A 56736-nucleotide genomic window follows, 5' to 3' on the forward strand; every position below is an offset into this window, starting at 1 on the left:
GGGAGGGCAGGCATATGGCAACAGCAGCAGCCACCGCCACGGCACGCGGTCCGATGACGCTCGCTGACTGGGGACAGTTGCTTTTGCTCGGCGCAATCTGGGGCGGTTCGTTCTTCTTCGCCCGCATTGCCGTCTCGGAGCTTTCGCCCCTTGTTCTGGTGCTGTTTCGCGTCGCCATCGCGGCGACAGCGCTCCAGCTCTATCTCGCCGTGCGCGGCCCGTCGTTCCGCCTCGCCTTCCCGCATGCAGGCCTGTTCTTCCTGCTGGCGCTCGCCAACAACGTCGTCCCCTTCTCGCTGATCTTCGCCGGCCAGACAGAACTTGGCGCCGGTATCGCCTCGGTGCTCAACGCCACCACGCCGTTCTGGACCCTTGTCCTCGCCAATGCGCTGACATCGGACGAGAAACTGTCCTGGAACAAGCTTGCCGGCATTGCGCTCGGCATCGCCGGCACGGCGGTGATGATCGGTCCCGGCCTGCTCGCCGGGCTTGGCGGTCCGGTCTGGGCGAAGTTCGCGCTGATCGGCGCCTCGCTATCCTACGCCGTCGCGCTGATGATTGCCCGCCGCTTCAAGGGCGTGCCCTCGCCGGTGATCGCCACCGGACAATTGACCGCCTCGACCATCATCATGATCCCGGTCGTGCTCATCGCCCATGGCCCTGCCGGTCTGTTCTCGGCCTCGCCGCCAGTCTGGGCGGCGGTGCTGGGGCTGGCTCTGCTCTCAACCGCCTTCGCCTACATTCTCTATTTCAACCTCGTCGCCTCGGCCGGCGCCACCAACGCCTCGCTGGTCACGCTCATCGTGCCGGTCAGCGCCATGCTGCTCGGCTTCCTGTTCCTTGGCGAGCGACTCGAACTGTTCGAAATGGGCGGCATGGCATTGATCGGACTTGGCCTGATCACCATAGACGGGCGCTTGTTCGGCCAACGCTGAAGGCGCGTTGTTCGTTAGAACGAAACGGCGATCTAGATCCTTTGATTGACTCCCGCATCGCGCATTCCTACCGGACGCCGATGCTGCAAGGCCGTCCGAGTCGACCCTGGTAGCGCTGCCATGCCCAGCTTCCGCCGCAGGGCCGCCATAATTTATTCACAAGCCCTGAGCTCGCTTTTGCCGAAGAGTTTCAATGCCTAACGGCAAAAGCCAGGTCGCAAATTCCACATTCACGTCGCATTGCAGCACATTTTCCGCTTGCCTGTGGCACAAATGACCCTAGACTCCTGCCATAGCTCTTAAGAGGAGGCTATGACATGGGACTGACGAGGCCAATCAACGCATTGATGATTTGTGCAGCGTTCGCATTCATCGGCGCCCTAATCATAGGCGTTCTTCCGTAACCGCCAGAGCGGAAGAAATCAGCAGCTGACAGTCAATCCATTTCGAAAGGCCGGGTTTTCACCCGGCCTTTTGCGTTTCACGTCACGACGACAGATCAGGCCGCGGCAGAACCCGCCGCTTCCGTTTCATGCGAGCGGATGCCGATCATGTGGCAGATGGCAAAGACCAGATCGGCGCGGTTCATCGTGTAGAAGTGGAAGTCGCTGACGCCACGTTCGACGAGGTCGAGCACCTGCTCGGCCGCCACCGCCGAGGCCACCAGCGCATGCGTCTGCGGGTCGTTCTGAAGCCCCTCGAAACGCTCGGCCAGCCATGCCGGCACCAGCGCGCCGCAGCGCGCCGAGAAATTGGCGACCTGGGTGAAATTGTGCACCGGCAGGATGCCCGGCACGATCGGAATATAGATGCCTGCCCGCCGCGCCCGCTCGACATAGCGCTCGTAGAGATCGTTGTCGAAGAAGAACTGGGTGATGGCGCGGGTCGCGCCATTGTCGGCCTTGCGCTTCAGCATGTCGAAGTCGGTGGCGAAGTCGGGGCTTTCCGGGTGCTTTTCCGGGTAGGCGGAGACCGAGATGTCGAAATCGCCGGCGCTCTTCATCGCGCCGACCAGCTCGGCGCCATTGGCATAGCCGTCCGGATGGGGCCTGTAGGCGGTGCCGACGCCCGCCGCCGGATCGCCGCGCAGCGCGACGAAGCGGGTGACGCCCATATCGGCGAATTCGCGCACCACGGCGTCGACCTGATCGCGGGCGGCGTCGACGCAGGTCATGTGCGCTGCCGGTGTCAACGTCGTCTCGTTGAGGATGCGCTTGACGGTGCGGGCCGTGCGCTCGCGCGTCGAGCCGCCGGCGCCGTAGGTCACCGAGACGAATTTCGGCTTGAGCGGCTCCAGCCGGGTGACGGTGTCCCAAAGCCTGGCTTCCATCTCGTCCGTCTTAGGCGGGAAGAACTCGAACGAAACCCGGACCTTGTCGCCAATGTCGGGGCGGCGGGAAAAGCGGAACTGGTTCATCAGGCGGTTTCCCTTGCCGGAAGAGTGTCGTTGGAAGGATCGGCGATCAGCATGCGGCGGTCGCGGCCGAGCCACAGCTTGACGGTCAGCCGGGCCTCGGCCTGGCCGCGCGGCTCGAACTCCTGGCTGTCTTCGACCGCCAGGCCCGCCTCGGCGAACCACTCGGCGATCTGCCGGTCGGAAAAGCCGAGCCGCATATGCGCGTGCTGGTCGCGCAGAAACTCCAGCGCATGCGGCGCGAAATCGACGATCACCAGCCGGCCCGCGGGGCGCAGCAGCCGCGCCGCCTCGCGGATGGCGCGGGCGGGATCGTCGAGATAATGCAACACCTGATGGATGGTGACGAGATCGAAGGCGTCGCGCTCAACCGGCGGCGCGAAGATGTCGCCCTGCCGCACCTGCGCGTTGGCGATGCCCGCCTTGTCCAGATTGGCGCGCGCCACCGTCAGCATCTCGCGCGACATGTCGATGCCGACGCCGCGCCGGTAGAGCGGCGAAAAGATCTCGAGCAGCCGCCCGGTGCCGGTGCCGAGGTCGAGCATCGACTGGAACGGCCGCTTGCCGACGAGCTTGAGCAGAGCGGCCTCCACCGCGCGGTCCGGCACATGCAGCGAGCGGATGTGATCCCAACTCGCGGCATTCTCGGAGAAATATTCGGCGGCGCGGTCCTGCCGCTTGCGCTTGACCGCCGCCAGCCGCTCCAGGTCGCGCTCCACCTGCGGGTCGGCGCCGCGGATGCCGGAAACGAGCCTGAGGACAAAATCGCGCGCGGCGTCCGTGTCGGAAAGCCGGAAGAACGCCCACGACCCCTCCTGGTAGCGCCCGATCAGCCCCGCCTCCAGCAGCAGCTTGAGGTGGCGCGACACGCGTGGCTGCGACTGGCCGAGAATTTCGGTAAGATCGGAAACGGTAAGGTCGCCGCGCGACAGGAGCGCGAGGATGCGCAGCCGGCTGGATTCGGCCGCTGCCTTCAATGTATCCACCATCGTATCGAGCGCGACGTGCATGCGTGTTTCTCTTTGAACAAGATATAAACATATGTTTATGTCGATTTTGACAACCATGCAAGGCCAATGTCGCTTCCTGACAAGAAAATGACGCATGCATGATCCAGGGATGAGCGAGGCGAAAAGCATGTTCGAGACACGCGAGGGCGAAAGGCAACTGGAAGCCGATCCAGCCGCCATGTCGTCGGACGGCCATGTCGTCTTCATCGGCCGCATCGCCTCGCCATGGACGAGCCGCGAGACCTGCCCGAAGAACATGCGGGCCGCGCGGGAGGCGGGACAGCCCGCGGTGCTGACGATCGACCCGGCCTATCGCGAGGGCCTTGCCGGGCTGGATCGCGCCAGCCATGTCATCATCCTGTCCTGGTTCGATCAGGCGCCACGGAATCTGATTTTGCAGAAACCTCGTCATGCGGCTGAGCCGAAAGGCGTTTTTTCGCTGCGCTCCCCTGCCCGGCCGAATCCGATCGGGCTGCACGTGGCAAAGCTCGTCGCGCTCGACATCGAAGCCGGACGTCTCGATCTCGATGCCATAGACGTGCTCGACGGTACGCCGGTCATCGACGTCAAACCCTATTTCGCCTCGACCGATGCATTTGCCGAGGCAGTCATTGCCGGACGCGACGAGCGATGAAAGCGCCGACCAATCGCCGCCGCGCCATCGCCAAGGCGCTGACCACGCTGTTGCCGCTGGCACCCTACGCCGACATCGAGAAGATCCGCGCCGACGCCGGCTCGGCGCGTCTGCACAATCTGCCGGCGTCGATCTCCGTCTGGCTGGCGACGATCGCCCATATCCGCCACGTCCACACCGACTACGAGAAGCTCTTGGCCGAGGGCTATGACCGCGACTCCGCGCGCTTCTTCGTCATCGAACAGACCAACATCGTGCTGACCCGCTGGCGCGCCACGCGCCTGCTCGAGTCGGAAGACGAGGACGACGAATGAAGCAGCGCCACGGGCGCACTGTCGGCGCCACTTGAGCCTCTGACGAGGCCAAACAGCACCGGTTGGCTGGCTCTATTTCATTCGGGGCGGCGCGCTAGCCTGCCCTCGACTATCGAGCGGGGACGAATGCGATGAGCCAGAACGCTGCAAGGACACCCACCGGAGCGCTGCCCTTGCTGTCCGATCGCCACGTCGATCCGCATGCCTATCCCCAGGGCGTTGCCTTCCTCGATGGCCAATACCTGCCGATGTCGCAGGCCAAGATCTCGGTGCTCGACTGGGGCTTCCTGCATTCGGATGCCACTTACGACACCGTCCATGTCTGGGACGGCAGCTTCTTCCGGCTGGACTTGCATCTCGACCGCTTCTTCGGCGGACTGGAGAAGCTGCGCATGACGATCCCGTTCGACCGCTACGGTGTCACCGAGATCCTGCACAATTGCGTCGCGCTGTCCGGCCACCGCGCCGCCTATGTCGAGATGCTGTGCACGCGCGGCGCCTCGCCGACCTTCAGCCGCGACCCGCGCCAGGCGGTGAACCGCTTCATGGCTTTCGCCGTGCCGTTCGGCTCGGTCGCCAATGCCGAACAGTTGCGCCGCGGCCTGCATGTCGCGATCAGCGACAAGGTGCGCATCCCGCCGGCCTCGATCGACCCGTCGATCAAGAACTACCATTGGCTCGACCTGGTGCGTGGCCTCTACGACGCCTATGACCGCGGCGCCGAGACCGCCCTGATCCTCGATTTCAACGGCAATGTCGCCGAAGGCCCGGGCTTCAACGTGTTCCTGGTCAAGGACGGCAAATTGTCGACGCCGGCGGTCGGCGTGCTGCCCGGCATCACCCGCCGCACCGTCTTCGACCTCTGCGCCGAGGCCGGCCTTTCCGCTGCAGCGGTCGATGTCGGCGTCGCCGCCCTGAAAGCAGCCGACGAGGTTTTCATCACCTCGACCGCTGGCGGCATCATGCCGGTGACGGCGATCGACGACGCCCCGGTCGCCGACGGCAAGGTCGGCCCGATCACCAGCCGGCTGATGGGGCTATACTGGAAGAAGCACCAGGACCCGGCCTGGTCGAGCCCGGTGCGATATCCCTAGCTCGCCGCCCAAGGTGCGCAGCGATTGAGGTCAGGCCGGCCTCACCTGAATCTCAGCGGATGCTAGGCTCGATAGATCCACTGCTCGGGCACCCGCACCGAGATCTCCTCGCCGGTCCTGATCGTGCCCGGCTTCTCGACCCAGGCGACGATGCCACGCAGCCGCTTCGCCGCTTTCGGGAACAACAGCGCGCCGGCCTCGTGGTCGGCCATGCCGGCATTCTCGGCGACCGAGCGTCCGGCGATGCGGCATGGCCCATTCTGGGCGTCGACCTTGATCGTGACGCCGCCCTTGAAGAACAGCAGCGTGCCGGACGGAAGCATGGAGAGATGCGGCAGCCCTTCGATCAGTAGATTGGCGCCGATCCATTCCGGCTTGATCTCGGCCAGGCCCATTCGCTCCGCGACGATGGCCAATTCGTCCGCCGCCACGATCGACAACTGCCGCTCGTTGCGCATCTCGGTGCCGCGCGGATACCAGGGCTCGCGGCCGCCGGAGCGGCGCGTGGCGCCGGCATGAAAGTCGCCGTCTATGCCGTCGAAGCCGAGCCGCAGCTCCTCAACCGCCCGCGTCTCGAAATGATCGAACGGCGCGACGTAAAGTGCCGAAACCTTCGCTGCGAGCTTGCGTGCGGGGACGATCTCGGCAGGGGTCTCCGCCGCGGGGAACAGATCCAGTGTGCTTGCCGTCTCTTGCATGCCCTGACTTAGCCGATGTCGCCGGACAGGGTCCAGTCGAAAGCACTGATGATCCAATCAAGCGCCTTTATGCCGATCTCGCCGATCACGATCTTCTTACCCCGATTTTCGCCTTGCGCCGCATTGCCGCCGCGCCATGACGATCCGATAGTGATGTCACGGAGGAGGCTTCCATGCATCCCGCACCGGCAATCGCGGCGCTCTGGCTGTTCTGGGTCGTGTCCTGGCTGGCGGCCGCCTTCTGGGCCGACCCGGCGGCAAAACGCGCCGGCTTTCGGGAGGAAGCGCGCTACCGCGCCCTGTGGACGATCGGCGCGATCCTACTGTTCGTGCCGGCGCATGGTTATGTCGGCAGGCTTCGGCTCTGGATGCCGACCCTCACCGAAGCCTGGATCTGCGTCGCCCTGGTCGCGGTCGGCCTCGCCTTCTCCTGGTGGGCGAGGCTGCATCTCGGCCAGCTGTGGTCGGGCACCGTCACCGCCAAGGCCGATCACCGCGTCGTCGATACCGGCCCCTATAGGCTGGTCCGGCATCCGATCTACACCGGCCTGCTTGTGGCGATACTCGCCACCATGGCGGCGAAGGGCACGGTCTGGGGCGTGGCCGGCGCCGCCTTCCTCATCGTGGGCATCGTCGTGAAGGCCAGGCTTGAGGAGAGCTTCCTGCGCGGCGAGCTCGGTACGGCCTATGACGACTATGCCAGGCGCGTGCCGATGCTGCTGCCGTTTGCACCAAACTTGGCGCCAAAGTGTGTTTGAAGCCGCCGTTTGCAGGCCGGCCTCACCTACCTCACAGCATCTTCAGCAAGGCGCCGCCAATCGAATAGCCGGCGCCGAAGGCGCAGATCAGGCCGAAATCGCCGGCCTTCATGTCGGCGTGGTTTTCCGACAGCGCGACGATGGCGCCGGCGCCGGCGGTGTTGCCTAGCCGTTCCAGCACCATCGGCGCGCGGTCATGGTCGACCTCATGGCCGAAGGCGAGCTTGAGGATCATGGCATTCATGCGCGCGTTGGCCTGGTGCAGCCAGAACCGCCGGATGCCCTGCGGCGTCAGCCCGTGCTCGGCCAGGAACTCGACGATGAATTTGTGGCCGGCGACGGTGACTTCCTTGAACACCTTGTTGCCGACCTGCTTGATCAGATTGCCCTCGAGATCGATCCTGTAGGGATCGTCCTGGGCGGTGCGGGTGTGGTAGCCGAGATTGGTACGGATGTTGTTCGACATCTGCGTCCAGGTGCGCGTGTCCAGCACCTCGAAGCGCCCCGGCCGCTTCTCGCCCTGCTCAAGCCCCTCGACGATCATGGCGACCGACGCATCGCCGAAGATGAAATGCGTCTGTCGGTCGCGGAAATTGAGATGGCCGGTGATGATCTCCGGCGTCGAGACCAGCACCCGCTTGTGCGCGCCCGCCCGCACGAGGTTGGCCGCTATGTGCAGCGCAGCCGCGGCGGAAGAGCAGCCGAGCCCCATGTCGAAGCCGGCGCCCTTCGTGCCCAGCGCCTGCTGCATCTCGATGGCGATCGCCGGATAGGGCCGCTGCTGGTGCGAGGCCGAGCAGATGACAAGGTCGATGTCGGATGGTTGCAGGCCGGCATGATCCAGCGCCTTCCTCGCCGAGGCGATGCCGAACTCGGCCTGCAGCGACAGCGCATCGTCCGGCCGCGCCGGAATGCGCGGCGCCATGCGGGTCGGGTCGAGAATGCCTTCGCGCTCGACCACATGACGGGTCCGGACGCCCGAGGCATGGACGATGAAGTCGCTGTCCGACTTCTGCAGCAGCGCCTCGCCGGTGACCTCGCGGCGCGCATTCTCCGTGTTGACCCAGGCGTTGAAGCTGGCGACCAGCTCTTCATTGGTGATGACAGGTCTAGGGATTTCAGCGCCGATGCCGCTGATGATGACGCGATGCATTTCCAATCCGTCCCCTGCGCGGGCGTTGCGGCTTGATGTGAGCGCCAGGGCTCCCGGCGCAACACTTGTCGCATTTGGCCGGTTTATGCCAGCTTAAATCGAATGCTTTGAATTACCAGGCGCAGACCTTGGTGTTGGTCTGCGGATTGTTCCAGCAGGCGCCGTCGTCGCGGCTGCGCACGAACTGCCCAGGCAGCGACACGTTGCGGCGACCGAAATTGATATAGCCATAGGCAAAGCCCGGGCCGTCGATTTCAAGCACATAGGTGGGATAGCCGGGCGCTGAGATGCGGAAACTGCCGTCGCTGCCGATAGTCCTGTAATTGCAGGAGAAATAGCCGTCATCCGTGGTGTAGCAGCGCGCCCGCTTTGCCTCTGCCGACATCGAAAAGGCAAGCAGCGCGGCCACGCCCACGCAGCCGCCCAGGACAATCTTCCCCAGCGCCATAGTCTACCCCCGCCACCTGGACCACCGGTCACGATCTAGGCTGAAGACTGCGCATGGCGACGAATTCCGGTCAAGTACTCGTGATGAGCGCGGACGCGGTGCGGCTAACGCTTCTTAGAGCAATTCCAGGAAAAGTGTGTAGCGGTTAGGCTCGGCGACTTCGCCGTAGCCTTCCGTCCGGAATTGCGCAGAAACAAGAACTTAGATCGGACGGCGCGCGACGATGAAGATGCGGGGAAAGCGCAGCAGCACCTTGCCGTTCGCCGTCTTCGGATAAGCCTTCGCGATCCTTGCCGTGTAGCTCTTGAGGAACAGCTTGCGCTCCTCCGCGTCGAGCGGATCGAGAAACGGCTTCAGCCCCGTCGACTTCACCCATTCGACGATCGCCTCGGCATCGGCGAGCGGGTGGTTGTAGATTGTGTGCCAGATGTCGAGCCGGTCGGAGTGCGGCGACAACAGGTCGTAGTAGAACGACACCGGCGGCAGCGGCTCGCGCGCGGCACCTTTCAGCTTTTCGGCGAACGGCATCTCGGCCGCCGTCTCGCGCATGGCCCGGTGCGACGGCTCGCCGAGATTGTCGGGCATCTGCACGGCCAGCGTGCCGTGCGGGCTCAAGAACCCCATCAGCCGCTGGAACACGGCAGGATGTTCCGGCAGCCATTGGAACACCGCATTGGCGAAGATGACGTCGACCGGCTTCTCCGGCTGCCAGGCGGAAGCGTCGGCGAGCCCGAAGGTCACGTTCGGCAGCCGCGCCCTCGCCTTCTCGATCATGTCGGGCGAAGTGTCGAAGCCGCTGACCTCGGCATCCGGCCAGCGCTGGACCAGAAGCTCGGTCGAGTTGCCCGGCCCGCAGCCGATGTCGACGACGCGGCGCGGGAAGTCCACCGGCACCTGCGCGACGAGATCACGCGCGGGCCGCGTGCGCTCGTCCTCGAATTTCAGATATTGGGCGGCGGACCAGTCGGCCATTTCGGAACCGCTTCGTTCGCCGCCCTCGGCCAATATTACCGCGTCAGCCGCTTGTGCGTCATGCGGTGCGGGGTTGCCGCTTCGGCGCCGAGGCGACGCAGCTTGTCCTTCTCATATTCCTCGAAGTTGCCCTCGAACCATTCGACATGCGCATCGCCCTCGAAGGCGAGCATGTGCGTCGCCATGCGGTCGAGGAACATGCGGTCGTGGCTGATGATGACGGCGCAGCCGGCATAGGCTTCCAGCGCGTCTTCCAGCGCGGCCAGCGTTTCGGTGTCGAGGTCGTTGGTCGGTTCGTCGAGCAGAAGCACGTTGCCACCGCCCTTCAGCATCTTGGCCAGATGCACGCGGTTGCGCTGGCCGCCCGAAAGGTTGCCAACCTTCTGCTGCTGGTCGCCGCCGCGGAAGTTGAAGGACGAGCAGTAGGCGCGGCTGTTGACCTCGTGCTTGCCGAGCTTGATCACCTCGGCGCCGCCGGAGATTTCTTCCCACACCGTCTTGTTCCCATCGAGCGCATCGCGGCTCTGGTCGACATAGCCGAGCTTGACCGTCTCGCCGATGCGGACCGTACCCGCATCCGGTTTTTCCTGGCCGGTGAAGGTCTTGAACAGCGTTGTCTTGCCGGCGCCGTTCGGGCCGATGACGCCGACGATGCCGCCCGGCGGCAGCCTGAACGACAGGTCCTCGATCAGCAGCTCGTCGCCAAAGCCCTTGTTCAGGCCTTCGACCTCGATGACGACATTGCCGAGCCGCTCGCTCGACGGAATGACGATCTGGGTGTCGGTCGGCTTGCGGTTCTGCGACTGCTCGACCAGTTCCTCATAGGCCTTGATACGCGCCTTCGACTTGGTCTGGCGCGCCTTGGGCGAGGACTGGATCCACTCGCGCTCGCGCCAGATCGACTTCTGACGCGCGTCGTCTTCGCGGCCTTCCTGGATCAGGCGCTTGGCCTTGGCGTCGAGATATTTGGTGTAGTTGCCCTCGTAGGGAATGCCGCGGCCGCGATCGAGCTCCAGGATCCAGCCGGTGACGTTGTCGAGGAAGTAGCGGTCGTGGGTGATGATCAGCACCGAGCCCGGATAGTCGCGCAGATGCTTTTCCAGCCATTGCGTGGTCTCGGCGTCGAGGTGGTTGGTCGGCTCGTCGAGCAGCAGCAGGTCGGGCTGCTCCAGCAGCAGCCGGCACAGCGCCACGCGGCGGCGCTCGCCGCCCGACAGGTTGGTCACCTCGGAATCGGCCGGCGGGCACTGCAGCGCGTCCATCGCCATCTCGACCTGCTGCTCGAGGTCCCACAGGTTCAGCCTGTCCATCTCGTCCTGGAGCTTGGCGGACTCGTCCGCCGTCTCGTCGGAATAGTTCATCATCAGCTCGTTGTAGCGCTCGATGATGGCGGTCTTCCTGGCGACGCCGTCCATGACGTTTTCACGCACGGTCTTGCTGTTGTCGAGGTGCGGCTCCTGCGCGAGGTAGCCGACGGTCGCGCCTTCGGCCAGCCACGCTTCGCCCTGGAACTCCTTGTCGAGCCCGGCCATGATGCGCAGGATGGTCGACTTGCCCGAGCCGTTGGGCCCGAGAATGCCGATCTTGGCGTCCGGGTAGAAGGACAGATGAACGTTATCGAGCACCTTCTTGGTGCCATAGGCCTTCGACAGGCCGGACATGTGATAGATGAACTGGCGAGCCACGCGCGCTTTCCCTGAGAGTTGCTGGATGTCGGAATGAATGGGATTGCGCGCTATGTAGGCGATGCCGTGCCGATCGGCAATCGCTTTCGGCGCCGCGGCCCGATCAGGAAACGCTCGTCTGCCTGCAAGCATTCGGTTGCCATCGCCCTTTTTCGGCGCGCCAAGCGTCGATGCGCAAGCACCGATTAATCATTTCCCGGCAAAACGGAGGTGGATGACAATCGCCGGTTGCTGGCGATTTCAGCGAAAAGGACGGATCGACGGCGTGTTGAACGGTTTCCTGCTCCTTGCCGAAGCGGTTCTCTATTTCGGCGTCATGGTCACGCTGTTCCGCTTCAGGGCGCGCATCGGGCTCGGCGTCTTCGTCTGCGCGCTCGGCGTCATGCATTTCCTGGAAACCTATCTGGCCAGCGTCTTCTATGTCGCCCTGCCCTTCGGCATGGTCTCGCCGGGCTCGGCGGTGCTGTTCTCGGGCAAGCTGGTGATGCTGCTCCTGCTTTACGTCAAGGAAGACGCGGCGACGGTGCGCCAGCCGATCTATGGCCTGCTGCTCGGCAATGCCCTGATGATCGGCCTGGTGCTGATCCTGCGCTTGCATTCGATCTCACCGCTTCCCGACGGCAAGCTTCCCGACATCGGTTTCATCGACCAGATGGGCTGGCTAATGGTGTGGGGGACGTCGCTGCTGTTCATCGACGCCATTCTGATCATCCTGCTCTACGAAAAGCTCGGCCGCTATCTTCGCGCTCGACCCTTCGCCCGCATCCTGGTGTCTGTCGCCTGCGTCCTGACCTTCGATCAGGCCGGCTTCTTTACCGCACTCCATTTCGTCGCCGGCGCGCCGATCGAGGTCTTCTTCGGCGGCTGGTTCGCCAAGATGGCGGCGGCGCTGGCCTATAGCGGCATGCTCGTCGCCTATCTCAGATGGGTCGAGGACCACGACATTGCGCTGCCGCGCGGCCTCTCGGACATTTTCGACACGCTGACCTATCGCGAGCGTTACGAAGCGCTGGTCAAGCATGTGGGACGCGACGGCCTGACCGGCCTGCTGCATCGCGGCAGCTTCGAGACCGACGGCCAGACCGCGGTCGCCCGCAGCCGGAGCACCTTAAGGCCGCTCAGCTTGCTGATCGTCGACGTCGACCATTTCAAATCGATCAACGATCGCTTCGGCCATGCCGAGGGCGACAAGGTGCTGAAGTCGATCGCCACCGTGCTGACCGACGTCGCCGGCGCCGAGCAAAAGGTATTCCGGATAGGCGGCGAGGAATTCGCCATCCTGACCGAGCAGCCGCACGCCGTCGCAAGGCTGCTCGGCGAAAGCATCAGGCATGCGGTCAAGGCATCCGCCAGCACCAGCAGGTTCGAGCTGACCGTCAGCGTCGGCGTTTGCACCCTTGGCGAGGCCAGCAACTCGCTGGCCGATATCTTCGCGCTGGCCGACGAACGTCTCTACAAGGCCAAATCGGCGGGGCGCGACCGCGTCATCGGCGAACTGGGCGACGACGAGGCCGAAAATCCCGGCATCTGGACGAGATCGGCGTAAGGCGCCGGTGGCGGAGCGAAGCGCCCCCGCCCGGCTTACTGGAAACCGGTCGGGTCGACCGTGCCCTTCGGGCAGCCCGCCTTGGAGGTCGGCGCGGAAGCCAGCATCAGGCTGCCCAGCGTGCTGTCGGGGCCGATAGTGCCCGACAGCCCGAGCGTCAGCTCGCCGATCATGCGCCTGCCGCTCGAGGGGTCGACCAGGCAGGAGACACGGACCCGGTTGCCGGCGCCGGCGCCGAAGGCGCTGTCGAAAGCATTGCGGATCTGATCCGACGTCAGCTGCTTGCCGATATGCTTGGTGAAGAGATCGCGCACCGGCGACGCGTTCACCGCCCGCATCAGGTTCAACGCATCCGAGAAATACTCTTGCTGGCTCTTGCCGTAGCAGGTGCCGTGCTTGATCCATTCATGGCGCTCCAGCTTGGAGGCGGTGCCCGGCATCACCTGATCGAGCTCGGCGCGGGTACTCGCATCGAGGTCGACCTTCGGCAGGTCCTGCCAATGGGCGGGATTGTCGTTGGCCTTGTCGCTTGCCGACACCTGGCAATAGAAGTTGCCGTTCGGCTGCGGCCACAGCCCATGCAAGGCGAAATGCGTGGCGTCGAAGCCGGCCTTCGACTGCGCCTGGCATTCGGGCTTGCTGGACTTGGTCTCGCAGAAGGCCGGTTGCCAGCTCAGCGCGAAGACATATTCCGGCTTGCCGGAGCCAGGCTGCGCCGGCTTGTTCTGCTCGACGGGCGCCGGCGTCGCCGCAGCACTGGCGCCGGTGACATGGCCGCAGCCGATCTTCACCCAGCGGCGATCCGGATCGGCGCCCGGCACGAGGATGAGGTAATGCGTCGGCTCGTCCTTGTTGCCCGCTAGCAGCTGGTAGCTTTGCCCGGCCGCGGTCGATACGTTCCCGGGGTTCTTGCCGCTCTTGATCGCCTGCGTCGCCGGACAGGCGGCATCGGCCACGAAGCTGCCGCTCATCTTCACATCGGCCCGCGCTGCTCCGGCGAGCGCCGTGACGGCGGCAGCCAACAAAAAAGCAAAACCTGTCCGCATCCCCGCACCTCGGCTCAAAATGTCGCGGCACACACTGCCGCTGTCTCCGTGTCAGAATTGCGATGGCCCGCGCCGCAGGAGAAGAAGCCCACAGCGCAAAATCAGCCGGGCCGCATTGACCTAAAACCGGCGCCAGCGCAAACAAAACTCTCGTGAGCACGAGAAGGGCGTCGGGGGGACGAAGCGAAATGCCATTCAGCCAGCAGCGCATGGTCAAGTCGCCGACCGGCGCCGACCTCAACCTCTATGTGAAGCAGGCGAGCGGCCACCCGCGCGCCGTCGTCCAGATCAACCACGGACTGGCCGAGCACGCGGCGCGCTATGCCCGCTTCGCCGATTTCCTCGCCGAGCGCGGCTTTCATGTCTACGTGCATGACCACCGTGGCCATGGCGCGACCAGAGCGCCCGACGCACCGCTCGGCAAGTTCGCCGATTCGGATGGCGGCGCCAAGGTCATCGCCGATGTCACCGCCATTCATGACCTGATCGCCGGCGAGCAGCCGGGCCTGCCGGTCATCCTCTTCGGCCATTCGATGGGCGCGTCGGTGGCATTGAACTTCCTTCTGCGTCATTCGGCGCGCGTCCATGCCACCGCGATCTGGAACGGCAATTTCTCGCAGGGCCTGCTTGGGCAGCTGGCGCTCGCCATCCTCGGCTGGGAAAGGATGCGGCTGGGCTCCGACGTGCCGTCAAGGCTGCTGCCGAGGCTGACCTTCCAGGCCTGGGGCAAGGCCGTGCCCAACCACAAGACGCTGTTCGACTGGCTGTCGCGCGACGAGGCCGAGGTCGCGAAATACGTCGCCGATCCGCTCTGCGGCTGGGATGCCTCGGTGTCGATGTGGCGGGACGTCGTCCAGATGGCGATCTACGGCGGCAGCGACGGCAATTTTTCCGGCGTGCGCCGCACCCTCCCCATCAACCTGCTCGGCGGCGAGAAAGACCCCGCCTCGGATTACGGCAAGGCGGTCAACCACCTCGCCGGGCGCATGCGGGGGATGGGCTTTTCGAATCTGGTTTCAAAGGTTTACCCGGAGACCCGCCACGAAAGCCTGAACGAGGTGAACCGGGACATCGTGATGGCCGATTTTGCCGCATGGGCGGACAAAGTTCTCAAAGCGTGAGGCGGTTGGCCCATCGCAAGGGCCGTGACAGCAGCGGCGGGGATTGATAGAGGCTGCGCTTTCGACCCAACACGGTGATCCATGGCCGAGCCTCCGCTGAAAGGCATACGCGTTATCGAACTCGCCCGCATCCTCGCCGGGCCCTGGGCGGGGCAGTTGCTCGCCGATCTCGGCGCCGATGTCATCAAGGTCGAGAGCCCGGACGGCGGCGATGACACCCGCAAATGGGGCCCTCCCTTCGTCATGAGCCATGACGGCGAGAACCTGTCGGCCGCCTATTATCACTCCTGCAATCGCGGCAAACGCTCCATCGCCATCGACTTCTCCAAGCCCGAGGGCGCCGATACGCTGCGCCGATTGGTCGCCAATGCCGACGTGCTGATCGAGAACTTCAAGCTCGGCGGGCTGAAGAAATACGGGCTCGACTACGAGAGCCTGAAGACGATCAACCCGCGCCTCGTTTATTGCTCGATCACCGGTTTCGGCCAGGACGGACCGTATGCGCCACGCGCGGGCTATGACTTTATCATCCAGGCCATGGCCGGCATGATGTCGATCACCGGCGAGGCCGGCCGCGAGCCGCAGAAGGCCGGCGTCGCCATTTCCGACCTGTTCACCGGCCTCTATTCGGTGATCGCCATCCAGGCCGCACTTCGCCATGGCGAGAAGACCGGCGAGGGCCAGCACATCGACATGGCGCTGTTCGACAGCCAGATCTCGGCGCTCGGCAACCAGAACCTCAACTATCTGGTCTCCGGCAAGTCGCCGGTGCAGATGGGCAACGCGCATATGAACATCGCGCCCTACGAGGTGCTGCCGGTGAAGGACGGCCACATCATCCTGGCCGTCGGCAACGACGGCCAGTTCCAAAAATTCTGCGCGGCGGTCGGCCTCGACGATCTGCCGTCGAACCCGGATTTCGCTACCAATCCCGCCCGCGTCGCCAACCGGGCGAGACTGCGCGAGCGCATCATCGAGGCGCTCAAGGCCCTTGATCGCGATCCGCTGCTGACGAAGCTCGAAGCGGCAAGCGTGCCGGCGAGCCCGATCAACACGATCGGCCAGATGTTCGACGATCCGCAGACGATTGCGCGCGGCATGCGGCTCGATCTCGACGACGGCCACGGCAATCGCCTGCCCTCGGTGCGCGCGCCGATGGTGATGTCCGGCACGCCGCTGGTCTATGAGCGCCCCTCGCCGCGTCTTGGCGAACACACCGAGGAAATCCTGGCCGAACTGGAGAGATCAGCGAAATGAAAACCGGCGGACAACTGATCGTCGAGGCGCTTGAAGCCAACGGCACCGACCGCATCTTCTGCGTGCCCGGCGAATCCTATCTCGCGGTGCTCGACGCGCTGCATGACTCGCCGATCCGCACCATCGTCTGCCGCCAGGAAGGCGGCGCCGCGATGATGGCCGACTGCCAGGGCCGGCTGACCGGCAAGCCCGGCATCTGCTTCGTCACCCGCGGCCCCGGCGCCACCAACGCCTCGGCCGGCATCCACATCGCGATGCAGGATTCGGTCCCGGTGATCCTGTTCATCGGCCAGGTCGCCAGCCACGCCAAGGAGCGCGAGGCCTTCCAGGAGGTCGATTACAAGCGCTTCTTCGGCGACATCGCCAAATGGGTGGTCGAGATCGACGATGCCTCGCGCATCCCCGAATTCGTCACCCGCGCCTTTGCCGTCGCGACCTCCGGCCGCCCCGGCCCGGTCGTCATCTCGCTGCCCGAGGACATGCTGACCAGCGTCGTCGAGGCGCCTGAAGCACTGCCGCACACGCCGGTCGAGACACGCCCCGGCGAGGCTGAGCTCGACGCGCTGGAAAAGCTTCTCGCCGGCGCCAAGCGCCCGTTCGTCATCCTCGGAGGCACGCGCTGGGACGAGCAAGCGGTGGCGCGGATGCACGCCATCGCCGAGGCATGGTCATTGCCCGTAGGATGCTCCTTCCGCCGCCAGATGCTGTTCGATCATTTGCATCCGAACTACGCCGGCGATGTCGGGATCGGCATCAATCCGAAGCTGGCGGCGCAGGTCAAGGCAGCCGATGTCGTGCTCATGCTTGGCGGCCGCCTGGGTGAGATGCCGTCTTCCGACTACACGTTGCTGAAAAGCCCCTACCCCGACCAGGCACTGGTGCATGTCCATGCCGATGCCGGCGAGCTCGGCCGCGTCTACCGGCCGACTATAGCCATCAACGCTTCGCCCGCCGCCTTCGTCGAGGCTTTCGCCAAGCGCAAGCCTTCGGCCAAGCCCTCCTGGGCGGCCGAGACGGAAAAGGCGCATGCCGCCTATCTCGAATGGTCGACGCCGCCGCAGACCGGCCCGGGCTCAGTTCAGATGGGGCCGATCATCGAGCATCTCGGAAAGGTCCTGCCGGAAGACGCCATCCTCACCAACGGCGCCGGCAACTACGCCACCTGGGTGCATCGCTTCTACCGCTCCCGCCGCTACGGCACGCAGGCGGCACCGACCTCCGGTTCGATGGGCTACGGCACGCCGGCGGCGGTCGCCGCTAAGGCGCTGAACCCGGAGCGCGAAGTCATCGCCTTCGCCGGCGACGGCTGCTTCCTGATGAACGGGCAGGAGTTCGCCACCGCAGTCCAGTACGATCTGCCGATCATCGTCATCGTCGTCAACAACGGCATTTACGGCACGATCCGCATGCATCAGGAGCGCGAATATCCGAGCCGCGTCGTCGCCACCAGTCTGAAAAACCCGGACTTCGCCGCCCTTGCCCGTTCCTATGGCGGCCATGGCGAGACGGTCGAGAAGACCGCCGACTTCGCGCCGGCCTTCGAGCGCGCGCGCGCCAGCGGCAAGCCGGCGATCGTCGAGATCAGGCTCGATCCCGAGGCAATCACGCCGACCCGCACGCTGACGCAGATCCGCGACAAGAGCTAAGCCGAAAGGCAGCCTCCTGCCTTTCTGCGCTCAACTGCGAAAGGGCGGCAAACCGCCCTTTCTGTCGGCTGACGACAAAAGGGGCGATGAACCGCCCCTTTGCGCCTTACATCGCCTTCTCGATCTGGCCGCGGATCTCGCCGTCCTTGTTGGCGGCGGTGTGGACGTTGACATAGTATTTGCCGGCCTCCAGATCGGCCGCCTGCGCATCGGTCAGCGTCGCCGATCCCTTGATCGGGCTCTTGAGCTTCTTGAACGGGATGACGGGTCCCGCATTCGCGCCCATCGCAGCCGGGCCGTGGATGTGGGCCGCAATCGCCGGTCCGCTGAGGTCGGAATATTTGACGTTCCAGCTCAGCTTCTTCTTGGCGGTGTCGAAGGTGAATGTGGCGGTTCCCTTGCCCTTGGTGGTGACAGGCGGGCTCTGCTGGCTGCCATCGAGCGTCGCCGTGTATTTCACCGTTTCGGCCAAGGCAGGAAAGGCAAGCAGGACCGACGCGGAAATGGCCAGCGCCGAGAGCATCGGCGCGAGGGGTTGAATGCGCATGGAAACCTCCGTTGTGACATCCCAAAATGGATGCACCGCCACAACGGCTTGAGGAGCCGATGTTTCCGCCCGGTAACGCCGATTTGACATCGCGCCGAAAAGGGGCGGTTACCCGCCCCTTTTTGGAGTCCACGAAGGCGGTGATCAGACGGCTGCCAACGCCTGGGTCAGGTCGGCGAGCAGGTCGTCCGGATGCTCAACGCCGATCGACAGCCTCACCGTGGTCTCGAGCACGCCGATGCGCTGGCGCACTTCGAAGGGAATACCAGAATGGGTCATGGCCGCCGGATGGCTGGCGAGCGATTCCGTTCCGCCGAGGCTTACCGCCAGCTTGAAGATCTGCAGGGCGTTGAGAAAGGCGAACGCCGCCTTCTGCCCCCCGCGAATGTCGAAGGAGAAGGTCGAGCCGGCGCCGCCGCACTGCGCCCGATAGGTGCGGCCCGAAGGCGTGTCCTCGCCCAGGAACGGCAGATAATGCACCTTCTCGACCTTGGCATGGTCGCGCAGGAATTCGGCGACCAGGCGCGCATTGTCGTTCGCGCGTTCCATGCGGATCGACAGCGTCTCCAGCGAGCGGCCGAGCATCCAGCAGGAATGCGGGTCGAGCTGCGTGCCGATCGCGCCGCGCAGCGCCTTGATCGGCTTGGTGACCGCCTTGCTGCCCATCGCGGCGCCGGCGATCAGGTCGGAATGGCCGCCGACATATTTGGTCAGCGAATAGACCGAAACGTCGGCGCCGTGTTCGATCGGCCGCTGGAACACCGGACCCAGCAGCGTGTTGTCGCAGACGATGATCGGCTTCGTCCCTTGCCCTGCGCCGATTTCGTCGGCGATCCTGCGCATCAGCGCGATGTCGACAAGGCTGTTGGTCGGATTTGACGGCGTCTCGATCAGGATGACCGACACCCGGCCCTTGGCCATTGCCGTATCGGCGGCCGCGCGAACCGCCACCTCGTCGACGCCGTCTGCGAAGCCGACCGCCTCTATGCCGAAGCCGGCGAGCGTGCGCGTCAGGAGCGTTTCGGTGCCGCCATAGAGCGGCTGCGAATGCAGGATGACGTCACCCGGGCGGGCATAGGCGAGAAGGGTCGTTGCGATCGCCGACATGCCGGACGAGAACAGGATGCAGGCGTCCGTGCCCTCGTAGACCGCCAGCCGGTCCTCGACGATCTCGCTGTTGGGATGGTTGAAGCGCGAATAGACCAGACCCGAAGCCGTGCCGCTCGAAGGTTCCTTGCGACCGGAGGTGTAGTCGAAGAAGTCGCGTCCCTCTTCCGCCGATTTGAACACGAAGGTCGAGGTGAGGAACACCGGCGGCTTGACGGCGCCCTCCGAAAGCTGCGGATCGAAGCCATAGCTCAGCATCAGCGTCTCCGGATGGAGCTTGTGGTTGCCGATGTGGGTTTTCGACGGGCGCGGCGCGGTCATGGCTATTTCCTGCTTTCGAGGAGTGTTGCCCCGCAATTTATGCCATCCCCATCATGCAGTCCTTGCTATTTTTGGGCTCGCGTGGCTGCGTTCCCGCAATGAATTGCCTGGAGAGCCCGAAAGTGCAGCAGAAGATAGCCGACGATTTCGACCGCAAGATCCTGCGTGAACTGCAAGCCGACGCCCGCATCACCAACAACGAGCTTGCCGAGCGGATCGGGTTGTCGCCGTCGCCCTGCCTGCGGCGCGTGCGGCGTTTGGAGGAAGCCGGCGTCATCAGAGGCTATACCGCCTTGGTCGATCCGGCCGCCTTCGGCTGGGGCATGGTCGCCATCGCCACCATCCGGCTCAGCCGCCAGAACGAGGACGAGATCGTCATGTTCGAGGAAGCGATCCGCGGCTGGGATGAGGTGCTGGAATGCCACCTCGTCACCGGCTCGCGCGACTATGTGCTGAAGGTGGTGGCAGGAAGCCTCGAGCAGTACGAGCGCTTCATCAAGGAAAAGATCGCGCGACTGAAATGCGTCGCCTCGATCGAGACCAGCTTCGTCATGAACACCATAAAGGAACGGCGCCTCTGAGGCGCCGTTCTCGAGATCGGGATGTCAGCGTTCAGCCGGCCTACTTGATCGCCTTGTCGGTGATCGCCGTGGTGTACGCGCCTTCCGGCTGCTTGGTGATGATCTTCTGGTCGAGCAGCGCCTTGGCGGTGCGCTCATAGGCTTCCGGAATCAGCTTGCCATCGGCATTGTCGATCAGCTTGGCGACTTCGCCCATCATCCGCTTCTGGTGATTCTCGTCCTGGCCGCCATTGTCCATGACGATGCCGGCTGCCTCGTCGGAGTTGTCCACGGCATATTTCCAGCCCTTCATCGAAGCGCGCACGAAACGCACCATCTTGTCCTCGAAGGCCGGATCCTTGAGCTTGTCTCCCAACGCATAGAGCCCGTCTTCGAGCAAATCGTTGCCCATGGCCGAGTAGTTGAACACGGTGAGCTGTTCCGGCTTGTAGCCGGCGTCGATCAGCTGCCAGTACTCGTTATAGGTCATGACCGAGATGCAGTCCGCCTGCTTCTGGATCAGCGGCTGCACGTCGAAGCTCTGCTTCAGCACGGTGACGCCGTCCGGGCCGCCCTCGGTCTTGAGGCCGAGCTTGTTCATCCAGGCGTAGAACGGATACTCGTTGCCGAAGAACCAGACGCCGAGCGTGTGGCCCTTGAAGTCGGCTTCGGTCTTGATCGGGCCGTCCTTCGGGCAGACCAACTCCATGCCGGCCTTCTTGAAGGGCTGGGCGATGTTGACCAGCGGCACGCCCTTCTCGCGCGCGGCAAGCGCGCCGCCCATCCAGTCGACGATGACGTCGGCGCCGCCGCCGGCGATTACCTGCTCGGGAGCGATATCGGGGCCGCCCGGCTTGATGTCGACGTCGAGGCCCTCGGCTTCGTAGAAGCCCTTGGCCTTGGCGACATAGTAGCCGGCGAACTGGGCCTGCGTGACCCACTTCAGCTGCAGCGTCACCTTGTCGGCGGCCATCGCCTGGAAAGCGGCCAGCGACATCGCGCCGGCCAGGACAGGAATAATCAGTCTTTTCATGTTTTTACCCTCTGAAGTTAGCACCCTTAAACCCACCGCCCCTATCCACCACGGACAGAGGGATGCCAAAACGTGACGGCTCTTTCGACAAGAGCGACCACGCCATAAAAGACCGAACCCGCCAGTGCTGCAACTGCGATTTCGGCCCAGACCATGTCGATGTTCATCCGCCCGACCTCGGTCGAAATGCGGAATCCCATGCCGACGACGGGCGTGCCGAAGAACTCCGCGACGATGGCGCCGATCAGCGCCAGCGTCGAGTTGATCTTCAGCGCGTTGAAGATGAAGGGAGCGGCGGCCGGCAACCTGAGCTTGATGAGCGTCGGCCAATAGCCCGACGCATAGGTGCGCATCAAGTCGCGCTCCATATGGCCGGAAGCGGCAAGCCCGGCGACCGTGTTCACCAGCATCGGGAAGAAGGTCATGATGATGACGACCGCCGCCTTTGACTGCCAGTCGAAGCCGAACCACATCACCATGATCGGCGCCACGCCGATGATCGGCAGCGCCGAGACCATGTTGCCGATCGGCAAGAGCCCGCGCCTGAGGAACGGCACGCGGTCGGCCGCGATCGCCGCGAGGAAGCCGGCGCCGCTGCCGACGACATAGCCGAAGATCACCGCCTTGAAGATGGTCTGTCGGACATCGGCGCCGAGTACCGGCAGCGAACCGGCGATGCGCGCGCCGATGGCGCTTGGCGGCGGCAACAGGATGAAGGGAATGCCGGCTCCCCGGGTCACCGCTTCCCAGATGATCAGGATCCAGGCGCCGAAGATCGCCGGGATGATCAGCCGCAGGGCGGTCCGCACCCAGTTCGCCACCGGGCGCAGCGAAGACAGCACCGCCACACAGCGCCATCCCAGCAGCCAGGCCGCGGCGAGCAGCAGGAAGAATGGCGCCAGCGCCGTGCCTTCATAGCCGTTTATGCCCGTGATCAGCAGCCAGGCGGCGAGATGCGCGCCGATGAAAAGCACCAGGGCCTCGACGATCGTGGACAGCCTGGCCATCGAGGCAAGAGCTGCCAGCAGCAGCAAGCCGAACATCAGCCCCTTCGTCGCAAGGTAGGGATAGTCGAAAGACGCTTCAGGTTGCGCCAGCGCCGCCGCTTCCGGCTTCGACATCGCGCCGAGTGCCAAGGCGATCAGGCATAGCAGGATCGCCAGCAGCCCTTGCCAGGATGGTTTTAGCCAACTCATGCCGGCCTCCCGCCCATGGCGCGGTCGACCAGGCGGCCGGCAACGCCGACCACCATCACCAGCAGCGCCGCCACGATGGAACCGGCGACCAGCGCCGACCAGATGTCGATGGACTGGCTGTAATAGGCGCCGGAAAGCAGCTTGGCGCCGATGCCGGCGACGGCGCCGGTCGGCAGCTCGCCGACGATGGCGCCGACCAGGCTTGCCGCCACCGCGACCTTCATCGAGGTGAACAGGAACGGCACCGATGCCGGCACCCTCAGCTTCCAGAAGGTCTGCGCGCGGCTGGCATTGTAGGTATGCATCAGGTCGAGATGCATGAGTTCCGGCGAGCGCAGACCCTTCACCATGCCGACAGTCACCGGGAAGAAAGACAGGTAGGTCGAGATCAGCGCTTTCGGGATCAGCCCGGTGATGCCGACCGCCGCCAGCACCACGATGATCATCGGCGCAACGGCCAGGATGGGGATGGTCTGCGAGGCGATGACCCACGGCATCAGGCTACGGTCGAGCGTCGCCACATGCACGATGCCGACGGCAATGACGATGCCGAGCGCGGTGCCGAAGGCAAAGCCGAGCAGCGTCGACGACAGCGTCACCCAGGCGTTGTAGACCAGGCTGCGGTTCGAGGTGACGGACCGCAGGAAGGTGTTCTCGAAGAAATTCACCGCAACCTGGTGCGGCGCCGGCAGCGTCGGCTTCGGCTGCGACAGCGTCTTGCCGATGAATTCGGCGGTGCCGGGGGTTTCGTTGGCGCGTTGGTCGAGATCGCGCTGGAACGGCGCGTTGAGGACGACGGCGAAAACGTACCAGGCGACCACCACGGCCGCGAGGATGGTTGTGACGGGGATGATTTTCGAGCGGAAGGAGTCCATCAGCGCTGCCCCTCTCCTCTCCCCGCCGGGGAGAGGGTGGCCGGAGCGAAGCGAAGGCCGAAGGCGTGGTTGGCCGCTCCCTTCACGCACGCCGCATCGCGGGCGCTCCGCCCTGGGATGACGAAGGCGCGGGCAGGCGCTCGCTCCTGACGGCGCTCAATCATCATAGCTGTGCCCTGCCCGGAGGCCGTCGCGCACGCGCGCGGCGATCGCCAAAAACTCCGGCGTCTCGCGGATGTCGAGCGGCCGCTTTCTTGGCAGCGTCGATTCGATGACGTCGCTGACGCGGCCCGGCCGCGGCGACATCACGACGATGCGCGTCGAGAGGTACACCGCCTCGGGGATGGAGTGGGTGACGAAGCAGATCGTCTTGTTGGTCCGCTCCCACAATTCCAGAAGCTGTTCATTCAAATGGTCGCGCACGATCTCGTCGAGCGCGCCGAACGGTTCGTCCATCAGGAGCAAGTCGGCGTCGAAAGCGAGCGCACGGGCGATCGAGGCGCGCTGCTGCATGCCGCCGGAAAGCTGCCAGGGGTATTTCTTCTCGAAGCCGGCGAGGTTGACCAGTTCCAGCGTGCGCTTGATGCGCTCCGCCTGCTCTGCCTTGGACAGGCCGATGATCTCCAGCGGCAGCGCCACATTGCGCTCGATCGTGCGCCACGGGAAAAGGGCGGCTGCCTGGAAGACATAGCCATAGGCGCGTTTCTCGCGCGCCTGCTCCGGCGTCATGCCGTTGACCGAGATCGCTCCCGAGGTTGGCTTCTCCAGGTCGGCGATGACCCTGAGCAAGGTCGTCTTGCCGCAACCGGACGGGCCGATGAAGGAGACGAATTCGCCCTTGCCGATGGTGAGGTCGACATTGGACAGCGCCTGCACCGGACCGTCATTGGTCTGGAAGGTGAGGCCTAGCTTGCTTGCCGAAACGACGGCTGGCGACTGTCCGGTCATTGGCTGGCGCCTGCCCGTTCCCGTGCCTGCGGCGCCGGCTGGATTCCGATTGCTTTTATCGCGACGTTGTTTTCCACTCACCCTGCCCCATTGGCCTTGTCCCGCCAGCCCGACGCCCGGAGTTTCCCCGATGTCGCTCAAACCGACTTGTCATCTTATCCGCCCCGAAAGCACTTATGAAGGCAAGCAGGGTTTGACCTATTTCGCCGGCATTGCCACCGAGTCGGTCGGCTCGTCCGGCATCTGCATGCACGTGCTCACCATGCCGCCCGGTGCCCGCGCCAAGGCGCATATGCATGAGAACCATGAGACGGCGATCTACGTGCTCTCCGGCGAGGTCCACACCTGGTATGGCGACCGCCTTGAGCATCACATCGTCGTCAAGGCCGGCGACCTGTTCTATATCCCCGCCGGCGTGCCGCATCTGCCCGCCAATCTGAGCGGCGCGCCCTCGTCGGCGGTCATCGCCCGCACCGATCCCAACGAGCAGGAAAGCGTCGTCCTGCTGCCGGAACTGGATGCGCTGGTCGCCTGAGGCGGACGGAAACACTTTCTCCGTCATTTGCACCGGGAGACTTCTCCCATGACATTGCCGTCCTCATCGGCGATCACCAGTCTCTTGGCGTTCTTGGCGCTGCGCTTGATGGTGAACTGGGCTGGTGACTCGCCCTCCTCGCCTTCCGCCTGGCATTGCGCCTTGACCAGCAGCGAGCCGTCGGCCTGTGCCTTCTTTTCGGTGAAGGTGCAGGCGCTCGCCACCGTGACGAATGCCTCGTCGGTCAACAGCAGCATGTCCTCGGCATAGATTTCCTGGCCGTTCTTGTTGATGCAGCCGGATTTGTTGCCATAGGGTTTCGACAGGTCGATTGCCGCCGCGGAAGCCTGGCCGGCGACGAGCAGCGCTGCGGCCGCAAACGCAAAATGAGAAACGCGCACGCTCAGACCCCGGTCGCCGGAATGCCGGTGCGTTCCACCTTGCGCGGCGCGCTGATCTCCTTCCAGGTCGACAGCGCCCGGTTGACCGCGGCGTTCGGCTCGCGGGCGACGAACTCGCCATGGCCGACCTTGGCCTTGACCTCCGCCTCCTCGATCGACAATTCGCCGCGCGAGAAGACGAAGCGCGGCAGGCCGGTCACCTCGAAGCCCTCGAACACGTTGTAGTCGATCACCGACTGCTGCTTCTTCGAGGTGATCGTCTTCTTGCGCTTCGGATCCCAGACCAGGATGTCGGCGTCCGCGCCTTCGACGATGGCGCCCTTCTTCGGATACATGTTGAGGATCTTGGCGATGTTGGTCGAGGTCACCGCGACGAACTCGTTCATCGTTAGCCGGCCGGTGTTGACGCCGGTGGTCCACAGCACCGGCAACCGGTCCTCGAGCCCGCCCGTGCCATTCGGAATTTTGGTGAAGTCGCCGGCGCCGTTGCGTTTCTGCTGCGTGGTGAACGAGCAATGGTCGGTCGCCACCACTTGCAGCGATCCCGCCTGCAGGCCGGCCCACAGCGAATCCTGGTGCAGCTTGTTGCGGAAGGGCGGGCTCATCACGCGGCGCGCGGCATGGTCCCAGTCCTTGTTGAAATATTCGGTCTCGTCGAGCGTCAGGTGCTGGATCAGCGGCTCGCCGAACACCCGCATCCCCTTCTGGCGCGCGCGGCGGATGGCCTCATGCGCCTGCTCGCAGGAGACATGCACGACATAGAGCGGCACGCCGGCCATGTCGGCGATCATGATGGCGCGGTTGGTCGCCTCGCCTTCCACTTCCGGCGGGCGTGAATAGGCATGCCCCTCGGGGCCGTTGTTGCCGGCGGCGAGCAGCTTCTGAGAAAGGGCTGCAACCACGTCGCCATTCTCGGCATGCACCAGCGGCAGCGCGCCGAGATCGGCGCAGCGCTGGAACGACGCGTACATCTCGTCGTCGTCGACCATCAGCGCGCCCTTGTAGGCCATGAAGTGCTTGAACGAGGTGATGCCCCTGTCGACGACGGTCGCCATCTCGTCGAACACCTGTTTTCCCCACCAGGTGACCGCCATGTGGAATGAATAGTCGCAGGCCGCCTTCGAGGTCTTGTTGTCCCACATCTGCAACGCTTCGAGCAGCGACTGTTTCGGCGCCGGCAGGCAGAAATCGACCACCATCGTCGTGCCGCCGGAAAGTGCCGCGCGGGTGCCGGATTCGAAATCGTCGGCCGAATAGGTGCCCATGAACGGCATTTCGAGATGGGTGTGCGGATCGATGCCGCCCGGCATGACGTAGCAGCCGGTGGCGTCGAACTCATGGTCGCCGTGCAGGTTCGAGCCGATGGCGACGATCTTGCCGTGCTGCATCAGCACGTCGGCCTTCCAGGTGCGGTCGGCCGTGACGATGGTGCCGTTCCTGATGACTTTGGTCATTTTCATGTTCCCCTGTTCTAATCGCGCTTCTTTGCGAGCAGCGTTGAATTCTAGATTCCGGACCTCACTCGACGATGACAGCCGTCTCCACCACCGCATGGAACAAAACGTCGGCGCCGGCGCCGGCCCATTCCTTGGATATCTCCTCAGCCTCGTTGTGGCTGAGCCCGTCGACGCATGGGCACATCACCATCGCCGTAGGGGCAACGCGGTTGATCCAGCAGGCGTCGTGGCCGGCACCCGAGACGATGTTGCGATGCGTGTAGCCCAACCGTTCGGCGGCATCGCGGATCGCCTTGACGCAGTTCTTGTCGAAGGTCACCGGATCGAAATGGCCGACCTGCTCGATCTGGTATTTGATGTCGAGCGCATCGCAGATCGTGTCGATGCCTTCGCGCACGCGCGCGTCCATGGCGTCGAGTACCTCCTTTTCCGGTGAGCGGATGTCGATGGTGAAGACGGTGCGCCCGGCAATGATGTTGCGCGAGTTCGGATAGGCCTGCATGTGGCCGACCGCGCCGACCGCGTCCGGCTGGTAGTCCATGGCGATCTCGTGCACCAGCTCGATCACCCGCGCCATGCCGAGGCCGGCATTGCGTCGCTTCGGCATCGGCGTCGAACCGGTATGCGCCTCCTTGCCGGTCAGCGTCACCTGCAGCCATTTCAGGCCCTGGCCGTGCGTGACGACACCGATGTCGATGCCTTCATCCTCGAGGATCGGCCCCTGCTCGATATGCAGTTCGAAGAAGGCGTGGATCTTGCGCTCGCCGACCTTCTCGGCGCCTTTCCAGCCGATGCGCTCCAATTCCTCGCCGAACTTCTTGCCGTCCTTGTCGACATGTTCGTAGACATCGGCCTGGTCGAGCACGCCGGCAAAGACGCCGGACGCCATCATCGCCGGCGCGAAGCGCGCGCCTTCCTCGTTCGTCCAGTTGGTGACGACGATCGGGTGTTTGGTCTTGATGCCGAGATCGTTGAGCGAGCGCACGACTTCCAGCCCGCCGAGCACGCCGAGCACGCCGTCATACTTGCCGCCGGTCGGCTGGGTGTCGAGATGGCTGCCCACATAGACTGGCGGCAGACTGGGATCGGTGCCCTCACGGCGGGCAAACATGGTGCCCATCTCGTCGAGCCCCATTTCGAGGCCGGCGGCCTCGCACCAGCGCTTGAACAGATGCCGGCCCTCGCCATCCTCGTCGGTCACGGTCTGGCGATTGTTGCCGCCGGCAATGCCGGGGCCGATCTTCGCCATCTCCATGATGGAATCCCACAAACGGTCTGAATTGATTCGCAGATTCTCGCCGGGGGCGGCCATTCAAAGTCCTCTCATTTCACTACCCGGTGGGGCGGCGGTTCCCGACGCCGCCACACCGGACAAAGCAGGTCTAGTCGATCGACCTCAGCACATCCCGCAGATGGTCGATCAATTCGTTGATCTGGCCCTTGGTGATGATCAGCGGCGGCGACAGTGCGATGATGTCGCCGGTGGTGCGGATCAGCAAGCCGTGCTCGAACGCCTTGACGAAGGCCGAGAAGGCCCGCTTCGTCGGCTGCCCGGCGATCGGCGCCAGCTCGATCGCACCGATCAGGCCGATGTTCCTGACGTCGATCACGTTCGGCTCGCCCTTCAGCGAATGCAGCGCGTCTTCCCAGTAAGGCGCCAGTTCTTCGCCGCGGGTCAACAGGCCCTCTTCCTTGTAGGTGTCGAGCGTGCCGAGCGCGGCGGCACAGGCGATCGGATTGCCCGAATAGGTGTAGCCGTGGAAGAACTCGATCATGTGATCGGGTCCGGTCATGAAGGCGTCGTGAATCTCCTTCGTCACGAATACCGCGCCCATCGGGATGACGCCGTTGGAGACGCCCTTGGCGGTCGTCATGATGTCAGGCGTCACACCGAAATAGTCGGCGGCGAACGGCGTGCCGAGGCGTCCGAAGCCGGTGATGACCTCGTCGAAGATCAACAGGATGCCGTGCTTGGTGCAGATCTCGCGCAGCTTCTGCAGATAGCCCTTCGGCGGCAGGATGACGCCGGTCGAGCCGGCCACCGGCTCGACGATGACGGCCGCGATGGTCGAGGCGTCGTGCAGCGCGACGATGCGCTCCAACTCGTTGGCGAGTTCCGCGCCGTGTTCCGGCACGCCCTTCGAGAAGGCGTTCTTTTCCGGCAGATGCGTGTGCGGCATATGGTCGACGCCGCCGAGCAGCGTGCCGAACATCTTGCGGTTGTTGACGATGCCGCCGACCGAGATGCCGCCGAAATTGACGCCGTGATAGCCGCGCTCGCGGCCGATCAGGCGGGTGCGCGAGCCTTCGCCCCTGGCGCGGTGGTAGGCGATCGCCATCTTCAGCGCGGTATCGACCGATTCCGAACCCGAATTGGTGAAGAAGACATGGTCCATGCCCTTCGGTGCGATGTCGACCAGGCGGTTCGCCAGTTCGAAGACGATCGGGTGGCCCATCTGGAAGGCCGGCGCATAGTCGAGCTCGGCCGCCTGGTGCTGGATCGCTTCGGTGATCTTCGGCCGGCAGTGGCCGGCATTGACGCACCAGAGACCGGCGGTGCCGTCGAGCACCTTGCGGCCGTCGCTGGTCGTGTAATGCATGTCCTTGGCGGACACGAACATGCGAGGCGCTTGCTTGAACTGCCGGTTCGCCGTGAACGGCATCCAGAATGCGCTGAGATCGTTCGGCGTGACTTTCAGCCGGTTGGACATGACCAAGACTTCCCCTTGTAACCTGTTTCGGTGCGGCTAACGCTTGGTCTTCCCAGCACTTGGTCTCAGCTGCGTTTTCGTGCTACGCAAATTTTGACCGATTGGACAAACGTTAGCACCGCCATGTCGGCGGTCAAGGGATTACTAACGGAAATGCCGCATCCGAAGCGCGCTCCACAGGCCAAGGAAAAACTGGTCCAGAGAATTGGTCCAGATGGCGCTCGCGGCGAAGGTTTGCAGGGGTGACGGCCGCCATGGAAGGTTCCGCTCCCCGCCGCACCCGCATCCAGCAGGAAAAGCGCGAGCTGATCCTGGAAGCAGCGCTCGAGGTCTTCTCCACCAACGGTTTTCGCGGCTCGACCATCGACCAGATCGCCGAAGCGGCCGGCATGTCGAAGCCGAACCTGCTCTACTACTTCCGCCGCAAGGAAGACATTCACGAAACGCTGATGGAGCGGCTGCTCGAGACCTGGCTGGCGCCGCTCAGGGAACTCGACGACATCGGCGACCCTCTCACCGAGCTGCGCAGCTACATCAGGCGCAAGCTCGAAATGGCGCGCGATTTCCCGCGCGAAAGCCGGCTCTTCGCCAACGAGATCCTGCAGGGCGCGCCGCGCATCATGCCGCTGCTGGAAGGCGAGCTGAAAGCGCTGGTCGACGAGAAGGCCGCCGTCATCAAGGGCTGGATGCGCGCCGGCAAGATCGCCCGCACCGACCCCTGGCACCTGATCTTCTCGATCTGGGCGACGACGCAGCACTATGCCGATTTCGACGTCCAGGTGCGCGCCGTGCTCGGCCCCGACCGCGGCGGCGACGGCCGCTTCGAGGATGCCGCCCGGTTCCTCGAGCAATTGTTCATCGATGGACTGAAGCCGAAGGGCTGAACGTCTGGATGGCGTCAGGCGCTGCGCCGTTCAGGGGGCAGCGCATCGAGCAGCTTTTGCAGCTTGGCGATCGAGTTCTGCTCGGCAAGCGGCGTGTAGACGATCAGCCGCATGTCGGAACCGTCATCGATCGACAGGCTCATATGCTCGAACACCATCGCACCCGCGGTCGGATGCCGGACGTGCTTCACGCCGGTCAGCTTTCGCGCCACGTCGCGCCGCGGCCACCAGTCGCGGAACTCGGGGCTTGAGCGCATCATCAACGCGATCAGCCGGTCGAAATCCGGATCGCCGACATATTTGGCGCTCTCCGCCCGAAACGAAGCCAGCACCACGCGTGCGAGTTCCTCCCAGTCGACCAGCAGGCGGCGATGGTGCGGGCTGGTGAACACCATGTGGACGATGTTGCGGGCATCGCCCTCCAGCAACCCATAATCGCCGAACACGGCCACCGCCGCCGGATTCCAGGCCAACACGTCCCAGCGCCGGCCGACGACATAGGCCGGCTGCAGGACGAGGCTTTGCAGCATGTGCAGAAGCGCGCCGTCGACCTTTTCCGGCGCCGCCAGGCGCCGCTCCGGCTGCTGGCGGCCGGCAAGGATGAACAGATGACGCTTCTCGACTGCATCGAGGCGCAACGCCTCCGACAGCGCCGTCAGGACTTCCACCGAGGGGCGGACGTCCCTGCCCTGTTCAAGCCAGGTGTACCAGGTCGTGCCGACGCCGGCGATCATCGCCACCTCCTCGCGCCGCAGCCCCGGCGTGCGCCGGCGCGCGCCGCAGGCGATGCCGGCGGTCCCGGGCGAAAGCCTTTCGCGGCGCGAGCGCAGGAAGGCGCCAAGCTCGCGCCGGCGGCTGTCTTCCGGCGAGTGGGAGATCGCATCCATGGGGTTTATTATAGCAGTATTGATACCAGGATAAAGTTTGAACTGTTTGGGATGCGCGCCGCGCCCCATCTTGCGTTCAGAGCAAAACATGGAGGCTCTGAACATGGACTTGAAAGACAAGACCGTCCTCATCACCGGATCGACCGACGGCGTCGGCCGCATGGTCGCGGAACGGCTCGGCGCAAGCGGCGCCCATGTCCTGGTGCATGGCCGCGACGCGGCGCGCGGCAAGGCAGTCGTCGCTGCCGTCGAGGCCGCGGGCGGCAATGCCGAGCTTGTCGTCGCCGATCTCTCGTCGCTTGCCGAGGTCAGGCGCCTCGCCGAAGCCGTGCGCGCCAGAACAAACCGACTCGACATCCTGATCAACAATGCCGGTATCGGCACTGCCGGCGAAGCGTCGAAAAGGCAGGTCAGCGCCGACGGCTACGAGCTGCGCTTCGCCGTCAATTATCTCGCCGGCTTCCTGCTGACCTCGGAGCTGCTGCCGCTGCTCAGGGCGAGCGCGCCGGCGCGCATCGTCAATGTCGCCTCGGCCGGCCAGCAGGCGATCGATTTCGACGACGTCATGCTGACCCGCAACTATAGCGGCGTGCGCGCCTACTGCCAGAGCAAGCTGGCGCAGATCCTGTTCACCGTCGATCTAACCGAGGATCTGGAAGGCAGCGGCGTCACCGTCAACGCGCTGCATCCGGCAAGCTACATGAACACGACCATGGTCCGGCAGGCGGGCATCACGCCGTGGAGCTCGGTCGAGACCGGCGCCGAGGCCATCCTCAATCTTGCGACGTCGCCGGCGCTCGAGGGCCGCAGCGGCCTCTATTTCGACGGCCAGCGCGAATCCCGCGCCGACGTCCAGGCCTACGACGAAAAGGCCCGCCGGCAGTTGCACTCATTGAGCCTCGAACTGATCGAGCGCGCCTCAGCCACAACCAGGGAAAGACAGTCATGAGTGAGAAAATCGAGCATTGCGTCATTATCGGCGGCTCATCCGGCATCGGCTTGGCCACGGCCAGGCGGCTGGTCGGTCCCGCCATGAAAGTGACGATCACCGGCCGCAACGAGAACAAGCTCAGGGACGCCTGGAGGACCCTTGGCGGCAGCGTCGGCAAGGCCGCCTTCGACGCGACCAGGCCGGATGAGGTCCGGCATTTCTTCGACGGCCTTGGGCCTTTCGATCATCTTGTCCTGGCGGCAAGCGGCGGCAAGGGGCTTGGGCCGTTCGCGACGCTCGATCTCGCCGACATAGGCGGCGGCGTCGACGAAAAGATCCGGCCGCAGCTCTCCTGCCTCCAGGCGGCCCTGCCGACGTTGAGCAACCACGGATCAGTGACCTTCATTTCGGCCGTTTCGGCGCAGCTCGCCGCGCCCGGCATCGCCGGCATCGGCGCCATCAACGGCATGCTTCTGACCGTGGCGCCGATCCTGGCCGTGGAGTTGAAGCCGCTGCGCGTCAATGTCGTAGCTCCGGGTGTTATCGACACGCCGTGGTGGGATTTCCTGCCGGACGACCAGCGGCAAGCGGTCTTTGCCGAATATGCCGGCAAGACGCCCGTCGGCCGTATCGGCCGCGCCGAGGACGTCGCCGACGCGATCGCTTTCCTGGTCTCCAACGGCTTCATGACCGGCCAGGTGCTGACCTGCGACGGTGGCCTGCGATACGCCGCGTGACGGAGACAATCGCAGCCGCGCTCAAAGCGGCTGCGCCATCAGCGCCAGGAACCCTCCGGCCAGCGCAACATTGGCGACAAAGCCGTTGATCCGCGCCGCTCGCTCAGGGCCCTGATGATCCCAGAAATTGTCGAACATGATCGTTGCGACGACCAGAAACAGGATAAGGCAAGCAGCCCCAAGTGCCGCCCAGACGCCCGCCACGATCAGGCCGCCGGCGACGACCTGCAGGAGGATGCCGAGCCACAGCGCCAGCCCCGCCTGCGGCACGCCGCGTTCGGTCATCAATTTGGTCAGGAACGCCCTGTTCCGGATGTTGCGCAAGCCGGCGAAGACAAAGGCGCCGCCGAGCAGCAGTCGTGCAGCAAGCAGAATCTCGTTCTGAAAATTTGCAAACATGTGATTGATCCTAAAACAAAAAGGCGCGGGTCCGCTCTCGGACCCGCGCGCTGTTCCTTCCGATCAAGCGGCTTTGGCCGCCGGCACCGGATGAATGGCCTGGAACGGGACGCAAAGCCGGTTCCAGGTGTTGATCATGCCGATCGCGACCGACAACTTGACCAGTTCCTCTTCCGAAAAATGCGTTAGCGTACGGGCATAGAGCTCGTCCGAGACGCCGTTCTCGGAAATCTTCGTCACCGCTTCGGTCCAGGCGAGCGCGGCACGCTCGCGTTCGGAAAACAGCGGCGATTCCTTCCAGGCGGCGACAAGATAGAGCCGCTGCTCGCTCTCGCCGTCCTGCCGCGCTTCGCGGCTGTGCATGTCGACGCAGAAGGAGCAGCCGTTGATCTGCGAGGCCCTGAGCTTGATCAGATGCAGCAGGCTCACCTCCAGCCCGCATTCGTCGACCGCCTTGTTGAGCGCCGACACCGCCTTCATGATCTCGGGCGCCTTGGCGAAGAATTGCAGCCTCTGTTTCATGGTTCTTACCTTTCACTCTTGCTTGGGGGAACTTGGTTTGGATGAACCTTCTGCGGCCGCTGATAACGGGCAACGAAGGCGCATCCCGCCGCGACCGAGCGCGGATCGGCCTCGCTGACGTAGTCAGCCACGATCGCCGACAGCCTGACCTCGGCGAGCGCCGCCCGGTAGGCGCGCTCGGCCTTGAGCATCGCGGCATTGATGCCGCATGGCTTCACATAGGCCGAAGCATCGAGCCGCACAGGGCCCCGCTGGCGGATCTCGCCGCAGCGGAAGGCAGGTTCCCTGCCCTCGACGGCGAGCACGATGTCGAGCAGCGTGATGCGCTCGGACGGCTTCGCCAGACGGTAGCCGCCGGCCGGTCCCGGCACCGATTCCAGAATGCCCGCGGCCGTCAGCATGTTGAGATGCTTGAGCAGATAGCTCGGCGACACACCGAAGGCCTCCGCCAAGGCGGCGCCCGGCATCGTCGCGGCGCCATCCACCCCGGCGAGCATCGCGGCGCAGTGGATCGCCGCCTCGACGCCTTCTCCCAGTTTCATGATGCCACGCTCCAGTTCATGGATATCATTTATCGTGGATACTTTTTATCTGCAATAGCAAAATGAAAAACGGCATCCGAAGATGCCGCTTTTCTCGTCGCATACGTGCCCTATTCCGCCGCCGCCTTGGCCATCGGATTGTTCGGGTGCGTCGTCCAGTTGGCATAGACCGGCGACACCGGCTTGCCGGTGCGCTCGTCCATCGCGCCGACGGCCAGCGGCTCCATGGTGATGCAGCCCTCGACCGGGCAGACATTGACGCACAGATTGCAGCCGACGCACTCGGCCTCGATCACCTCGAAATGCCTGACGCCATCGACCATCGCAGTGATCGCCTGGTGCGAAGTGTCCTCGCAGGCGATGTGGCAGCGGCCGCATTTGATGCAGGCATCCTGGTCGATATGCGCCTTGGCGACGTAGTTGAGGTTGAGATACTGCCAGTCGGTGACGTTGGGCGTGGCGCGGCCGACGATGTCGGCGAGCGAGGCGTGGCCCTTCTCGTCCATCCAGTTCTCGAGGCCCGCGATCATCTCCTGCACGATCTTGAAGCCGTAGGTCATCGCCGCTGTGCAGACCTGCACATTGCCGGCGCCGAGCGCCATGAATTCCGCCGCGTCGCGCCATGTGGTGATGCCGCCGATGCCGGAGATCGGCAGGCCGCGGGTCTCGGCATCGCGCGCGATCTCGGCCACCATGTTCATGGCGATCGGCTTCACCGCCGGGCCGCAATAGCCGCCATGCGAGCCCTTGCCGTCGATGGTCGGCTGCGGCGCGAAACTGTCGAGATCGACGCCTGTGATCGAATTGATGGTGTTGATCAGCGACACCGCGTCCGTTCCACCTGCGTGGGCCGCTCGCGCGGGCTTGCGGATGTCGGTGATGTTGGGCGTCAGCTTGGTGATGACCGGCATGCGGGTGTTTGCCTTGCACCAGCGCACCACCATTTCGATATATTCCGGCACCTGGCCGACCGCCGAGCCCATGCCGCGTTCCGACATACCGTGCGGGCAGCCGAAATTGAGCTCGATACCGTCGGCTCCGGTCTCCTCGACCACCGGCAGGATCGCCTTCCAGCTTTCCTCGACGCAGGGCACCATCAGCGAGACGACGACGGCGCGGTCCGGCCAGTCCTGCTTGACCTGCTTGATCTCGCGCAGATTGGTCTGCAGCTCGCGGTCGGTGATCAGCTCGATGTTGTTGAGGCCGAGCAAGCGGCGGTCGGCGCCCCAGATCGCGCCGTAGCGCGGGCCGTTGACGTTGACCACCGGCGGCCCCTCCTCGCCGAGCGTCTTCCAGACCACGCCGCCCCAGCCCGCCTGGAAGGCGCGGATGACATTGTAGGCCTTGTCGGTCGGCGGCGCCGAGGCCAGCCAGAACGGATTGGGCGACTTGATGCCGACGAAATTGTTCCTGATATCTGCCATGCTCATGCCCTCCCGTTAGAGGTCAGTGCCCGGTTGATGCTTTCGGCCGCGTCGCGGCCTTGCGCCACCGCCGAAACGGTGAGGTCGTCGCCGCCGAAGATGCAGTCGCCGCCGGCCCAAACTTTGGCCAGCGAGGTGCGGCCCTCGGCATCGACCTTGATGCGGCCGCCTTCCAGCTCGATCTCGGCGCCGCTGCCGTTCAGCGCGGCCGGGACAAAGCTCTGGCCGATCGCCTTGAACACCTGGTCGGCCGCGAGCGTGAGCCGCTCGCCGGTGCCGGCCAGCTTGTCACCGTCCATCGCCGTATATTCGAGCTCGATCGCCGACACCTTGCCGTTCTCGGCGATGACGCGCTTGGGCTGCAGCCAGTGGCGGATGGTGACGCCATTGGCAGCGGCCAGATCCTGCTCGAAGCCGGAGGCATTCATGTGCGCCTGGCCGCGCCGGTAGCAGATCGTCACCTCCTCGGCGCCGAGCAGCTTCGACTGCACCGCGGCGTCGATCGCCGTCATGCCGCCGCCGATGACGACGACGCGCCGGCCGACCGGCAGGCCGGAAAGATCGCTGGCCTGACGCAGTTCGGCGATGAACTCCACCGCGTTGGTGACCCCATCGCTGCCCTCGCCGTCGGTGCGCAGCGCGTTGACGCCGCCAAGCCCCATGCCGAGGAACACGGCATCGTAGTTCCGGATCAGGTCGGACAGCTGGTAGTCGCGGCCGAGCGCCTTGCCGTTCTGGATGTCGATGCCGCCGATCGCGGTGACGTAGTCGACCTCGGCCTGGGCGAAATTGTCGACGCTCTTGTAGGCGGCGATGCCGTATTCGTTGAGGCCCCCGGCCTTCGGCCGCGCCTCAAGGATGGTCACGTCATGGCCATGGCGCGCGAGCCTGTGCGCGGCGGCAAGCCCGGCCGGCCCGGCGCCGACGACGGCGACAGATTTTCCGGTCGGTTCGGCGCGCGCATAGAACTGCCTGTCCTCGCTCATTGCGACATCGGTGGCGTAGCGCTGCAGCCGGCCGATCTGCACCGGCTTGCCCTCGGCCACCTCGCGCACGCAGACTTCCTCGCAAAGCGTCTCGGTCGGGCAGACGCGGGCGCACATGCCGCCAAGGATGTTCTGGTCGAAGATGGTCTTGGCCGAGCCGAGCGGATTGCCGGTCGAGATCTGGCGGATGAACAGCGGAATGTCGATCGAGGTCGGGCACGCATTCATGCACGGCGCATCGTAGCAGAAATAGCAGCGATCGCTTTCGACCAGCGCCTCGTGATGGTCGAGCGGCGGATGCAGGTCGGAAAAATTGTCGGCATACTGTTCGGACGACAGCCGGCCGCCGGCTATGCCCTCTTTGAAATGACCAGTCGCCATTCCGGTTCCCCTTGTTTTGTTTTGGGGAAGGCTAGCACGTTTTATTTTTTTATCAATTGGTCAATTTTCGGCCAAGTCGCTGAAAAGGCTCTATAAAAACATGATAATTATACTCATGTTATGGCAAGCACGGAGGGCTCGAATGACCCGGCGCTTTCGCTGCCCGGGCCATGGATCGACCTGATCTCGTCCGCGACCAGTTCCTGGAGCCGCCACAGATTGCGGTCGTGGATGCCGAACGTCTCGAGGTGACTGACGGTGTTGTAGAGATATTCGGCGCCGGAGCCGACATGGCCGCAGGCACGGGCCAGCACATGCGCCACCGTCTCCAGCGGCTGCCCGAGCGAGGTACCCCTGCCGGTCACCCCGACCCAAAAGCCTAGCGCCTTGCGCGGCCCTTGCGCGGTGCGCACCGGAACCCAGCGGACCGAGGCGACGCTTTCGTGATCATCGATCTCGCGCCGCAGCAGCCTTTCGATCTGGGCCGGCTTGTCACCGTCCGGCAGGCGATAGATGACGCCGTCGCAGCGGCCACCCCGTTCCAGCGCCATCATCAGCCCGGGCTGCGCGGCGCTGCCGCGCCAGCGAACCATGTCGAGGCAGAACGACCGATGCCAGCCATGGGCCGAGGCGCGCTGCTGCTCGACGGAATCGAAGGCCGGCTTCCAGATCAGCGAGCCATAGGCGAACACCCACAGCGGCCCTTCGTCGGCTTCGCCTGACAGACGCTCGGCAAGCGCGCGGAAATCATCGTCGTTCAATTGCGTCCAGCTGCCGTCCGGACCTGGATCGGCTTCCTCCCGATGACAGAGCGCCACAAGCTCCGGCGTGAGCGACATCTGCCGCATGGATCGTGATCCCCTCATTGACGGACAAGCAAAGGCGAAAACCGCATGGCGCGCAAGATTGCAGGCACAGTGCCTTGCCGCCGTCGATTTCCGGCCCATGTCGGATTCCTGTCGCCGGGATCGTCCTAAGATCGGTCACGAGACGATCAACCGAGGAAACCGAAGGAGCATGACGATGCCGAAATCCCCGATGCCGTTCTTCTGGTACGAGTTGATGACCACCGACCTCGACGCCGCCGAGGCCTTCTACACAGCCGTTGTCGGCTGGAAGGGGCAACCCTTCGATACCTCGCCCGGCATGCCGCGCTACATCGTCATGAATGTCGGCGAGCGCGGCGTCGCGGGCTTGATGACGCTGCCCGAGGATGCCGCCAAGATGGGCATGCCGCCCGCCTGGCTCGGCTATATCCATAGCAAGGATGCCGACGGCGCGACCGCGTCGCTCAAGGACGCGGGCGGCACCGTGCACCGCGCACCCGACGACATTCCGGGCGTCGGGCGCTTCGCCGTCGTTGCCGATCCGCAAGGCGCGACCTTCATGTTCCTGCAGCCGAACCAGCCCGATCAGCCGCCGGTGCCGGCGCGAACGCCAGGCCACATCGGCTGGCATGAGCTCTACACGACGGACTGGACGGCAGCCTTCGATTTCTATGCCGAGCAGTTCGGCTGGACAAAGGCCGGCGACTTCGACATGGGCCCAGCGATGGGCACCTACCAGGTCTTCGCTTTTGTCGGCGAGCCCGTCGGCGGCATGATGAACAAGCCCGAACAGATCCCGGTGCCGGTCTGGCAGTTCTACTTCAACGTCGCCGCCATCGACGCGGCGGCCAAGCGCGTGACCGACAATGGCGGCAAGGTCATCATGGGTCCGATGGAGGTGCCCGGCGGCGATTGGATCGTGCAGTGCACGGATCCGCAAGGCGCGCATTTCGCGCTGATCGCGCCGGCGCGGTAAAACCGATTGCGATTGGTGAAAGCGACAGCAGCGGCCGATCTCCCGCTTGGACGGCTTGTCCGGCCCTCCTCCGCAACTGCTGCGGAGGACGGGCAAGACAGAGAGGGCGCCATCCCGCCGACCTCACCCTAGTGCGTTACTCCGGCGTCAGAACGGCGACTTTGAGGTCGGCCTTCTCGCTGCCGCTGAGCTGAACGGTGGCCGGACCGGCTGACAGCTTGAAACGCACGCTCTTGCGAATGCCCGGGCAGGTCTTCACGCCGCTGAACCCAGCCGACTTCACGGCATGGCCGTCCTGCACGATATCGATCCAGGCCTCATCCGACAGGCTGACCTGGAGCTCTCCCTCCGGCGGCACGACGATGCTTGCGGTCGCGCCGAACGTGCCGGCTGCCGGGGCACGGTCCGGAGGCACTTCAAAGCTGATCGTGTCGATCGCTGCGAGCGTGAAATCCATCGCCTGGCCGACCGTCAGGGCAGCACCGGACTGCGCGGCCGGCGCTGCCGCAAACAGTGCCTGCTCGCGTGCCACCGGCCATTTGAAGGCATCACAGCCGCTGTCGGCTGCCATGGCGAAGCTGGTGCCTGCAAGGATTGCGAACAGGCTGATGACGATTGTTTTCATGGTGAAGGGAACTCGCATGGTTGGCGTACCGGCATCAATACAACCATAGCGATACTTATGCAACCATGAAGGGAAACATTTTTGGGAGATGAAACCATTTTCACTCACCGATTGTTGAAGGCAGGGCATCGGAAGTGAGTGGTCCATTGCCGGGCGATATTTTATGGCCAGGCGGGGAGGCAAAATGGAGTTTTAGATGAAGCTTTTCGAAGGTCTTTCCCAGTACCGGCCACAGGCGCTCGGCGTGCTGCGCATCGTGACTGCGCTGCAATTCATCGAGCATGGCACCCAGAAACTGTTCAATTTCCCCGTCGGCGAGCACGCCGGCGCCTTGAGCGGGTTGCCTCTGGCTGCCGGCATCCTTGAATTCGCCGGCGGCATCCTGCTCGCTCTCGGGTTGCTCACCCGGCCGGTGGCGTTCCTTCTCGCTGGCGAGATGGCGATCGCCTATTTCATGGCGCATGCGCCGCGCGACTTCTTCCCGGTCAACAATGGCGGCGACTCGGCGATCTCGTTCTGCTTCATCTTCCTCTATCTGGTGTTTGCCGGCGCCGGCGCCTTCGCGCTGGACAACCGCCGCAACGCATGACCTGCGAAACGGATGCGCGCCTGGTTTCAGGCGCGCATCCGCTCGAAATTGGCGTCGAACAGCGGCGCCGATTGGATGCGCGCGCCATGGCGCTTGCCCAGAATCTCGATCTCGAAGCCGTCGGCCTCGTCGGCGATCTCCCTCGGCACATAGCCCATGGCGACCGACCTTTTCGCGTGATGCGCGTAGCCGCCCGAGGTGACCCAGCCGCGCACGGCGCCATCGAACCAGATCGGCTCATCGCCGATGACGTCGGCATCGGCCGCATCAACGATGAAGGCGCGCAGCCGCAGCTTGCCGCCCTGCTTGCGCTCGGCCAGCGCTGCCGCCTTGCCGATGAAGTCCGCCTCCTTGCCGTAAGCGACGAAACGGTCGAGGCCGGCTTCCAGCGGCCCGTAAATCGGCCGGTACTCGCGCGCCCATGAGCCGTAGTTCTTCTCCAGCCGCAGCGCATTGAGGGCGCGCGAGCCGAACAGGCCGATGCCGAATTCCTCGCCCGCCGCCGTCAACGCCCCGAATGCGGCGCGCTGATACTCCGGCGCCACCCAGATCTCGTAGCCGAGATCGCCGGTATAGCTAACGCGGCCGACCAGGCAGGGCGCCATGCCGATGTCCATCCTGGCCACCGCCATGAAGGGGAATGCGGCGTTGGAGACATCCGCGCGCGTCACTTTCGCCAGAACATCCCGCGCCTTCGGTCCGGCGATCGCCAGCCCGGTCAACTTCTGTCCCAGCGCCTCGATGCGCACCGAACCGTTCTTCGGCAGATGCGCCTCGAACCAGCGCATATGGTATTGCTCGGCGATGCCGGAGCCGGCGATGAACCACTCGCCGTCGTCGATGTTGGCCAGCGTGAAATCGCCGATCAGCCTGCCGTCATTCTTCAGCATCGGCGCCAGCGTCATGCGGCCGCGCTTCGGCAGCTTGCAGGCCAGCATGCGGTCGAGCCAGGCGGCTGCGCCCTCGCCGGTCACCGCGTATTTGGCGAAGTTGGAAATCTCCGCCAGGCCGACGCCGCCGCGCACCGCCGCCACTTCCTTCGCGACATGGTCGAAATCGCTCGAGCGCCGCCAAGAGAACTCGTCCCTGACGCCGTCAGGGGCATACCAGAGCGGCACCTCCAGCCCGTAGGACACGCCCCATTGCGCGCCCTTGGCCGAGAGGGCGTCATAGACCGGCGTCGTCTTCAGCGGCCGTCCGGCCGGCAGTTCCTCGTTGGGGAAGCGGATCGAGAAGCGCCGCGAATAATTTTCGCGCACCTTGGCATTGGTGTAGGCCATTGTCGCCCAGTCGCCGTAGCGCGCGACATCCATGGCCCAGATGTCGGCGCCGGGGTCGCCCTCGATCATCCAGTTGGACAGCGCCAGCCCGACGCCACCACCCTGCGAGAAACCAGCCATGACGCCGCAGGCGACCCAGAAGCCCGGCAGGCCACGCACCGGCCCGACCAGCGGATTGCCATCCGGCGCGAAGGTGAAGGGGCCGTTGATGATCTGCTTGATGCCGGTGTTCTGGAAGGCGGGGAAATGCCGGAAGCCAACCTCCAGCGACGGCGCGATGCGATCGATGTCCGGCTCCAGCAGTTCATGGCCGAAATTCCACGGGGTCTGGAACTCGGACCACGGCTTGTTGGCCTTCTCGTAGGTGCCCATCAGCATGCCGCCGCGCTCCTGGCGCAGATAGAGCTCGCCGTCGAAATCGACCGCATGGATGATCTCGGTGCCGGTCTTCCGGTTCCAGGCGGCGACCTCGGGCATGTCCTCGGTGATCAGGTACATGTGCTCCATGGCGAGCACCGGCAGTTCGAGGCCGACCATGCGGCCGACCTCGCGCGCCCACAGGCCGCCGGCATTGACGACATGCTCGGCCACCACCTCGCCCTTGTTGGTGATGACGCGCCATGAGCCGTCGGGCCGGCGCACGATGTCCTCGACCTTGGTGAAGCGCTCGACCTCCGCACCCAGTTTCCGGGCCGCTTTGGCATAGGCATGCGTCACGCCGGACGGATCGAGATGGCCATCCTCCTTGTTGCGCACCGCGCCGACGAATTGCTTTGGATCGAGCAGCGGCATCAGTTCCGCCGCCTCATTGGGCGAGATCTCCTCAAGGTCGATGCCGAGATAGCGGCCCTTGGCGACCACGCCGCGCAGCCAGTCGAGCCGCGCCTCGGTCGCAGCCAAGAGCACGCCGCCGGTCAGGTGCACACCGGTCGCCTGGCCGGACAATTCCTCGATCTCCTTGTAGAGCGAGATCGTGTATTTCTGCAGCTTGGCGACGTTGGGGTCGCCATTGATCGTGTGCATGCCGCCGGCCGCGTGCCAGGTCGAGCCCGAGGTCAGTTCGTCGCGCTCCAGCAGCACGACATCGGTCCAGCCGTGCCGGGCCAGATGGAACAGCACCGAGCATCCGACGACACCGCCGCCAATGACCACGACCTTTGCATGCGATTTCATGGGGTTTTCTCGTTATTTCAGTGAGTTGGGAAGATAAGATGAATCGGAAAGGCAGCGCCTCGCGCCGACGCCAAGGAACTCACGGCTCGCCCTGCCCGATCGCTTCCTTGCGGCGCGCCATATAGGCTTCGAGCGCCTCGCGCACGGCAGGATCCATCGCCGGCTCGGCATACTCCTCCAGCGCCTTCTTCCACAGCCGCGTTGCGCGCGCGGTCGCGTCGAGGCCATCGGCTTCCTGCCAGGCTTCGTAATTCTGCCAGTTGGAAAGCATCGGCTGGTAGAAGGCGGTGGCGTAGCGCTCCAGCGTATGCGGCTCGCCGAAGAAATGGCCGCCGGTCGGCACCGCGCCCAATGCCTCGACCGCGAGTTCCCCTTCGTCGACAACGATCGGGCGCAGAAACTCCATCATGTGCTGGATCATCTCGACGTCGATGATGAACTTCTCGAACGATGCCGTCAGCCCGCCCTCCTGCCAGCCGGCGGCGTGGTAGACGAGGTTGCCGTGGCCGAGCACCGCGCCCCATAGCGCCATCAGCGTCTCGTAGGCGCCTTGCGCGTCGGCGGCGTTGGAGGCCGAACCCGGCGTCGTGCGGTACGGCAAATCATAGCGCCGCGCCAATTGCCCGGAGGCAATGTTGGCCTTGGTGTTTTCCGGCGTGCCGAAGGCCGGGGCGCCCGACTTCATGTCGACATTGGAAGTGAAGGCGCCATACATGACCGGCGCGCCGGGCCGGACGAGCTGCGTCAGCACGACGCCGAACAGCGCCTCGGCGTTCTGCTGCGCCAGCGCGCCGGCCAGCGTCACCGGGCTCATCGCCCCCATCAGCGTGAACGGCGTCACCGCCACCGACTGGCCGAACTCGGCCATGGTCATCAGACCCTCGGCCATCATCTCGTCAAAACGGCGCGGAGAGTTGACCGAGATGATGGTGGCGATGCCCGGGTCGTCGCGCATCTGATCAAGCGTCAGCCCGCGCGCGATCGCCATCATCTCGATGCCGTCGAGCGCCCTCCCCCGGCCGATCGCCGAGACATGGAAGCATTTGTCGGTCAGCGTCAGGTTGGCGAAGTAGGTGTCGAGATGGCGCGAATTGGCCGGCAGTTCGATCGGCGCGCAAACCTGGTTGCCGAGCATGTGGACGCAGTTGAAATGCTGCGCCAGCCGCACGAGGTCTTGATAGTCGCGCAAATTGCCGGCGCGGCGGCCACGCTCCATGTCGTGCACGTTGGGCGGCCCGGCGACGAGCGTGAAATTGATCGTGTTGCCGCCGAGATGAATGGCGTGGGCCGAGTTGCGTGGGGTAAGCGCGTAGCTGGCACGCGTCGTCTTCAGTGCCTCGGCGACCATGCCGCGATCGATGCGGACATTCATCGATGCGTGATCGACCCTGGCACCCGCCTTTTCGAACAGCGCCAGCGCCCGTGGGCTCATCACCTCGATGCCGAAATTTTCAAGGATATGCATCGAGGCTTCATGGATCGCCTCGATCTGGTCGGCCGAGAGCAGCGCCATCGGCGGATAGGGGTTGGTCACCCGCCTTGCCGGCAATTGCGGGATCGCGGACGGCCCCCGGTTGCTGGTTCGCTCAGTGCCGCGCTTGCGTCTTGGTTCGGTCATGCCGCACATCAGAGCGCCGGCACGAAAGCGCGGCTGTCAGAAATCCGCCGTTTGCGGGCGTGATTTTAGCCAAGGCGGCATTTCTGGAATTCCATTGCGACAAAAGCGACATCGAGAGTCGAAATTATAATACCGGCCCGGAGCGGCGACGGTGGCTCCCCAGCCGTTAAGAAACGCCGCAAGAATCCCTTTATGTTTTCGGCCTATTCGTCTGCCGATGCGTAGGTCGAGTTTTAGTAAAATTGTAGCCTTCACCGTGCTGCTGGCGTTGGCGCTTTCGGCCTGCGCGACGCCGCCGAGCCATATCAACGATGTCTGCGCCGTCTTCGACCAGAATGACGGCTGGTTCGACAACTGGCAGGCGGCGGCCGAGCGCGCCGAGCAGAAATATGGCGTGCCGGTGCCGGTGCTGATGGCGACGGTGCGCAAGGAATCCGGCTTCAAGAGCAATGCCAGGCCGCCGCGCACCAAGCTGCTTGGCTTCATCCCGTGGAAACACGTCTCGTCGGCCACGGGCTTCTCGCAGGCGCTCGACGGCACCTGGTCGCAGTACCAGAGCGAGACCGGCAACTGGGCGGCGCGCCGCACCCGCTTTGCCGACGCGGTCGACTTCGTCGGTTGGTATCATTCCAAGACCGCCGACACCTACGGCGTCGCCCGCACCGACACCTACAATCTTTATCTCGCCTATTATCTTGGCTGGACGGCTTACGGTCGCGGCAATCGCGGCGATGCCGGCGTGCAAAACTACGCCCGCGCCACCGACAAGATGGCGCAGGACTATGCGGCGCAGCTACGGCAATGTGGAAACTAGCCCCTTCCGGTATTAGTGCCGCCTTGTCGTATCTTTCGGCTTTTTAGCACCGGTTTCGGAAGTCTCGTCGCGCACTTTGTTGCGACGGGCTCGCATTCCAGCCTGGTCCTGCTCCACGGCCTCGCCGATCTGGTCCGCTTCGGGAGTCGACGATTTGCCACGTGGTCGGTTGGGCGCCGTTCCTGTCAAACCCGGCCCCGCGCCGTGCACATCTTCCGGCACGCCCTCATGCGCGGCGTGCTCCTTGTCGAACTTGATCACCTGATCCATCTTCGCCAGCACGTCATCGGCAAGCCAGCACAGGCTCATATGGCCGTCGCCGAGGTTCTTCACCGGCGGCACCTTGGTCTCGCATAGATTGTCCGGCACCAGCTTCTTGTAGCCGCAGCGCGTCTGGAACGGACAGCCGGTCGGCGGGTTCATCGCCGACGGAATGTCGCCCTCGAGCACGATGTGCTTCTTGACCACGCTGGTGTCGGCGATCGGGATCGCCGACAGCAGCGCCTCGGTATAGGGATGGTAGGGCGGCGAGAAGATCTGGTCGGTCGTCCCCTGCTCGACGATATAGCCGAGATACATGACGACGACGCGGTCGGCGATGTAGCGTACCACCGACAGATCGTGGCTGATGAACAGCATCGTCGTCTTGTTCTTGCGCTGGATGTCCATCAACAGCTCGGTCACCGCCGCCTGCACCGAGACGTCGAGCGCCGAGACCGGCTCGTCGGCCACCACCACCTTGGCATCGCCGGCAAAGGCGCGCGCCACGCCGATGCGCTGCTTTTGGCCGCCCGAAAGCTGGCGCGGCTTGCGGGTCTCGAAGGCCCGCGGCAGCTTCACCAGGTCGAGCAGCTCCAGCATCCGCTTGCGGCGTTCGGCCACCGTCTTGCCGACATTGAATTTCTCCAGCGTGCGGATGATCTGCGAACCGACCGAGTGGCTGGGGTTCAGCGTATCGAACGGGTTCTGGAACACCATCTGGATTGACGACACCGTCTCGACGTTGCGGCTCTCGATGCCGGTCGACTGGATCTCCTTGTTGCCGAGGGTCACGCTGCCGGAGCTCGCCGTCTCCAGCCCGAGCAGCACCTTGGCCAGCGTCGACTTTCCGCAGCCGGATTCGCCGACGATGGCCACCGTCTCGGATTCGCGCGCCTCGAAGGAGATCGTCTCGTTGGCCTTGACGACGCGGCCCTCGCTGGAGCCGAACACTTCGCTGCCGCCGACCCTGTAGTATTTCTTGAGGTCCTGGATCTTGAGCACGGGCGCGCCGGGCTCGACCTTCTCATTGACCTTCTTGGCGCCCGGTGGCAGCGCCTCCCAGTCGATCTCGTTGAAGCGCACGCAGCGCGAGAAATGGCCCTCATGGCCATCGACTGCGATCATCGGGATTTCGGCGGCGTTGCAGACGCCCTCGACGAAATGGTGGCAGCGCGGGCCGAAGTTGCAGCCCTTCGGCCGCTCGTGCGGCAACGGCAACTGGCCGGGGATCGAGATCAGCGGCCGGGAATTCTTGTCCGCGCCGGGCAGCGGGATCGAGCGGAACAACCCTTGCGTATAGGGGTGGCGCATCCGGTCGAACACGTCCTTGATCTTGCCGGTCTCCACCGCCTCGCCCGAATACATCACCGTGATCTTGTCGCAGGTCTCCAGGATGAGACCCAGATTGTGCGACACGAAGATCATCGAGGTGCCGAACTTCTCGCCCAGCCCCTTGACCAGGTCGACGATGCCCGCCTCCACCGTCACGTCGAGCGCCGTGGTCGGTTCGTCGAGCAGAAGCAGCGCCGGCTTCGACAACAGCGCCATGGCGATGACGATGCGCTGCTGCTGGCCGCCCGAGAGCTGGTGCGGGTAGGAGCGCATCATGCGCTCGGGATCCGGCAGCTTCACCGCGCGCACCATTTCCAGCGCTCTGCTGTAGGCCTCCTCCTTCGACACTTTGTCGTGGATCAGCGGCACTTCCATCAGCTGCTGGCCGATCTTCATCGCCGGGTTAAGGCTCGCCATCGGCTCCTGGTAGATCATGGCGATCTTGTTGCCGCGGATGGCGCGCAGCTCATCCTCGGACAACTCGCCCATGTCCTTGCCCTGGAACTTGATCTTGCCGCCGACGATCTTTCCGATGTTGGAGAGGTCGCGCATGATGCCGAGCGACACGGTCGACTTGCCGCAACCGGACTCGCCGACGATGCCCATCGCCTCGCCGGGCATGACCGTGCAGGAAAAGTCCATGACGGCCGGTATCTCGCCCTTGCGGGTGAAGAAGGAGATCGACAGGTTCTCGATCTCGATGATCGGCCCAGGGGTCGGCTTGCCGGGATTTCGAACTGCCTCGTTCATGGGTCGCTCCAATCCTTGGTCTCTCTAGTTGAGCATGATCTAGTCCGAAAACCGGGTAACACCTTTCGGGATCATGCTTGGGGCCCTTCGACCCCCGCCATCAATCCTTCATCGACTGTTCGCGCAGGGAATCGGCCAGAAGGTTCAGCCCCAGCACGAACGACATCAGCGCGATCGTCGGCGGCAGCGCTGGGTGGATGAAGGAGCGCAGCAGCCGGCTGGCGTCCTTGATCGCCGTGCCCCAGTCCGGGCTCTCTGGCGCCAACCCGAGGCCGAAATAGCCGAGCGTGCCGAGCAGGATCGTGGTGTAGCCGATGCGCAGGCAGGCATCGACGATCAGCGGCCCGCGTGCGTTGGGCAGGATTTCCCACAGCATGATGTACCACGGCGATTCACCGCGCGTCTGCGCCGCCGCCACATAGTCGCGCGTCTTGATATCCATGGTCAGTCCGCGCACGATGCGGAACACGCCGGGGCTGGAGGCGAACACCACCGCCACGAAGATGTTGAGCTGGTTGGGATCGATATGCACGATCTTCAGCGGATCGGCGTCGAAGACAAGGCCGGCATAGATCCAGCCGCCGATGACGAGCGTCAGCCCTAGCAGGATATAGAGGCGGTCGGGGCGGTTCTTGTAGCGGGTCCAGAACAAGACGCTGAAGAAGATGATCGGGAACAGGAAGAACAGCCCGGCCATCGCATAGGGGATCGGCGTGTCCATGATGCCGGGCGTCACCAGCAGGTAGAACAGCAGGATCACTGGGAAGGCGAGCACCAGATTGGCGAGGAAGGACAGGAATGTGTCGATCCTGCCGCCGTAGTACCCGGCCGGCAGGCCGAGCGTGATGCCGACCATCAGCGCGAAGCCGGTGGCCGCCGGCGCGATGATCAGCACGATCTGGCTGCCGAACACCATGCGCGAGAACACGTCGCGGGCGAGCTTGTCGCCGCCGAAATAGTAGATGAGTTTCGAGGTCGGCTCGATCGCGCCAGGCAGCGCGTCCTTCATCACCGGCACCTGCGCCAGCGGATCGAAGGGCGAGATGGTCGAAGCGAAGATCGCCGTGAACAGCCAGAACAGGCAGATGCCGACGCCGACGATGCCGACGCCGCTGTCGAAGAGCTGGCCGTAGAGGCCGAGCTTCTTTTTGTAGACGAAGCTCGCCCCCAGGACGATGGCGAGCGCTATCCAGACCGGCCAGAACCGCGAGATGACGCCGAGCACGACATTGAAGGCACTGATATATTCGAGCTGCATCCGCTTCGCCCCCTACTGAACTCTGATGCGCGGATTGAGAAACGCGTAGCCGACATCGGAGATGAGCTGCGTGATCAAGACGATGAACACCGAGACCAGCGAGCAGCCGAGCAGAAGGTCGATGTCGTTGTTGCCGGCAGCCTCCACCAGCGTGTAGCCGAAGCCCTGGTAGCGGAACATCACCTCGACGATGACGACGCCGGTGAGCAGCCAGGGGAATTGCAGCATGATGACGGTGAACGGCGCGATCAGCGCGTTGCGCAGCGCGTGCTTGACCACCACGCTGCCGAAGGAGAGGCCCTTGAGGCGGGCCGTGCGGATATATTGCTGCGTCATCACCTCGACCATCGAGGCGCGGGTCATGCGGGCAATGTAACCGATGCCGTAGATCGCCAGCGTCATCACAGGCAGCGTGAAATTATAGAAGGTGATGCCTTGGCTAGCCGAGGCGGCCGAGCCGTTCAGCCAGCCGAGCCAGGACGCGAAGATGACGGTGAAGATGACGCCGGAAACATATTCCGGCGTCGCCGTCGACGCGATCGAGGCGACCGACAGCGTGCGGTCGGTGCGCGAGCCCTCGCGCATGCCGGCCAGGATGCCGATCAAGAGCGAGATCGGCACCATCACCGCAAGCACGCATAACATCAGGATGCCGGTGGCGCTGAGCGCCGGGAACAGCTTCGAGGCCACGGTCGTCTTGAACTTGGTCGAACAGCCGAAATCGCCCTGCAGCACGCCGGAGAATGTCGGCTCGACCGGATCGTTGCAGAAGGCGAAACGCTGCGTCGGCTTGCCCGTCGCCGGGTCGGTCACCGGCTGCTTGGGCAGCACGCCCAGCCACTGGCCATAGCGGACGAAGAAATTCTGCCGGTAGCCGTGGTTGACCAGCCAGTCCTCGAGCTGCTCGGCAGATGTGTGCATTTCGGTCTGGCTGATCGCCAGCTTCTTCAGGTTCGGGTTGAGATTGATCAGGAAGAAGACGATCAGTGTCAGGCACAGCATCGTCAATGCCATCGTGCCAAGACGCCTGAGGATGAAAGAAAGCATGGCGGCCCCCTGCCGGTCTGGTTGGGGTTGGAGCCTGTCTGCGAACCAGATCGGCCTCTAGCGGCCGGGCTGCCTTTCAAACGGACCCTCGGATGCGATCAACCCTGTTTTTCGTTGCACGCCGTTGCCGGATGAATCCACGCCGTCTCAAGGCGCCGGCTTCCGGTTCCTGCATTGTGCGGGGAGTGAGGGGAAGGGGCAAGCCCCTTCCCCAATCGGTCCGATCACGCCTGGTCGAGCCAGACCTTGCCATAGTCGCGTTCGAAGGTCGGGTGCATCTTGTAGTTCTGCACCGCCTTGACCGAGTGGCTGTAGAGCTTGCGCCAGTAGGGCTGGATGATGACGCCGGAATCCTGCAGGATCTGCTCGATGTCCTTCATCATCTCCTTGCGCTTGGCGGCGTCGGCGACGGCCAGCGCGGCATTGAGCTTGGCATCCCAGTCGGCGTTCGCAAAGGCCGTCTCGTTCCACGCCTCGCCGGAGCGGTAGCCGATCGCGAGCACCTGGACGCCGAGCGGACGCATGTTCCAGTTGGTCATCGACAGCGGATACTTGGTCCAGTCGTTCCAGAAGGTCGAGCCCGGCAGCACCGTGCGCTTCACCTTGATGCCGGCGTCGCGCATCTGCGCGGCGATCGCATCGCCGGTGTTCTTGTGCCAGTCCTCGTCGACCGTGATCAGCTCATGCTCGAAGTCGGCCTGGCCGGCTTCCGCCAGCAGTGCCTTGGCCTTGGCCGGATCGCGCGCCACCTTTGCCAGCTCGAAGTATTCCGGATGGATCTGGCAGACGTGATGGTTCTCGGCGACCGTGCCCGCATTGCCGTAGCCGAGCTGGAGGACGACATTGTTGTCGACCGCGAGCTGCAGCGCGTTGCGGACCTTCTGGTTGTCGTAAGGCTTGTTGTTGACGTTGGTGCGGCAAACGATCGTCGACGCCGTCACAACTTCCGACTTCACCAGGTCCATGCCGTCGAGGATCGACACATAGTCGGCCGAGGTCTCGAAATTGGTGTGGACTTCGCCCGCCTCGAAGGCGCTGACCATGGCCGCCGGATCGGTGCCGTAGTCGATGAACTCGATGCCGTCGAGGAAGACTTCACCGTCCCACCACTTGTTGTCCTCGCGGCGCTTGTAGACCACCTTCTGGCCGACATCGTAGGACACGAGCTCGAACGGGCCGGTGCCGATCGGGCAGGCCTTGAAGTCGCCGCCCTTCTCGTCGAAGGTCTTGTGGACGATCAGGCCCGGATAGTCGCACATGTTCGGGATCAGGGCGATGTCGGGCTTGCCGAGCTTCAGCTTGATCGTCAGGTCGTCGACCTTGGTGACGGCGCTTTCGTCCAGCTTGTCGTCCTTGACCAGGGTGCCGAGACGGCCAGGCATCGAATTGCCTTCGGCCTTCTTGTCGGCCCAGCGCTTCAGGTTGAAGATGACGTCATCGGCGGTGAAGGCATCGCCGTTCGACCAGGTCACGCCCTTGCGCACATGCAGCGTGTATTCGGTGGCGTCGTCGTTCACGTCCCAGCTTTCCAGCAGATAGGGGCGGAACGTGTATTCGGTGGTGTACTTGACCAGCGGCTCGAGCGCCTGGCGCTCGGCATTGGCGATTTCCGACCAGTCGGACTTGCGCGGATCCTTCGGATCCTTGATCCACTGCGCGACCTTCAGCGTGCCGCCCTTCTTGCCCTGCACGTCCTCGGCCCTCGCCGGTGTCGGATCGGCGAGGCCGAGCATGCCGTAGGCCATCGCCGTGGTGGCGCCGAAGACGCTGGCGAGCGCCAGGAATTCGCGGCGGTCCACCTTGCCTGCCTTGGCTTCTTCGGCCATGGCCAGGATGAGATCCGGAACGCGGTCACCGTTAGATTTGTAGATTGCCATGATTAACTCCCATTGTTGGCTTTCCGCCTTGTAACATTCCGCATCCGGACCGTGATGTCAAAGACGGTCTGGACTGGGAACATGTTGGCGAATGTGCAACTTTGGAAGGAGGGCGGTTCGCGCGATAGCGACAGTCTTGACGCAAATTTGCTACTGCGTCGCAGATTTCATTCGAATATGCGCAAACGAATAAACTGAGACATTCAAGCGGCATAGGACAGCGCCAGCCGCCTGCTGCGATAGCGCCAAAGGCTGCCCTTCCTGCTCCCGCTTCAGTATTCGCGCTCGTAGAAGATGCCGCCCTTGGCTTCGCCGGCATCGGTGGCCTCGCCACGCAGCTTGACGCCGCGCCCGACATTGAGGTCGATCGCCGCCTTGCCGGAACCCGGCTTGTCGCCCTTCTGGATCGTCACATAGGTGCGGTCGTTGAGGTATTTGCCGGCCGAGACGGCGGTGCCGCCCTTCTCGTCGGTGGTCACGTCGAGGTCGTCGACGCCGATCGCGCTGCGCAGGTTCTCGAGCAGCGAGGTCGAGCCGCCGACGCCGGCCAGTTGCGCGGCGGCCTCCGCCAGCTGCGCGATCTGCAGCGGCGACAGGTTCGACATCGAGCGGCCGAAGATCAGCTGCGCCAGCACCTCGTCCTCCGGCAGCGCCGGAACCGAGGAGAAGGTGAATTTCGGGTTGGTCGCCTCGCCCGACACGACGATGGTGACGGTGGCGCTGCTCGTCGTCGTGGTCGCCGTCAGGTTGAGATAAGGCACCAGCGAACCGGAGAAGCCGACCGTGCCTTCGGTGAAGGTCAGCCGCTTGGCGAGGATCGACAGCCGCCCGCGCTGCAGGGTGAAGGTGCCGACCGCATGCGGCGAGGATGCCGGACCGGTCAGCTTGAGCGAGCCGCCAAGCTCGGCGTCGACGCCCCGCCCCTGGATGAAGATCTGGTTCGGCGCATTGACGGTGACGTCCAGGGCGAGGCCGCTGCCGCCTCCGCCGCCGCTCGTCGTCGCCGGGCGCAGCGCCTTGTCCTGCGCGCGCACCGCGGCCGGCGCGCCCTTGTGCTTGACGTTGAGCGCCGCCAGCGAGCCCGGCAGCTTCTCGGGAACGGTGATGACGGTCTTGGCCAGGTTGACGGTGCCCGCGACCACCGGCGCCGAGACGAGCGGCCCCTTGATGGTCAGGTCGCCACCGAGATTGGCGGTCACCACCCGGCCGTCCGTGTAGCGGCCGTCGGTGAGCTTGACCGAAAGATCGGCCGGGAACCCTTGCGCCGGATTGATGCCGACCGTGCCGCTGGCCGACAGGCTGCCGCGCGTCGACAGCGTGCCGGTCAGGCGATTGATCCTGGCCACGCCGGAGCCGATCGAGACGTCGGCGGCGATATCGTTGACGGCAAGGCCGGAGCGCGCGTCGACCAGCCGGGCGCCCGACGTGCTGACCGTGCCGCCGATGACCGGCGACGTCGCCGGGCCGCGCACCTGGACATTGACGTTGGCGGTGCCGCTCAGCGACAGGCCCTGCGCGGCGAGCTTGGCGGCAAGGAAGGAGAACGGCACCTTGCCGGAGAAGTCGAGCACCAGCGCCGGCGTTCCCGCCGTCGTCACCGAGCCGCCGCCCTTCAGGCCAAGCCCTGCGCCGTCGCTGATGTTGGCGTCGAAGGTGAGTTTCTTGCCGGCGAATGTTCCCGACGAGGAAATGTTCATGCCGCCGAGGCCGGCGCTCCGCGTCTGCGCGATCTGCACGCCGCCGGCGTCGATCTTGAAGGCAACCGACGGATTGCCCGGCGCGCCGGTCACCTTGACCGTGCCGGAGATGGAACCTGCAGCATCGAGGCCGCGCGAAAAACTGTTGGCGAGCGAAGCCGGCACCTTGGCCAGCGCTGCATTGATATCGAGCGCCTGTCCGACCTTGCCGGTCACAGTCGCTGTGCCGCCGCCGAGATTGAGCACCAGCCTGTCCAGGCTCGTCGTGCCGTTGGCGATACTGACCGTCGAGGCCTGCGCGATCGCCGCCTTGATGCCTTGCACGGTCGCCTGACCCGAGGCGAGCTCGATGGTCGTGGTGCCATTCGCCACCCTCACCCGCCCGGCGGCCTTGGCCGGAATATCCTTGACGGTGGCGCCGCCGGAAAAGCCGGTCCAGTCGCCGTCGCGCTTCAGGTCGACATTGATGCCGCTGACCACGGTGCCGCCCGAAGTGACGCTGTCGGCGCGGACCTTGCCGGAGATCGCCGGGGCGGCCAGGTAGTTGGCGACCAGCGCGTCGATCGCCACGTTGCGGGCGGAGAGATCGCCACGCGAAATTGCGGCGGTCGTCGCCTTGACGGTGACGTTGGGGCCGTTGGCCGTCTTGGTGAAGGCGATGGTGCCGCGCACGTCGCCTTCGGCCTTTTCCAGCGCCAGCGCCGCCAGCGGGCCGATATCGGGCAGGTCGAGCGCGATGGTGCCGGCGGGCACGAAGGCCTCGTCAAGCGCGAGGTCGCCGGAGATCCTGTTCTTGCCGAGCGACAGGAGCAGCCCGTTGATCGCGCTCTTGCCGTCGGTTGTCGCCAGCACCGCGCTGCCTTGCAGTGCCTGTCCGGCGACATTGCCGGTCAGTTGCACATTCGCGGCCGGGTTGGCGGCATCGGCCTTGCCGGTGGCGGTCAGCTTCAGCCCGGTGATCTCGCGCGCCGCTACCGAAAGCCGGTCGCTGTCCACCGTCAACGACAGGTCCGGCGCCAGGCTTGGCCCTTGCGCATTGAGCGCGAAGGCAATCGCGCCCTTGGCGTCCTTCGACAGCAGCGAGATATCGGCCAGCGCGCCCTTGATGTCGGCGCTGAGCTTGTTGTCGGCGAGGCTGGCTTGCCCGTCGGCCGTCAACGCGCCGGAGGCAAGCTTGACCGGACTGATGGTGACGCCGCCATGGGTATCACGCTTCAGCGTGGCGCTGAGCTGCGTCCGCTCGGCCAGCACGCCGCGCGCGGCCGCCGGCAAAGCCGCCGAGAGGGCGTCCGCCTTGAGGTTGAGGTCGATGGCGCCATCCGCGAACGACACCCGGCCGTTGAAGGCGCTGTCCAGCGCCGCGCCCTGCACCGAGCCGCTGTCGATCGTGATCGCGTCGGCGGCAAGGGTGCCGGCGACCTTGGCGGTGATCTTGCCCGCGATCAGCGGCGCGATCGTCGGATTGTCGAGCCCGATCGTCTCCACCGTCACCGTGCCGGAAATCGGTCCCGTGCGGCTCTTCACATCGAAGGCATCGGAATGCAGCGCCAGCGTGATGCCTTCCGACTTGGTGAAATTCGTCGTGACCGAAGGCAGCACGGCCGAGATGTCGAGCTTCGGCTGGGTGCCCTGCCCGGCCGCCTTCACCGACAGCGCCTGCAATCCAAGCTTGATCGGGCTTTCCGCACTCCCGAACGACAGCGGCAGGCTGGGACCCGTCGAGACAAGGTCGAGGGCGAAATCGCTGGCGCCGTTCGGATTGATGGTGCCGGAAGCCTTACCGGAAATCTTGTCGCCCGAAAGCGTCGCCTGATCGAGGACGATACCGCCCGCGGTGGTGAAGCTTCCCATCGCATTGAGGCTGAGCGGCCCAAGCCCCGCCTGGCGGGTCTGGCTGGTCTCGCCGCCGGTCAACTTGGCATTGAAGCGGACGTCCGGATTTGCCGCCGGGCCCGTGACTTCGGCCGTGCCGTCGAGCGTGCCCGCGGCGTCGAGGCCGGGCGAGAAATCGTTGGCAAGGGCGGCCGGCAGCGCCGAGACCGTGGCCGCGAGGTCGAGCGTCTGGCCAGCCTTGCCGGAAAGCGTCACCGAACCGCCACCAAGATCGAGCACCAGCCTTTCGATGCTGGTCACGCCATTGGCGATGGTGAGGTTCGACGACCCGGCGATCGCCGCCTTGATGCCGCGAACGGTGGCTTCGCCCGAGGCGATCTCGACATTGGTGGTGCCGTTCGCGATCTTGACCCGGCCGGCGGCGGTGGCCGGAATGCCGGCAATCGTGGCACCGCCGCTGAAATTGGTCCAGTCGCCGTCGCGCTTCAGGTCGACGCCGATGCCGCTGACGACGGTGGTCCCCGATGTCACGCTGTTGGCCTTGATCGTACCCGAGATCGCCGGGCTCTTGAGATAGTTGGCGATCAGCGCGTTGACCGTGATCGTCTTCGCCGCCACGTCGCCGCGCGCGATCGAGCCGCTGGCGGCGTTGATGGTGACGGTCGGCGCCTCGCCTTCCTTGGCGAGGACGATGGTGCCATTGATGTCGCCGGTCACCGTTTGACCGCCAAGCGCCGCCAGCGGCGCAATGTCTTGCACCGCCAGCGTCAGCGTTCCTTGCGGCAGCAAATGATCATCCAGCGCAAGGTCGCCGGAGATCTTGTTGTCGCCGAGCGCCAGGCTGAGCCCCTTAATCGAGCGTTTGCCCTCGCTGGTCACCAGCGACGCCCTTATGTCCAGCGCCTGCTCCTCGACGGCGCCGGTAAGCGCGATGTCGGCCTGGGGGCTGGCGATGTCGGCCTTGCCCTTCGCCGAAAGCTTGACGTCCTTCACCGTGCGCCCGGCCGCCGTCAGGCTGGCGCTGTCGGCCGAGACCGAAAAGTCCGGGGCAAAGCGCGGACCGCTCGCGGTCAGGGTGAAATTGATCCCGCCGGCGAGTGGCGTGCCGGCCAGCGGCGACAGCGTCGAGACGTCGCCCAGCGTTCCCTTGACGTCGGCCTGGATGTCCGAGCCTTGCGCGCTGGCGGTGCCGCTGGCGCTGAGCGAGCCGGAGGTCAGCGACAGCGAATTGGCGGCAAACGCCCCTTGCGGATCGCGGGTGGCGGCCGCCGAGAACGTGACGCGCTCGCCCAGCACCGAGCGGATCTGCGGCGGCAACGCGCTCGACACCGCGTCGGCATTCATCTTCAGCTTCATCGCCAGGTCGGTGAGCGAAACCGTGGCCGTCAGCGAGGCATTCAGCGCATCGCTGCGCAATGTGCCCTCGTCGAGGGAAATCTCCTGCTTGCTGATCTTGCCGGCGAGATCGGCGACGAGCTTGCCGGTCACCAGCGGCTCCAGTGTCGCCACGTCGGTCTTGAGGCCGCCGGCCGCGAGTTTGATGGATATCGGGCCGCTGCGATCCTCTATATCGAAGCCGTCGGAATGGATCGCGGCGGTGAGGTCGTTGAGCTGCGTGCCGCCCGCCGCCACCGACACCAGCGACGCGCCGATATCGACCATCG

51 protein-coding genes (1 of these 51 cut by a window edge) are annotated in these 56736 nt (G+C 64.6%); 17 read left to right on the forward strand and 34 right to left on the reverse strand.

What is annotated here, in order from left to right; all coding sequences use genetic code 11:
* Positions 1 to 14 precede the first annotated feature (14 nt).
* The gene (locus EN846_RS14225) at positions 15 to 935 is read left to right on the forward strand and encodes a DMT family transporter (protein ID WP_127393958.1); all 921 of its coding nucleotides are present in this window, start codon (positions 15 to 17) and stop codon (positions 933 to 935) included.
* Between the two features lie 499 nt (positions 936 to 1434).
* On the opposite strand, the gene metF is transcribed toward EN846_RS14225, so the two are convergent.
* Complete coding sequence (gene metF, locus EN846_RS14230) at positions 1435 to 2352, reverse strand: methylenetetrahydrofolate reductase [NAD(P)H] (RefSeq protein ID WP_127283286.1); 918 nt, start codon at positions 2350 to 2352, stop codon at positions 1435 to 1437.
* A complete protein-coding gene (locus EN846_RS14235; RefSeq protein WP_135858686.1) occupies positions 2352 to 3359 on the reverse strand; it encodes a metalloregulator ArsR/SmtB family transcription factor in 1008 nt (335 codons plus the stop codon). The genes metF and EN846_RS14235 overlap by 1 nt, the downstream gene beginning before the upstream one ends.
* A 127-nt stretch (positions 3360 to 3486) precedes the next feature.
* On the opposite strand from EN846_RS14235, the gene tsaA reads away from it, so the two are divergent.
* The 3 genes from tsaA to EN846_RS14250 all read left to right on the forward strand — a co-directional run bounded on the left by tsaA (position 3487) and on the right by EN846_RS14250 (position 5401).
* On the forward strand, positions 3487 to 3993 hold the full coding sequence (gene tsaA, locus EN846_RS14240) for a tRNA (N6-threonylcarbamoyladenosine(37)-N6)-methyltransferase TrmO (protein WP_187331271.1): 507 nt from the start codon (positions 3487 to 3489) through the stop codon (positions 3991 to 3993).
* Positions 3990 to 4307, forward strand: coding sequence for a DUF2293 domain-containing protein (locus tag EN846_RS14245; RefSeq protein WP_127391914.1), 318 nt, complete (start codon positions 3990 to 3992; stop codon positions 4305 to 4307). The genes tsaA and EN846_RS14245 overlap by 4 nt, the downstream gene beginning before the upstream one ends.
* 131 nt (positions 4308 to 4438) lie before the next feature.
* On the forward strand, positions 4439 to 5401 hold the full coding sequence (locus tag EN846_RS14250; protein WP_127391915.1) for a D-amino acid aminotransferase: 963 nt from the start codon (positions 4439 to 4441) through the stop codon (positions 5399 to 5401).
* A gap of 62 nt (positions 5402 to 5463) precedes the next feature.
* Here the strand turns inward: EN846_RS14250 and EN846_RS14255 are convergent, their stop codons facing one another.
* Positions 5464 to 6099 carry an MOSC domain-containing protein gene (locus tag EN846_RS14255; protein WP_127391916.1) on the reverse strand — a complete coding sequence of 212 codons (636 nt, stop codon included), beginning with the start codon at positions 6097 to 6099 and terminating at the stop codon, positions 5464 to 5466.
* 8 nt (positions 6100 to 6107) lie between these two features.
* Entirely contained in the window at positions 6108 to 6278 is a 171-nt protein-coding gene (locus EN846_RS35140; RefSeq protein WP_189379643.1) for a hypothetical protein, read from the reverse strand.
* On the opposite strand from EN846_RS35140, the gene EN846_RS14260 reads away from it, so the two are divergent.
* Positions 6273 to 6857 (forward strand): isoprenylcysteine carboxylmethyltransferase family protein, encoded by a 585-nt coding sequence (locus EN846_RS14260; RefSeq protein ID WP_127391917.1) that lies wholly within the window; start codon positions 6273 to 6275, stop codon positions 6855 to 6857. The genes EN846_RS35140 and EN846_RS14260 overlap by 6 nt on opposite strands.
* Positions 6858 to 6888: 31 nt before the next feature.
* Here the strand turns inward: EN846_RS14260 and EN846_RS14265 are convergent, their stop codons facing one another.
* From EN846_RS14265 to ettA, 4 genes are all read right to left on the reverse strand, one after another.
* Positions 6889 to 8010: a beta-ketoacyl-ACP synthase III gene (locus EN846_RS14265; protein WP_127391918.1), complete on the reverse strand. Its 1122-nt coding sequence runs from the start codon at positions 8008 to 8010 to the stop codon at positions 6889 to 6891.
* 112 nt (positions 8011 to 8122) lie between these two features.
* On the reverse strand, positions 8123 to 8458 hold the full coding sequence (locus tag EN846_RS14270) for a hypothetical protein (RefSeq protein ID WP_127391919.1): 336 nt from the start codon (positions 8456 to 8458) through the stop codon (positions 8123 to 8125).
* Between the two features lie 201 nt (positions 8459 to 8659).
* Positions 8660 to 9430 carry a trans-aconitate 2-methyltransferase gene (gene tam / locus EN846_RS14275; RefSeq protein WP_127391920.1) on the reverse strand — a complete coding sequence of 257 codons (771 nt, stop codon included), beginning with the start codon at positions 9428 to 9430 and terminating at the stop codon, positions 8660 to 8662.
* 35 nt (positions 9431 to 9465) lie between these two features.
* Entirely contained in the window at positions 9466 to 11115 is a 1650-nt protein-coding gene (gene ettA / locus EN846_RS14280; protein WP_127283276.1) for an energy-dependent translational throttle protein EttA, read from the reverse strand.
* Between the two features lie 265 nt (positions 11116 to 11380).
* Between ettA and EN846_RS14285 the strand changes: the two genes are divergently transcribed.
* Complete coding sequence (locus EN846_RS14285; protein WP_127391921.1) at positions 11381 to 12661, forward strand: GGDEF domain-containing protein; 1281 nt, start codon at positions 11381 to 11383, stop codon at positions 12659 to 12661.
* A gap of 35 nt (positions 12662 to 12696) precedes the next feature.
* On the opposite strand, the gene EN846_RS14290 is transcribed toward EN846_RS14285, so the two are convergent.
* Positions 12697 to 13707, reverse strand: a complete 1011-nt coding sequence (locus EN846_RS14290) for a ribonuclease (protein ID WP_127391922.1) — start codon at positions 13705 to 13707, stop codon at positions 12697 to 12699.
* Between the two features lie 188 nt (positions 13708 to 13895).
* On the opposite strand from EN846_RS14290, the gene EN846_RS14295 reads away from it, so the two are divergent.
* The 3 genes from EN846_RS14295 (at position 13896) to EN846_RS14305 (ending at position 17731) form a co-directional block, all read left to right on the forward strand.
* Positions 13896 to 14828, forward strand: coding sequence for an alpha/beta hydrolase (locus EN846_RS14295; protein WP_127391923.1), 933 nt, complete (start codon positions 13896 to 13898; stop codon positions 14826 to 14828).
* An 81-nt stretch (positions 14829 to 14909) separates the two neighbouring features.
* Positions 14910 to 16085, forward strand: a complete 1176-nt coding sequence (locus EN846_RS14300) for a CaiB/BaiF CoA-transferase family protein (protein WP_127391924.1) — start codon at positions 14910 to 14912, stop codon at positions 16083 to 16085.
* On the forward strand, positions 16082 to 17731 hold the full coding sequence (locus EN846_RS14305; RefSeq protein WP_127391925.1) for a thiamine pyrophosphate-binding protein: 1650 nt from the start codon (positions 16082 to 16084) through the stop codon (positions 17729 to 17731). Before EN846_RS14300 ends, EN846_RS14305 begins: the two co-directional genes overlap by 4 nt.
* Before the next feature lie 106 nt (positions 17732 to 17837).
* Here the strand turns inward: EN846_RS14305 and EN846_RS14310 are convergent, their stop codons facing one another.
* Together EN846_RS14310 and EN846_RS14315 are read right to left on the reverse strand one after the other, a co-directional pair.
* Positions 17838 to 18278, reverse strand: coding sequence for a CHRD domain-containing protein (locus EN846_RS14310; protein WP_127391926.1), 441 nt, complete (start codon positions 18276 to 18278; stop codon positions 17838 to 17840).
* A 144-nt stretch (positions 18279 to 18422) separates the two neighbouring features.
* Complete coding sequence (locus EN846_RS14315) at positions 18423 to 19706, reverse strand: cystathionine gamma-synthase family protein (RefSeq protein ID WP_135858679.1); 1284 nt, start codon at positions 19704 to 19706, stop codon at positions 18423 to 18425.
* A gap of 122 nt (positions 19707 to 19828) precedes the next feature.
* Between EN846_RS14315 and EN846_RS14320 the strand changes: the two genes are divergently transcribed.
* Positions 19829 to 20287, forward strand: a complete 459-nt coding sequence (locus EN846_RS14320; RefSeq protein WP_127394149.1) for an Lrp/AsnC family transcriptional regulator — start codon at positions 19829 to 19831, stop codon at positions 20285 to 20287.
* 40 nt (positions 20288 to 20327) lie between these two features.
* Here EN846_RS14320 and EN846_RS14325 read toward each other — a convergent pair whose 3' ends face one another.
* The 4 genes from EN846_RS14325 to EN846_RS14340 form a co-directional block, all read right to left on the reverse strand.
* Positions 20328 to 21299: an ABC transporter substrate-binding protein gene (locus tag EN846_RS14325; protein ID WP_126053856.1), complete on the reverse strand. Its 972-nt coding sequence runs from the start codon at positions 21297 to 21299 to the stop codon at positions 20328 to 20330.
* A gap of 41 nt (positions 21300 to 21340) precedes the next feature.
* Positions 21341 to 22495, reverse strand: coding sequence for an ABC transporter permease (locus EN846_RS14330; RefSeq protein ID WP_127393108.1), 1155 nt, complete (start codon positions 22493 to 22495; stop codon positions 21341 to 21343).
* Positions 22492 to 23370, reverse strand: coding sequence for an ABC transporter permease (locus EN846_RS14335; RefSeq protein WP_127393107.1), 879 nt, complete (start codon positions 23368 to 23370; stop codon positions 22492 to 22494). The genes EN846_RS14330 and EN846_RS14335 overlap by 4 nt, the downstream gene beginning before the upstream one ends.
* Positions 23371 to 23526: 156 nt before the next feature.
* A complete protein-coding gene (locus tag EN846_RS14340; protein WP_127311868.1) occupies positions 23527 to 24318 on the reverse strand; it encodes an ABC transporter ATP-binding protein in 792 nt (263 codons plus the stop codon).
* Positions 24319 to 24448: 130 nt separating this feature from the next.
* Here EN846_RS14340 and EN846_RS14345 point away from each other — a divergent pair, with 130 nt between their 5' ends.
* A complete protein-coding gene (locus EN846_RS14345) occupies positions 24449 to 24853 on the forward strand; it encodes a cupin domain-containing protein (RefSeq protein ID WP_127283266.1) in 405 nt (134 codons plus the stop codon).
* Between the two features lie 23 nt (positions 24854 to 24876).
* Here the strand turns inward: EN846_RS14345 and EN846_RS14350 are convergent, their stop codons facing one another.
* The 4 genes from EN846_RS14350 to EN846_RS14365 all read right to left on the reverse strand — a co-directional run bounded on the left by EN846_RS14350 (position 24877) and on the right by EN846_RS14365 (position 29422).
* Complete coding sequence (locus EN846_RS14350) at positions 24877 to 25254, reverse strand: hypothetical protein (protein WP_187331268.1); 378 nt, start codon at positions 25252 to 25254, stop codon at positions 24877 to 24879.
* A gap of 2 nt (positions 25255 to 25256) precedes the next feature.
* Entirely contained in the window at positions 25257 to 26708 is a 1452-nt protein-coding gene (gene hydA, locus EN846_RS14355; protein ID WP_127393106.1) for a dihydropyrimidinase, read from the reverse strand.
* A gap of 64 nt (positions 26709 to 26772) precedes the next feature.
* The gene (locus EN846_RS14360; protein ID WP_127283264.1) at positions 26773 to 28023 is read right to left on the reverse strand and encodes a Zn-dependent hydrolase; all 1251 of its coding nucleotides are present in this window, start codon (positions 28021 to 28023) and stop codon (positions 26773 to 26775) included.
* A 70-nt stretch (positions 28024 to 28093) separates the two neighbouring features.
* Positions 28094 to 29422, reverse strand: a complete 1329-nt coding sequence (locus tag EN846_RS14365; protein WP_127283263.1) for an aspartate aminotransferase family protein — start codon at positions 29420 to 29422, stop codon at positions 28094 to 28096.
* Between the two features lie 254 nt (positions 29423 to 29676).
* Here EN846_RS14365 and EN846_RS14370 point away from each other — a divergent pair, with 254 nt between their 5' ends.
* Positions 29677 to 30306 carry a TetR family transcriptional regulator C-terminal domain-containing protein gene (locus EN846_RS14370; RefSeq protein WP_127391219.1) on the forward strand — a complete coding sequence of 210 codons (630 nt, stop codon included), beginning with the start codon at positions 29677 to 29679 and terminating at the stop codon, positions 30304 to 30306.
* A gap of 14 nt (positions 30307 to 30320) precedes the next feature.
* Here EN846_RS14370 and EN846_RS14375 read toward each other — a convergent pair whose 3' ends face one another.
* The gene (locus EN846_RS14375) at positions 30321 to 31193 is read right to left on the reverse strand and encodes a helix-turn-helix transcriptional regulator (RefSeq protein WP_127287331.1); all 873 of its coding nucleotides are present in this window, start codon (positions 31191 to 31193) and stop codon (positions 30321 to 30323) included.
* A gap of 103 nt (positions 31194 to 31296) precedes the next feature.
* Between EN846_RS14375 and EN846_RS14380 the strand changes: the two genes are divergently transcribed.
* On the forward strand, positions 31297 to 32142 hold the full coding sequence (locus tag EN846_RS14380; protein ID WP_127391218.1) for an SDR family NAD(P)-dependent oxidoreductase: 846 nt from the start codon (positions 31297 to 31299) through the stop codon (positions 32140 to 32142).
* On the forward strand, positions 32139 to 32861 hold the full coding sequence (locus EN846_RS14385; protein WP_127391217.1) for an SDR family oxidoreductase: 723 nt from the start codon (positions 32139 to 32141) through the stop codon (positions 32859 to 32861). The genes EN846_RS14380 and EN846_RS14385 overlap by 4 nt, the downstream gene beginning before the upstream one ends.
* A gap of 21 nt (positions 32862 to 32882) precedes the next feature.
* On the opposite strand, the gene EN846_RS14390 is transcribed toward EN846_RS14385, so the two are convergent.
* The 6 genes from EN846_RS14390 to EN846_RS14415 all read right to left on the reverse strand — a co-directional run bounded on the left by EN846_RS14390 (position 32883) and on the right by EN846_RS14415 (position 37963).
* Positions 32883 to 33260, reverse strand: a complete 378-nt coding sequence (locus EN846_RS14390) for a DoxX family protein (RefSeq protein WP_127391216.1) — start codon at positions 33258 to 33260, stop codon at positions 32883 to 32885.
* Between the two features lie 63 nt (positions 33261 to 33323).
* Positions 33324 to 33782 (reverse strand): carboxymuconolactone decarboxylase family protein, encoded by a 459-nt coding sequence (locus EN846_RS14395; protein WP_127391215.1) that lies wholly within the window; start codon positions 33780 to 33782, stop codon positions 33324 to 33326.
* Positions 33783 to 33787: 5 nt separating this feature from the next.
* Positions 33788 to 34324: an Rrf2 family transcriptional regulator gene (locus EN846_RS14400; RefSeq protein WP_127312121.1), complete on the reverse strand. Its 537-nt coding sequence runs from the start codon at positions 34322 to 34324 to the stop codon at positions 33788 to 33790.
* 110 nt (positions 34325 to 34434) lie between these two features.
* The gene (preA, locus tag EN846_RS14405) at positions 34435 to 35748 is read right to left on the reverse strand and encodes an NAD-dependent dihydropyrimidine dehydrogenase subunit PreA (RefSeq protein WP_127391214.1); all 1314 of its coding nucleotides are present in this window, start codon (positions 35746 to 35748) and stop codon (positions 34435 to 34437) included.
* Between the two features lie 2 nt (positions 35749 to 35750).
* Positions 35751 to 37115, reverse strand: a complete 1365-nt coding sequence (locus EN846_RS14410) for an NAD(P)-dependent oxidoreductase (protein WP_127391213.1) — start codon at positions 37113 to 37115, stop codon at positions 35751 to 35753.
* Positions 37116 to 37228: 113 nt separating this feature from the next.
* A complete protein-coding gene (locus tag EN846_RS14415) occupies positions 37229 to 37963 on the reverse strand; it encodes a gamma-glutamylcyclotransferase (RefSeq protein WP_127311137.1) in 735 nt (244 codons plus the stop codon).
* A gap of 175 nt (positions 37964 to 38138) precedes the next feature.
* Here EN846_RS14415 and EN846_RS14420 point away from each other — a divergent pair, with 175 nt between their 5' ends.
* Positions 38139 to 38918 (forward strand): VOC family protein, encoded by a 780-nt coding sequence (locus EN846_RS14420; protein WP_127391212.1) that lies wholly within the window; start codon positions 38139 to 38141, stop codon positions 38916 to 38918.
* Between the two features lie 136 nt (positions 38919 to 39054).
* Here EN846_RS14420 and EN846_RS14425 read toward each other — a convergent pair whose 3' ends face one another.
* Complete coding sequence (locus EN846_RS14425) at positions 39055 to 39690, reverse strand: hypothetical protein (protein ID WP_348630822.1); 636 nt, start codon at positions 39688 to 39690, stop codon at positions 39055 to 39057.
* A gap of 49 nt (positions 39691 to 39739) precedes the next feature.
* Between EN846_RS14425 and EN846_RS14430 the strand changes: the two genes are divergently transcribed.
* On the forward strand, positions 39740 to 40132 hold the full coding sequence (locus EN846_RS14430) for a DoxX family protein (RefSeq protein ID WP_127391211.1): 393 nt from the start codon (positions 39740 to 39742) through the stop codon (positions 40130 to 40132).
* 26 nt (positions 40133 to 40158) lie between these two features.
* Here EN846_RS14430 and EN846_RS14435 read toward each other — a convergent pair whose 3' ends face one another.
* Positions 40159 to 42585, reverse strand: coding sequence for an FAD-dependent oxidoreductase (locus EN846_RS14435; RefSeq protein ID WP_127391210.1), 2427 nt, complete (start codon positions 42583 to 42585; stop codon positions 40159 to 40161).
* 79 nt (positions 42586 to 42664) lie between these two features.
* On the reverse strand, positions 42665 to 44203 hold the full coding sequence (locus tag EN846_RS14440; RefSeq protein ID WP_145968432.1) for a trimethylamine methyltransferase family protein: 1539 nt from the start codon (positions 44201 to 44203) through the stop codon (positions 42665 to 42667).
* 217 nt (positions 44204 to 44420) lie between these two features.
* On the opposite strand from EN846_RS14440, the gene EN846_RS14445 reads away from it, so the two are divergent.
* Positions 44421 to 45017, forward strand: coding sequence for a transglycosylase SLT domain-containing protein (locus tag EN846_RS14445; protein WP_127391208.1), 597 nt, complete (start codon positions 44421 to 44423; stop codon positions 45015 to 45017).
* 12 nt (positions 45018 to 45029) lie between these two features.
* Here EN846_RS14445 and EN846_RS14450 read toward each other — a convergent pair whose 3' ends face one another.
* The 5 genes from EN846_RS14450 to EN846_RS14470 form a co-directional block, all read right to left on the reverse strand.
* Positions 45030 to 47360: an ABC transporter ATP-binding protein gene (locus EN846_RS14450; RefSeq protein ID WP_127391207.1), complete on the reverse strand. Its 2331-nt coding sequence runs from the start codon at positions 47358 to 47360 to the stop codon at positions 45030 to 45032.
* Positions 47361 to 47460: 100 nt separating this feature from the next.
* Complete coding sequence (locus tag EN846_RS14455) at positions 47461 to 48618, reverse strand: ABC transporter permease (protein ID WP_127284821.1); 1158 nt, start codon at positions 48616 to 48618, stop codon at positions 47461 to 47463.
* Positions 48619 to 48630: 12 nt separating this feature from the next.
* A complete protein-coding gene (locus EN846_RS14460) occupies positions 48631 to 49665 on the reverse strand; it encodes an ABC transporter permease (RefSeq protein WP_127311412.1) in 1035 nt (344 codons plus the stop codon).
* A gap of 224 nt (positions 49666 to 49889) precedes the next feature.
* Positions 49890 to 51542 (reverse strand): ABC transporter substrate-binding protein, encoded by a 1653-nt coding sequence (locus EN846_RS14465; RefSeq protein WP_127391206.1) that lies wholly within the window; start codon positions 51540 to 51542, stop codon positions 49890 to 49892.
* A gap of 272 nt (positions 51543 to 51814) precedes the next feature.
* Positions 51815 to 56736: the 3' portion of a translocation/assembly module TamB domain-containing protein gene (locus tag EN846_RS14470; RefSeq protein ID WP_135858675.1), read on the reverse strand. 1129 nt of this gene lie beyond the right edge of the window; only the last 4922 of its 6051 coding nucleotides appear in the window; its start codon lies beyond the right edge, outside the window; the stop codon is at positions 51815 to 51817.

This window comes from Mesorhizobium sp. M4B.F.Ca.ET.203.01.1.1 (assembly GCF_004791025.1).
Lineage (GTDB): Bacteria > Pseudomonadota > Alphaproteobacteria > Rhizobiales > Rhizobiaceae > Mesorhizobium > Mesorhizobium abyssinicae.

Bases quoted from the DNA above. Each gene is read 5' to 3' on its own strand.
- EN846_RS14225 (WP_127393958.1), top strand. From the start codon at position 15: ATGGCAACAGCAGCAGCCACCGCCACGGCACGCGGTCCGATGACGCTC.
- metF (WP_127283286.1), bottom strand. From the start codon at position 2,352: ATGAACCAGTTCCGCTTTTCCCGCCGCCCCGACATTGGCGACAAGGTC.
- EN846_RS14235 (WP_135858686.1), bottom strand. From the start codon at position 3,359: ATGCACGTCGCGCTCGATACGATGGTGGATACATTGAAGGCAGCGGCC.
- tsaA (WP_187331271.1), top strand. From the start codon at position 3,487: ATGTTCGAGACACGCGAGGGCGAAAGGCAACTGGAAGCCGATCCAGCC.
- EN846_RS14245 (WP_127391914.1), top strand. From the start codon at position 3,990: ATGAAAGCGCCGACCAATCGCCGCCGCGCCATCGCCAAGGCGCTGACC.
- EN846_RS14250 (WP_127391915.1), top strand. From the start codon at position 4,439: ATGAGCCAGAACGCTGCAAGGACACCCACCGGAGCGCTGCCCTTGCTG.
- EN846_RS14255 (WP_127391916.1), bottom strand. From the start codon at position 6,099: ATGCAAGAGACGGCAAGCACACTGGATCTGTTCCCCGCGGCGGAGACC.
- EN846_RS14260 (WP_127391917.1), top strand. From the start codon at position 6,273: ATGCATCCCGCACCGGCAATCGCGGCGCTCTGGCTGTTCTGGGTCGTG.
- EN846_RS35140 (WP_189379643.1), bottom strand. From the start codon at position 6,278: ATGCATGGAAGCCTCCTCCGTGACATCACTATCGGATCGTCATGGCGC.
- EN846_RS14265 (WP_127391918.1), bottom strand. From the start codon at position 8,010: ATGCATCGCGTCATCATCAGCGGCATCGGCGCTGAAATCCCTAGACCT.
- EN846_RS14270 (WP_127391919.1), bottom strand. From the start codon at position 8,458: ATGGCGCTGGGGAAGATTGTCCTGGGCGGCTGCGTGGGCGTGGCCGCG.
- tam (WP_127391920.1), bottom strand. From the start codon at position 9,430: ATGGCCGACTGGTCCGCCGCCCAATATCTGAAATTCGAGGACGAGCGC.
- EN846_RS14290 (WP_127391922.1), bottom strand. From the start codon at position 13,707: ATGCGGACAGGTTTTGCTTTTTTGTTGGCTGCCGCCGTCACGGCGCTC.
- EN846_RS14295 (WP_127391923.1), top strand. From the start codon at position 13,896: ATGCCATTCAGCCAGCAGCGCATGGTCAAGTCGCCGACCGGCGCCGAC.
- EN846_RS14300 (WP_127391924.1), top strand. From the start codon at position 14,910: ATGGCCGAGCCTCCGCTGAAAGGCATACGCGTTATCGAACTCGCCCGC.
- EN846_RS14305 (WP_127391925.1), top strand. From the start codon at position 16,082: ATGAAAACCGGCGGACAACTGATCGTCGAGGCGCTTGAAGCCAACGGC.
- EN846_RS14310 (WP_127391926.1), bottom strand. From the start codon at position 18,278: ATGCGCATTCAACCCCTCGCGCCGATGCTCTCGGCGCTGGCCATTTCC.
- EN846_RS14315 (WP_135858679.1), bottom strand. From the start codon at position 19,706: ATGACCGCGCCGCGCCCGTCGAAAACCCACATCGGCAACCACAAGCTC.
- EN846_RS14325 (WP_126053856.1), bottom strand. From the start codon at position 21,299: ATGAAAAGACTGATTATTCCTGTCCTGGCCGGCGCGATGTCGCTGGCC.
- EN846_RS14330 (WP_127393108.1), bottom strand. From the start codon at position 22,495: ATGAGTTGGCTAAAACCATCCTGGCAAGGGCTGCTGGCGATCCTGCTA.
- EN846_RS14335 (WP_127393107.1), bottom strand. From the start codon at position 23,370: ATGGACTCCTTCCGCTCGAAAATCATCCCCGTCACAACCATCCTCGCG.
- EN846_RS14340 (WP_127311868.1), bottom strand. From the start codon at position 24,318: ATGACCGGACAGTCGCCAGCCGTCGTTTCGGCAAGCAAGCTAGGCCTC.
- EN846_RS14345 (WP_127283266.1), top strand. From the start codon at position 24,449: ATGTCGCTCAAACCGACTTGTCATCTTATCCGCCCCGAAAGCACTTAT.
- hydA (WP_127393106.1), bottom strand. From the start codon at position 26,708: ATGACCAAAGTCATCAGGAACGGCACCATCGTCACGGCCGACCGCACC.
- EN846_RS14360 (WP_127283264.1), bottom strand. From the start codon at position 28,023: ATGGCCGCCCCCGGCGAGAATCTGCGAATCAATTCAGACCGTTTGTGG.
- EN846_RS14365 (WP_127283263.1), bottom strand. From the start codon at position 29,422: ATGTCCAACCGGCTGAAAGTCACGCCGAACGATCTCAGCGCATTCTGG.
- EN846_RS14370 (WP_127391219.1), top strand. From the start codon at position 29,677: ATGGAAGGTTCCGCTCCCCGCCGCACCCGCATCCAGCAGGAAAAGCGC.
- EN846_RS14375 (WP_127287331.1), bottom strand. From the start codon at position 31,193: ATGGATGCGATCTCCCACTCGCCGGAAGACAGCCGCCGGCGCGAGCTT.
- EN846_RS14380 (WP_127391218.1), top strand. From the start codon at position 31,297: ATGGACTTGAAAGACAAGACCGTCCTCATCACCGGATCGACCGACGGC.
- EN846_RS14385 (WP_127391217.1), top strand. From the start codon at position 32,139: ATGAGTGAGAAAATCGAGCATTGCGTCATTATCGGCGGCTCATCCGGC.
- EN846_RS14390 (WP_127391216.1), bottom strand. From the start codon at position 33,260: ATGTTTGCAAATTTTCAGAACGAGATTCTGCTTGCTGCACGACTGCTG.
- EN846_RS14395 (WP_127391215.1), bottom strand. From the start codon at position 33,782: ATGAAACAGAGGCTGCAATTCTTCGCCAAGGCGCCCGAGATCATGAAG.
- EN846_RS14400 (WP_127312121.1), bottom strand. From the start codon at position 34,324: ATGAAACTGGGAGAAGGCGTCGAGGCGGCGATCCACTGCGCCGCGATG.
- preA (WP_127391214.1), bottom strand. From the start codon at position 35,748: ATGGCAGATATCAGGAACAATTTCGTCGGCATCAAGTCGCCCAATCCG.
- EN846_RS14410 (WP_127391213.1), bottom strand. From the start codon at position 37,115: ATGGCGACTGGTCATTTCAAAGAGGGCATAGCCGGCGGCCGGCTGTCG.
- EN846_RS14415 (WP_127311137.1), bottom strand. From the start codon at position 37,963: ATGCGGCAGATGTCGCTCACGCCGGAGCTTGTGGCGCTCTGTCATCGG.
- EN846_RS14420 (WP_127391212.1), top strand. From the start codon at position 38,139: ATGCCGAAATCCCCGATGCCGTTCTTCTGGTACGAGTTGATGACCACC.
- EN846_RS14425 (WP_348630822.1), bottom strand. From the start codon at position 39,690: ATGGACCACTCACTTCCGATGCCCTGCCTTCAACAATCGGTGAGTGAA.
- EN846_RS14430 (WP_127391211.1), top strand. From the start codon at position 39,740: ATGAAGCTTTTCGAAGGTCTTTCCCAGTACCGGCCACAGGCGCTCGGC.
- EN846_RS14435 (WP_127391210.1), bottom strand. From the start codon at position 42,585: ATGAAATCGCATGCAAAGGTCGTGGTCATTGGCGGCGGTGTCGTCGGA.
- EN846_RS14440 (WP_145968432.1), bottom strand. From the start codon at position 44,203: ATGACCGAACCAAGACGCAAGCGCGGCACTGAGCGAACCAGCAACCGG.
- EN846_RS14445 (WP_127391208.1), top strand. From the start codon at position 44,421: ATGCGTAGGTCGAGTTTTAGTAAAATTGTAGCCTTCACCGTGCTGCTG.
- EN846_RS14450 (WP_127391207.1), bottom strand. From the start codon at position 47,360: ATGAACGAGGCAGTTCGAAATCCCGGCAAGCCGACCCCTGGGCCGATC.
- EN846_RS14455 (WP_127284821.1), bottom strand. From the start codon at position 48,618: ATGCAGCTCGAATATATCAGTGCCTTCAATGTCGTGCTCGGCGTCATC.
- EN846_RS14460 (WP_127311412.1), bottom strand. From the start codon at position 49,665: ATGCTTTCTTTCATCCTCAGGCGTCTTGGCACGATGGCATTGACGATG.
- EN846_RS14465 (WP_127391206.1), bottom strand. From the start codon at position 51,542: ATGGCAATCTACAAATCTAACGGTGACCGCGTTCCGGATCTCATCCTG.